Genomic DNA, 44,252 nt, shown 5'->3' with positions numbered 1-44,252 from the left:
GATTTAGATTTTTCTGCCTTCAACCTAAATATATATTAAAATAATATAAGCAAGATCTGTTCCGTTTTGGGGTGAAAAGAAAATATTTATCACGCCAAAGGTAAGGTAAAATAAAAATTCTTAGGATCGCTTTGAAAACTTAACTCTCCCTTATGAGCGTTTATGATTTCTTTAGAAAGAGACAAGCCAAGCCCATTGCCTTTAAGTTTTGTTGTTTTAAAAGCTTCAAAAACCAATTTCTCATCTTTTATTTCACAACCATTATCATACACTCTGATGCATATTTTTTCATTATCACAACTTGCTAAAATTTTAATCATAGGCTTTTCACATTCGCTTTCTTCTATTGCATCAATAGCATTATAAATCAAATTTTGCAAAACCAAACCAAGAAGAGCTTTATCAGCACAAATCTGCTTATTCAAAAAAGATATTTCAAAGTCTATTTGAGAAGTAAAATTATAAGAGTTAATGGCACTTTCACACTCTTCTTTTAACTCTAAAAGATTAAAATTTAAAGCATTGATGTGCACACCCTTAGTAAAAAGTAAAGTTGAATTTACGATACGCTCTACTCTGGCAATAGCCTTTTGGATTTCAAGAACTATATGCTTATTTTTAAGCTCACTACGAGCAAAAAGGGTTGAAGCAAGTAAAGATATAGATCCAATAGGATTTCTTATCTCATGTGCCAAATGAGCCGCTACACTACCCATGCTTGCAAGCCTTTCATTGCGTTTTTCATCGCTAATATCTGTAGCTGAAACTATAGTTTTTTCATTATGTGCTATGATTTTTACCGCATAAAACCTACCTTCAAATTCAAGCTCATCACGAATTTTATCAAGACTAATGATACTAAGTAATTTTGGATTTTTCAAGGCTTCTTGATTTTGTAAAATAATATTTTTTTCTTTATCTAAAATCCAAAGCGCACTAGGCAACACCTCTATAATCTCATCAACCATTGCGCGTAAGGAATTATAGTTTTCATTTAAAGTTTTGTATTCATTTTCTATTACATAAGTTTGTTCTATGAGACTTTCTAAGCCTTTTTGTAGAGTTTCTTTTTCATTTGAGTCTAAACTTTTTAAAATACTTTCATTCATTTATCATTCCTATAATAAAATCTTAAAATCATTCAAATCAAATAAAAGCAAATTCTGTTCGCATATTTTATCAAATTCCTTGCTAAAACCATTTTTTGAGATTATAATATAATAATTTGGAGTCAAATTTAAAGACTTTGCTTTTGATTTTAAAAGATTTAAAATATTTTTACAAATTTTTTTATTTTTAAATTTAACTTCTCCGACAAAACACAAATTTTCATCTTGATAATAAAGATCAAGTTCTAAATTCTTATCCCAGTAACTTTGCACTCCATTGATATTGAATTTTTTCTCAAGCAATTCTCTAGAAAGCTGTTCAAAACAAAAACTTTGATAAAGTTCAAATTTTTCTTTAATGCATTCTAAAACTTCTTTATAGCGATTTTGCAAAATAAGCTTTTCATTGGGCTTTAAAAAATAAAAAAAGAAACGAGTAAAATGATTGTTAAATATAATCTTATCTTGGACAACATAAGATCTTAGTTCTTTTTTGATTTTTTGTCTTTTATCTTTTATTTTTTTAGCTTCCTTGCTATACTCAAGTTTTATTATACCTGTTTCTAAAAGATATTTAAGTGTAGATAAAGCTTTAAAATGCTGAATTTTTCTATTGATAGAAAAACGCTTGCGATTGTTTTTAGCTAGTAAAGTAAGAGCGTAAGAACTTGTTTCATCCAAGGCGAAATAACTTTTGATTTTTAGATAATCATCAAGCAAAATTCGCTCTATATTTGTAAATACATCGTCTTCAAAATTTAAAATGTTTAATTTTTCAAAACCTTCAAACACACTATAAAAATCAAAAAGCTTACTTAAAGACAAATTCTTATGCAAATCTACAAAGTTCTTAAATTTTATATTTTTCCTTTTATAAAGCATTTTTATAGTATAATTTTAGCAAATTTTTATAAGGATTGTATTTGCAAATTTCAGATTTAAAAAAAGAATTGATCTTAAAAAAAGGTATTTTGCATTTTGACTTCACAGCAAGTGCCTTAGCTCTAAAATGTGTAGAAAAAGAAATTTCAAAAATTCTCCCAACCTATGCAAACACACATTCTGATAGCTCTTTGAATTCTTTTAAAACTCAACAAATTTACGAACAAGCAAGAAAAGATATAAAAAAAAGTTTATCATTAGATGAAAATTTTGCCCTTATAGCCTGCGGAACAGGATCAAGCAGTGCTATTAAAAAATTTCAAGAATTGATCGGCATTTACATTCCCCCTCTTGTAAAAGAAAGATATTTTACGCAAATTGATAAAAATACCTTACCTTTAGTTATCGTAGGGCCTTATGAGCATCATTCTAATGAACTTTCATTTCGAGAAGGCTTGTGCGAATGTATTAGAATTCCCTTGGATAAAAATGGGGAAATTGATTTTGATTTTCTAGAAAAAACTTTACAAAAAAACAAAAAAAGAAAAATAATCGCTAGCTTTTCTTTAGCTTCAAATGTTACTGGAATATTAAGTGATTACAAACGCATTTCTGAAATGGTTCGTAAATTTAAAGGGATAGTTGCTTTTGATGCATCTAGTTTCATTCCCTATAAAAACATATCTTGTCAATACTATGATGCGTTGTTTATAAGTTCTCATAAATTAATCGGTGGTATTGGCGGTTCTGGACTTTTAGCCATCAAAAAAGATCTTTGTGGAAACAAGCCTAGCTTTGCAGCAGGTGGAACTGTGGGCTATGTTTCTCGCACTTCACAATGCTACCTTTGCAATGAAGAAGCTTTAGAAGAAGGAGGAACACCTGGAATTTTACAACTCATTCGCGCTAGCTTAGCTTTTAAAATCAAAGATTCTATAGGGATTAAAAATATAGAAAAAAAAGAAGAAATTCTAAAAGATTATTTTTTTGAAAAACTAAAAACTATACCTAATTTAATTTTATATGCAAAGAATTTAAAAACCCGATTGCCTATTTTTGCTTTCAATATCAAAGGAATTTCTCCTTTTGATATCGCTTACGAACTTAGTAAAAAATACCACATAGAAACACGCGCTGGATGTGCTTGTGCTGGGCCTTATGGTCATGATTTGCTAGGCTTAAAAGATAATCAAAAACTTAAAACAAAACCAGGCTGGTTAAGAATAAGTTTGCATTATACGCATGAAAAAGAGGATATTGATTATTTTTTTAATGCTTTAAATAAAACTATAATAAAATTATCACATTAAAATATTATAGTTTTATTATTATATATAAAAATTCTATCTTCAAAAGCCAAATCAAGTGCTTTTGAAAGAACATCTTTTTCTATATTTCTACCTGTTTGCTGCATATCTTGCCAAGTAAATTCATGGTTTACAGGCGAAACAGCTTGAGTGATAATAGGACCTTCATCAAGATTATTATTTACAAAATGTGCCGTAGCTCCAATTATTTTAACCCCTCTTTCAAAGGCTTGTTTATAAGGATTTGCTCCTATAAATGCAGGCAAGAAAGAATGGTGAATATTTATAATCCTACCTTCAAAATGCTTAACAAAATCAGGAGATAAAATTCGCATATATTTTGCCAAAACCAAATAATCAAATTTATATTGTTCAAGACATTTTAAAATCTGATTTTCTTGCTCTTTACGATCTAAATTTTCAGCACTGATAAAATGATAAGGAATTTCAAATTTCTCAACTAAATCCTTTAAAGAGTTGTGATTTGAAATTACAGCTTTGATATTTGCCTCAAGTTCGTTACTATAATGCTTTATTAGCAAATCTCCCAAACAATGACTTTCTTTAGTAGCAAAAACAACAATATCTTTTTTTCTCTTCTCGCAAAGCTCTATCAAGGCTTCTTGTCCAAGCATAGCCTCAAGCGTTCCTATAAAAGCTTCTTTATCAAACTCACCTTCTAAAAGAGCACGAAAAAAAAACATTCCTTCGCCTACAAATTCATCGTTTTTTACTATATTGATATGATATTTAAAAATAACATCAGAAATTCTATAGATTAAACCTTTTTGATCTTTGGTGCAAATTTTTAATACAGAAATCATTTAGCTAAACCTTTTATATATTCTTTTAATTCATTCTCTCTTGCTTCTTGAATCTTTAAACCAAGAATTTTACCACAAAATCCAGCATTTATGAAATCTTTTGCTAAAATTTTACTTTCAAACTTATTCTCATAAAGTCTTAATCTTTTAGCTTGCTCAATACGCTTTTTACTCCAAAGTCCAAGCCATTCCTTCAAAGGCATTTCAAAAGCAATTTTTGCTAGTTCAAAATCACTTATATCATCAAGATAAAAAGCTTGATTTGCGTATTTTAGGTATTCTTTTTTAAGTTTGGTTCTTTTAAAAAATATATCTTTTTCTAAATTAAAAAAATTCAAATACAAATACAAGAATAAAGCATCGCTTTTTACAAATTCTCTACTTTGTCTGAGTAAATTTTGAAATTCCAAACTCTTAAAAACACTCTCAAAGCCAAAAATCTGTTTTTCTAAGTCAAGTTCTTGCAAATATCTATAGCCAACATCAAGCCTAGGGCTTTTAAAGAATTTATAAAGCTCCGCATTGATCCTATCTTTGCTAAGATCAGTTATATCCATACTTTGCATCAATTTCAAGCTTTCGCTAGTTATCTTAAAGTTAAACCTTGAAGCAAATACTACCGCTCTTAACACTCTTAAACTATCCTCTTGAAAGCTTTGTTTGTCAATATGCCTTAAAAAGCCTGTTCCTAGATCTTTTAATCCTCCATAAAAATCTAAAAACTCATCGTTAAAAAGATTAATCATCATAGAATTTATGGTAAAATCGCGTCTTTTGGCGCCAAGTTTTTCATCATTACAAATTTGAACTTCAAAACCTTTATGTCCATAGCTTATTTTATTTTCGGTTCTAGCAAGAGCTAAATCATAATTTTTAAACTTATGCACAAAAAAACTTTTTCCAAGGCCTTGTGCGCCCAATTTTTGCATAATCTTTTCAAAATCTTTAGGTTTTATATCATAAAGCTCTATATCATAGTCACAAATTTTTAAGCCTAAAAACAAATCCCTAACACTACCTCCAACCAAATACGCTCGTTTAGTATAAGGCTTTAAAAACTCAGCGATAAACTGCAAATCGGGATTATTTTTTAAGCTTATCTTCGATATTTGCAAGCAAAAACTCTAAAAAATTTATGGTCAAGTTTAACCTATTTTCAAGATTATCTTTTTTTATGCTATTTAAACCTTCAAAAAGAACTAAAATTCTCTCTCTAAGATGTTTTAAAAAAATATCCTCATTAAGCGTTTGAACCTCTGTCATAACACTGGGATTTAAAATTTCACTTTGTAAAAAAGGCTCTTCTTTTTTAAACTCTTTATTTTCCTGAGTAGAAATTTCAATATTATTTTGTATTTTTTGCTCTTCTTCAAATTTTGCCATAGAAATTTTATCTTCTAAGTCTTGCGGAGTATCAAATTCTTCGCATACAAACTCCATAGGTGGTAATTCATCTTTTATTTCAGTTTTTCTGCTTAATTCTTGTTCTTTTAAAATTTCATTTTGTCTTCTTTGCTCTTCCATGATAGAGCTAACTTCGCTAATGGTTTTTTTAGCCAAATCTTCCAAATTCATATTTTTATCAACCACCTTTTAAATTCATTAATTTCTTCATCGCTTTTCATATTAATAAAAAAATCCAACATTTGAGTGTTTAAGTCTTTATGCTTGGATCTAAAACCACTAAGACGACGAACCGCATCGATAGCGTTTTGATTATCCGGATCTTCTTTTAAGATATTTTTATAAATTTCTAAAGCTTCGTCTTTTAACCCTTGAGCCTCATAGATAGAAGCTTCAGTGACTGTATTTTTCATCACTGTTTCCTAAAATTTTTCTTTAATTCTAGCAAAAAGCTTTTTAATTTATCTTTAAGAAAATAAGATGTTTTTTAATGTCTATTTTGTTTTAAACAATTTTTCTATATATTCTTTTTTTTCTTTCTCTAAACTAGAATTTAATTCTTTTTGTTCTTTTTTAACTTGCGCTTTTAAATCTTGATTTTTAAAATACACATAATCAATTCCAAAAATAACACCAATTATAATAAGCAATGGGATTAAAAATACCATCTTTACACTTTAAGAAAATTGATTAAATACACTACCATAGTAGCGAACATTCTCAGCATTTTCATTTTTTTCTATCGTTTCTATTGCGCCGCTATTAATTGCTTTTTGGATATCATCATTTAAATCTTGATAAGAAAAAACCATATTAATACTGATAATATTTGGCAATTTCTCAAGCATTTTATAAGAGTTTAACTCATCTTCTAAATTTTCACTTTCAATCACAACTATAATCTTTTCATTTTCACAAAGTTCTACAGAACAAAAAGGAATTTCAGATATAGCCTTTTTTAAATCATTTATATATTCTTCTTTTGCTAAAATCAAAACACTAGAAAGATTATTCATCAATACTCCTAAACATTATACTATCACCAAAGCCTGAAACGATAAAATCTTTATTGTTTAAAAAAATAATAAACTCACTCATCAAATTTTCATTATTAAAAGTTTTAACAGGCTTAAAATCACTTGTGCTAAAAACTTCACTAACTCCAGCTTCGTTATCACTATAAACAGCCAATTCTCCATTAGGACTTAAAGCGCAAGTATATATCAAAAAATCTTTTTGTAAAAAATTTTGCTCTTCATTTTTTACAACTCCTATACGCCTATCCGTTCCACAACTTAAAATAACATTATTTTTAAAATCTACTTGATAGATATTATCTTTATGCATTTTATCATAGTTTTTTAACATCTTCCAATTTTTCAAATCAAAAAGCTCCACTTCACCACTCTCAAAACCTGCAACCAGCATACTTTTATCTTCATTTAAAACTGCATCATTAAGACTAGAATGAGAAAAATTAAATTTTTTTATATTTTTTAAACTTTTATCAATCAATTCTATTTCAGAACCAATAGAAATCAAAAGATAAGTGTTTTCATTGATAAAAAATGCTTTTATTATGCTATTTTCTTCGAGCTTTTTGATTTGTAAATTTTCCTTATAAAAACTTAAATTTTTAGCACCAAAATCACCCTCGCTAAGTATTAAAAGTGTATGTTTAAAAACATCAATGTTATAAATCTTAGCAAAATCATCACCATAATAATTTTTAATCTTTGGCAAAGATAAAAGTTCTTTTAAACTTTTATCTTTAATGTTATATTGTAAAATTTCACCTTTATCAGTGCCTATATATAAGTTTTGCTTATCTAGTTTTAAAGCTGTTATATTGGCATTTAATTTCAGCTCATAAGCATAAGATAAAACACAAAAAAGACTCAAAATAAAAAGAAATTTTTTCATTTATTTACTTTACACCCTCATTAATCACATCAATTAAATTTGAACGACTTTTTAATTGTTCATTTTTAAATTCAGGTTTAAAGCTATTTCCCACTAAAGGTTTTGCATCGCTTTGTGGAACATGACACTGAGTACAATTAAAACGACTATCGCTAATCATATCTCCTGTGGTTTTGTTGTGTCTAAAATCATAATAATGACTAGCAGGAAGTGGAGTTGCACCAGCATCTGCTGCTATAGCCTTATCATGGCAGCTTAAGCACATATTGTTATCTTTAGTTATAGGTAACAAATCTTCAATAGCATGCGGAATTAATGGTGGTGCATTTTCATAAGAACGCTCAAAACGAGTAGATTCCCCAGGCTGTAAAGTTGTGAAATTTGCCTCCACTAAATTTACTTTATTTTCATTTTCTAAACTTGCTTTTCTAAGTCCAATTTGTTCTGAACTTACCCCACTATTCATTGCGCAAGCGGCAAAAAATACCACTGCAGCACTTCCTAATAAAACCAATTTCTTCTTCATTATTTATTCCTTAAATCAAAAATATTAAAATTCAAAGCATCATCATTGCAAACTTCTATACATCTTGCACACCTTATACACTCTCCTGATTTCACGCTAGCACTTTCTTTTCCAACCATCCACAAAACCTGTTTTTCAGGACAAATACGGATACATTCATAACATTTAGTGCATTTATCACTATCATGCTTTATTTTAAGCAAAGCAAAACGAGAAATAAAAGCATAAAAAGCTCCTAGTGGACAAAAATGTGAACAAATTGCCCTAGGGCTTAAAAAAGTATCGATACAAAAAAGTATAAAGGCTACAAAAATCCAAGAACTTGTAGCAAAAATAATCCCTCTATGTATCATTCCTATATAAGAAAAACTTTCAAACACAGGCAATGAAAATACAAAAGAAAGGATTAAAATCAAGACTAATACAAAATAGCGTAAATTTTTAGGCAAAATTAAAAATTTATTATTAAGGGTTAATTTATTTCGCACAAAAGCAGCAAAATCTGTGATTAAATTAACAGGACAAACCCAAGAGCAAAAAACCCTTCCTAAAAGCAAACCATAGATAAAAAATATAATCAAAGCTCCTATTAAAGCCATTAAATCTATACTCCAGCTTGCTAAAATAATTTGCAAAACCGCAAAAGGATCGCTTAAAGGTATGGTATTAAAAAGTCTAGAAGAACTTAAATTTCCCTGTAAGATAAAATCTGTAGCTTTAAAACTAAAAAGTGCTAAAATTCCAAGCTGAACGATGCGTCTAGCAATTAAATACTTCATCACAGTTCTCCATCATTTAAATAATTGGTTGCTTTTTTAGCATTAAAATGTTTTGAAGTATCTGCATTTTTTATACGACCTTCATCTTTTTCATCCCAGCCTTTTACATAATGAGATCCTGCTTTTCCCAATACATACTCCCTTGGTAAAACACGAATGGCCGGTTTTTCAGTAATACAAGCAAGTTCACAAAGCCCACAACCTACACACACTTCATGATCCACACTAGGTAGTAAAAAAGCATGTTTGGCGGTGCGTTCATTGCGTTTAAGCTCAAGTTTTAAAGCCCTATCTATCAAAGGACAAGCTCTATAACAAGCATCGCATTGAATTCCCCAGTGTGCTACACAAGAAGCACTATCAACAATAGCAATACCCATTTTCAAGGATTCTATACCCTGCTCTAAATGCTTTTTATCTAAAGCATCAGTTGGACATTCTCTAATGCAAGGAATATCCTTGCAAAGATAACAAGGAATTTCTCTTGCTCTAAAAAAAGGCGTGCCATTTTTTGGACTATCTAACAAGCTAGCGAGCTTTAAAGTATCATAAGGACAGGCTTTTACACAAAGCCCACAACGAATACATTTGCTTAAAAATCTAGCTTCATCTTCAGCACCAGGAGGACGCAAGGCATAATTATCATCGGCTTTTAAAGCCAAATTAACCAAAAATCCACCCCCTGTACATAAACATGCAACCTTAAAGGCGCTAACGAAAAATTCTCTTCTACCTTTCATTTAATCAAAACCCTAAATTAAGCCTTATAAATTTTTACAGCACATTTTTTAAAGTCAGTTTGTTTTGAAAGCGGACAAGTCGCATCCAAAGTAACTTTATTGATATATACATTCTCATCAAACCATGGCACATACACAAGTCCTACAGGCGGTTTATTTCTTCCACGCATATCTACTCTTGCTTTTACTTTACCACGACGAGATTCCACCCAAACTAAATCACCTTGATTTAAGCCCAATTTCTCTCCATCTTTCTCACTCATATAGCAAAGCGCTTCAGGGACAGCACGGTAAAGCTCAGGCACACGCATAGTCATAGTTCCACTATGCCAATGCTCTAAAACCCTTCCTGTTGCAAGCCAGAATGGATACTCTTTACTTGGTCTTTCAGGTGCTTTCATAAATGGCCTAAAGAAAATTTTAGCCTTATTTTTAATACTGTGCTCTTTTTCATCTTTAGGAGCTATTAAATCCCCATTTGTAAGCATTTTGTTAAAATCACCATAAAAAGCAAAATCTGAATTTGGAGCCGCTTTTTTAGCATAATAATCAAATTTAGTATTAAATCTCCATTGTGTTTCCTTGCCATTAACCACAGGCCATCTTAAACCCCTTACTTTATGATAGGTATCAAAATCCGCTAAATCATGGCCGTGTCCTAAGCCAAATTTACGATATTCTTCCCAAAGGTATTTTTGAACGAAAAAGCCATAGCCTGTAAATTCTTTTCCATCACTGCCTTGAATTTTTCTCTCATCGCCTTTAACATCAGTATTATCAAAGCCTTTTGCGATAGCATCGTTTGGATTAAAGCTTTTTGCTTCTTTATTGGCAAATAGCACATCAAAAAGTGTATCATCTTCACTATAACCCATAGCTTTTGCCTCTTCTAAAACACTTGGTAAGGTAAGTTTATTATCCACTTTTTGCTCTTTCCAAACTTCTTTAAGCTTAAAGCGTTTTGCAAATTCTAAAATTTGCCAAGTATCACTCATGGCAGCACCTACAGGTAAGACTTGTTGTTTCCAATGTTGAGTTCTTCTTTCAGCATTACCATAAGCACCCCATTTTTCATAAATCATAGCACTTGGTAAAATAAGATCAGCTACTTTTGCTGAAATTCCAGGATAACAATCACTTACAACAATAAAATTATCCATTTCTCTTGCTGCTGCGATCCAGTGATTTGCATTTGCAGTATTTTGCCATGGATTATTCACTTGCACCCATGCAAATTTAATTTTTCCATCTTCTAAATCTCTCATGATGTTAAGATAAGGAGAGCCTGGTTTTGGGTTAATGGTCTTTGCAGGAACTTTCCAAATTTTTTCAGAAATTTCTCTGTGTTTTGGATTGGCTACAACCATATCTGCAGGCAAACGATGCGAGAAAGTTCCTACTTCCCTAGCTGTTCCACAGGCACTTGGCTGTCCTGTTAAAGAAAAGGCTCCACTACCTGGTTTAGCTTGCTTTCCTAGTAAAAAATGCACCATATAAGCTTGTTCATTTACCCAAGAACCTCTTGTATGTTGATTAAACCCCATAGTCCAAAAACTTACGACTTTACGATTTTTCTCTATGTAAAGATTAGCTAATTCTTGAAGTTTTTTCTTAAAATCTTCCAAAGACTCATTATCATCACCTTTGGCTACCTTTGCAGTGTATTCTAAAGTATAAGGGGCTAAACCTTTTTTAAATTCTTCAAAAGAAATTTCCCAGTTTTTATCAGCCACACCTTGATGTTTCATTTCAAATTTATCACCCGCTTTAACGCCAAGATAAGATAAAGAAGTAGCCTCTTCATCGTCTAAAGTGATTACATTTTCTTTTTCAACTGTATCTTTTTCACTTTCTTTAAATTTTGGATGATTTGGATTATTTCTCATACCATAACCAATATCAGCATAACCAGTTGCAAATACGCAGTGATCTTTGATAAATTTCATATCCATAGCCTCTGGATGATTATAAACAATCTCTCTTGCTATGTAGTTCCAAATAGCCAAATCTGTATTTGGTTTAAAAATAATTTCAATATCAGCAATATTTGAAGTACGGTTAGAAAAAGTGCTTAGATTAACAACTTTGACCTTATCAAGATTGCTTAGTTTTCTATCGCTTACTCTTGACCAAAGGATTGGGTGCATTTCAGCCATATTAGCCCCCCAAGTGATAATAGTATCTGTAAGTTCTATATCATCATAACAGCCTGATGGTTCATCTACACCAAAAGTTTGCATAAAACCAACCACTGCAGAGGCCATACAATGTCTTGCATTTGGATCAATATTATTTGTTCTAAAACCAGCTTTTGCAAGTTTTAAAGCAGCATAACCTTCTTGGATAGTGTATTGCCCACTACCAAAAATCCCTATACCTGTAACGCCGAGTTCATTGTAGGCTTTTTTAAATTGTTTTTCCATTTCATCAAAGGCTCTTTGCCAAGAAACTTGTTGAAATTTGCCTTTTTTATCAAATTCGCCTTTTTCATTCATGCGAAGTAAAGGCATAACAAGACGATCTTCACCATACATGATCTTAGCATTAAAATAACCTTTGATACAATTAAGTCCGCGATTTACAGGTGCTGCAGGATCACCTTTTGTTGCTACGATTTTGCCATCTTTTCTGGCTATCATAATTCCACAGCCAGTTCCACAAAATCTACAAACAGCCTTATCCCATTTCCAATCTTCTTCTTGCGCGCCAAGCATAGAGCTTGGAACACTAAGTCCTGCAACACTAGCAGCACTTGCAATAGCGGTATTTTTAATAAAATCCCTTCTATTCATCCTTATTCCTCCAAAATAAAAAAATCATCTTATTATAAAAAATGGAGTATAAAAATCTCTTGAAATTTTAATAAAAATAATAATTTTAAAGCTCTATTTTATAGGAGTTTTATTGTCCTTTTTATATTATTCTTACACAAAATAAATATTAAAAATAATCAACTTAAAATAATAAAAAAATGAAGATGTAAAAATTAAGCCCTAAGAATGGGCTTAATCAAAATTAATGGCAACCACAACCACCGCAGCAGCTAGAACCACCAAAAAATGCATCAAGTTTTGCAATATCTGGCATTTCTGTGATTTCATTTACAAGTTCCTTATATGCCACTTTACCCTCTTTAATCACAAATACGGCACGAGCTAAAAGCCCTTCTAAAGCACCTTCATTTATCAAAACACCATATTTTTCACCAAATTCTTTTGCCACAAAATCACTTGCAACACTTAAATTTTCAATACCTTCTGTACTGCAAAATCTTCCCATAGCAAAAGGTAAATCCATACTTACTACAATTACTTCAGCACCATTGTAGCTGGCTACTTTTTTATTAAATTCTCTAGCTTCTGTAGCACAAACTGGCGTATCTAAGCTTGGAACACTTAAAATGATTTGAGTTTTACCCGCTGCACCGATTTCAATCACGCTTAAATCTTTAGCTTTAAGATTTACCTTAGGAGCATCTGCTCCAACTTCTACTGAATTTCCTTTAAGTTTTACAGGATTTCCTTTAAAATTTACTGTACTCATTTAATTTCCTTTTTTGATATTTTAAACATTATTGCAATTAATGTTTTAGGAGTGATTATATCCTATAAACATTAATTATTTTTAATTTCACTGAAAATTATTTTACTTCTTTCCAAGTATATTTTTTCCACACTTTTTGAGCTTCCTTACTCTTAATAAAATCTACAAATTCTAAAGCTTTTTTATTTTCTAAACCTTTTTTTGTAGGAGCTATTTCAGCTGCACGATAAATCACTGCATTTTTATCTTTGATAAATAAAGCTTTATCATCGCCTAAAGCCTTTGCCCAATGAGACCAAATGATTAAAGCATCAATATTTGGATTGTTATTCCACTCATCTACAGCAGCTTTGGAATTTTTAGCATAAATTTTTATATTTTTACGTAATTTTACCAAATTTTCTCTTTTTACACTTTTTAAAGCCATATCTTCATAAAGTCCAACTTGTCCTGCACCATCAACCACCATAACATTTACGCCATCTTTTAAAATGTCTTCAAAATTTTTAATATTTTTTGGATTATTTGGACGCACGATAATACCTGATGGACGCATATTTAAAACGCTTAAATTTTCTAAACTTAAACTTGGAATTTTTTTAGCAAAATCATCCATCATTGAAGTATTGCCTGAAAAAATCAAATCTGCATTTTCTTTTGCTTTATCTATCCAAGCTGGAGTTGGACCTGCGGTTACAATCACCTTTTCTTTTGTTTTTTCTTCAAATTTTAAAGCAAGCTCTTTTAGTACAGGAGCAGGACCACCTGGACCATAAACTAAAATTTCAGCATTTAAAAAACTTGCTGCTACTAAACTTAAAATTAATATTTTTTTCATAAAATAAACCTTTCTTTATAATATAACTTACTTGAAAGGAAATTTTATCAATCTATAGTTAACTCTCCCTTGCAAAGCCCTGCTTCTATAAGAAAACGAGAAGGAGCGAAAGAAGTTTTTTTGTTTTTATCGTATTTAGCATAGCTTAAATAAAGTATATTTTTTGCCCTAGTTACTGCAACATAAAAAAGTCTTCTTTCTTCTTCTAAGCTTCCACCCATTCCCATAAGCTTTTGATTAGGAAAACGACCTTGTGCAAGATCGATCACAAAAACAAGATCAAATTCCAAACCCTTGCTTGCATGCACGCTAAGCAAATTAACTCCTTTGCCACTACTCATTTCGCTTGCACCTAAAGTTAGAAAATTATAATACTTGTAAATATCGCTATAATTTTTTGTAAGCTCTTTTAAGACATTGAATTTTGTTTCTATTTTTTCTAAATTTTCACTCTTTCTTAATAAATCTACCTGTCCTGCTTTATTTGTCGCTCTTTTGGTTGCAAGTTCTTCACAAATTTCTCTATAAAAAGAATTTTCGCAAATTAAATTTACCAAAGCCAAAGAGTGTTTTATTTCCATAGCTTTTTTTAAAAAAAGATAGATTTTTTCCAAATTTCTAGCACACAAATCATTGATTTTTGAAAGTCTTAAAATAGGATGTGCATCAAATTCACTCTCAAATTTAAAACGAGTTTCGCTGGCTAATTCTTCTAAATCCGCAAAAAGTCCAAGTTGATAATTTCTTTTTTGATGATTTTGCAAATTTACATTTTTATCAGGATCTAAAAAACCTTTTATTAAACTTCCATGCCCTAATTTTAAAAGTGCGTCAAAAATTTCTTTTGCTAAAACTCCACCCACACCTTTGGTATATTGAACCAAATGAATAAAAGCCATAATATCTTTAGGGTTTACCACAAGTGCAAGCATAGAGCTAAAAGCTTTAACTTCCAAACTTTCAAAAAAACTTCCACTTCCCTTTCTCACACTTGCAATACCCTGCTCCCTTAAAGCTACTTCAACCCCATCAGCACTTGAGTTGTTACGAAAAATCACGGCAATTTCTTCCAAACTTACTCCGCTTGTAAGTATCATTTTGGCTATATTTTGATACTGATCAAATAATTCTTCAAAAGTAAGCAAAGATGGGGCTTTAAACTCATCATTTCTTGTAACAATAAGTTCTTTTGGATATAATCTTTCGTTATTTAAAATCACTTTATTGGCCAAAGCTAAAATACTTCTTGATGAACGGTAGTTTTTATTTAAAGAAAAAATTTTTGCATCTTTAAAACGATCTTTAAACCCACCTATGATATTAATATCCGCTCCATTAAAAGCATAAATACTTTGATCATAATCCCCTACGCAAAACAAACTTTTACTATGAAAAGCCTCTATTAAGGAACTTTGCAAAGTGTTTGTGTCTTGATATTCATCTACTAAAATTTCATCAAATTCATATTTTTCTTCTTTTAAAAGCTCTTTTAGATTGATAAGTAAGTCATTAAAATCTACATAATTAAAACGCTTTTTTTCATTATCATATTCTTTTAAAATATCTTCATAAATTTCAGCATAAATACTTTGATCTTCGTAGTTTTGACAAAACCAAGTATAAAAATCTTGATTGTGTGCTTTGTTTTGAAACAAAGAATAAAGATCATATAAATAACTTGATTGATAAGGTTTTATATCACTTAAATGCCTAAAAGTTCTTTTTTCATAGACACTTTTAAGTAGAGTTTTTAACTCGCTTGCTTGCTTTAAAATTATATTTTTATCCGCATTTCTAAGTAAGGTATAAGCCGTACTATGAAAAGTTCCTGCAAGTATTTTACTGGTAATATTTTTATCAAAAAATTTCCCTAAACGCCCTATCATTTCTTTGCTGGCTTTGTTTGTGAAAGTTAAAAGCATGATTTTTTGCGGTGCCACTCCCTTGCTTAAAAGATAAGAAATTCTTGCAACAATAGTAGAAGTTTTTCCCGTCCCTGCACTTGCAATAACAAGATTGTGTCCAAAATCAGCAGTAGCAGCAAGATATTGTTCATTATTTAATTTTGAAAGTGGCATTATTTTCCTTATAAAAGTTAAAATTATAAAAAAAAATTACTTAAAAATATAAAAATTTAAAATTACTTTATATTAGATTATAGTACAATGCTAAAATTATTTAACTTTCTGTTTTTAAGGGATAGCAAATGAATTTGAAAATTTTTTCTATTATTGTTGGCATATTAATTGCTATTATTGTGATATTAGGTGGAACCTATTATTATCTTTTTGAATATTCAAAACCAAAGAATTACACCTTAAACACCAACACTTACACCGAGCAAAAATCGTATACTAATAACTACGATAATTCCTATTCGCCCTCGATCCAAACCAACAATAGTTCATCAGATATAAATATTAATAACAATACCATCCAAAAGCAAGAAACAAACCCATTAGATGAAAATCAAAGCTTAAATAACAATACATTTAATACGCCAATAAGCGAAAACAATCAAAGCTTAAATAATGACACCAATACAAGTAATAATATTAATACAAATGAAAATAAGCAAATTTTAGATACGGATAAAGAAAAATTAAAACAAGAAAATAAACAAGCCAAAATAGAAGCTCTTAAAAAAGAAATCAGCAAACAACAAAAGATCTTAGAAAGAGAGAGAGCCGTAAAAAAAGAACTTCAATCAAACAAGTCAAACAAAAATAAATATCTAAATACCGCTAGAGAGTATCTAAGCATAGGAAAAAACAGTCGTTTAGAACCTGAACTTAGTACAGAAAATATGAAAGTTTATATTTTAGATGGAAAATTTTTAAGCCAATATAGAATCAATCTGTTAAAAGATATGCTAAGCGTTATACAAGATAATGCAAAAGATTATTATCTAAGTATTTTTGTTAAAATGCTACCAAAAGGGGAAATGAAATTAACTATCTATAACAAAGAAATTATCTTTTCAGATATGAAAAAAGCTTATAAATATATTAGCTTAGATAGATTAAGCCCATATTTAAACAATCCAAAAGAATTAAATGAACATGTAGCACGTGAAGAAATTTTAGAAAGACTTAAACTTCAAATTAAAAAAGATGGCAAAGGAAGTGATTTTTCTAAACATATCAAAAGTTTGAAAACTGGACTTAATACAGCACAATATTTCTTCCCGTTTTGTGAAATTATAGAAATTAGCTCTATCAAATAAGCTAAAACAATAAAGGCAAATAATGTATGATAAAAATTTAGAAAAAGAGTATTATCAAATTTGCGAAGAACGCGGATATTTTGAGATCGATGGCAATAAAACCATACAAGAAAAAGATAAAAATTTCTGCATTATGATGCCTCCTCCTAATGTCACTGGAGTTTTACACATAGGACATGCTTTAACTTTTACTCTACAAGACATTATGACGCGTTACAAAAGAATGGATGGCTATAAGGTTCTTTATCAACCAGGGCTTGATCACGCAGGTATTGCTACTCAAAATGTTGTAGAAAAACAACTTCTTGCTCAAGGCATTAAAAAAGAAGAACTAGGTAGAGAAAAATTTATAGAAAAAGTCTGGGAGTGGAAAGAGCAAAGCGGTGGAAAAATTTTAGACCAAATGAGAACACTAGGTATCACTCCTGCATGGAGTCGCTTGCGTTTTACTATGGATGAAGGTTTGGTTAATGCCGTAAAAAAAGCCTTTGTAGAACTTTATGATAAAAGACTTATTGTACGTGGAAACTACATGATAAATTGGTGTACTCACGATGGCGCTTTAAGTGATATAGAAGTTGAATACAAAGAAAACAAAGGAAAACTTTATCATATTAAATACTTTTTAAAAGATAGCGATGAATTTTTAGTAGTAGCCACAACGCGTCCTGAAACTTTTTTTGGCGATACTGCAGTTATGGTACATCCTGACGATGAACGCTATACTAAATTTGTGGGCAAAGAAGTGATTTTGCCTATAAGTAAAAAAGCCATTAAAATTATAGCTGATGAGCATGTAGAAAAAGAATTTGGAACAGGAGTTGTAAAAGTTACTCCCGCTCATGACATGAACGATTATGAAGTAGGACTTAGACATAATTTAGAATTTATAAGCGTTTTTAATGAAAAAGGAATTTTAAACGAACATTGTTTAGAGTTTCAAGGTTTAGAACGCTTAGAAGCAAGAGAAAAAATCGTAGCCAAACTTGAAAGTCTTGGCTTTATAGAAAAAATAGAAGAACATAATAATCAGGTAGGATATTGTTATCGTTGCAACAATGTAGTTGAACCTTATATCTCCAAGCAATGGTTTGTAAAAAAAGAAATCGCCCAAGAAAGTATAGAAAAAGTTGCGCTTGGAGAAAGTAAATTTTATCCAAATCACTGGATAAATAGCTTTAATGCTTGGATGAAAGATTTAAGAGATTGGTGTATTTCAAGACAACTTTGGTGGGGGCATCAAATTCCTGTGTATTATTGCGAATGCTCTCATGAATGGGCAAGCCAACATACGCCTAAAACTTGTCCAAAATGTCAAAGTCAAAATTTCAAACAAGATGAAGATGTACTTGATACTTGGTTTTCTTCAGGACTTTGGGCTATGAGTACTCTAGGCTGGGGGAATGAAAATTGGGGTAAAGATAAAATTTGGTCTGAAAAGGATTTAAAAGATTTTTATCCCAATTCTTTACTCATTACAGGTTTTGATATTTTATTTTTCTGGGTGGCTAGAATGATGTTTCAAAGCACTAATGCCTTACATCAACTTCCTTTTAAAGATATTTATTTACACGCTCTTGTGAAAGACGAGCAAGGTAGAAAAATGAGTAAAAGTCTTGGAAATGTCATCGATCCAAATGAAAGTATTAAAGAATATAGTGCCGATATTTTACGCTTTACTTTAGCACTTCTTGCTATACAAGGACGCGATATTAAACTTAGCAATGATAAACTTTTACAAGTTAGAAATTTTACAAATAAAATTTATAATGCTACAAATTATCTGCTTTTAAATGAAAGTAAATTTGAAGATTTGGAAAATATCACACTTCATTCAGAATTAGCAAAATATATTTATGCCAAATTTCAAACTTGTGTTAAGGATGTAAGAGAAAATTTAGACAATTATCGCTTTAATGATGCAGCCAATACTCTATATAAATTCTTTTGGGATGATTTTTGCGATTGGGGTATAGAGCTTAGCAAAGCAGAAAAATCAAGCGTTAAAGAACTTGGTAGTATTTTCAAAGAAGCTTTAAAGCTCTTAAATCCTTTTATGCCTTTTATCAGTGAATATTTATATCATAAACTAAGCGATACAGAACTTAAAACAAGCCCTTCTATTATGATAAGCAAATATCCAAAATTTAAAGAACAAGATAAAAATATAGAAAAAATCTTTTCTTTACTTATAGAAAGCATAGTTGGTATCCGCCGTGCTAAAAGTTTAATCGATCTTGGAAATTCTAAAATAGAAAAAGCTTATATCAAATTTAACGATAAAAAAATCAAAAATGAAATCAAAGCTTATATGAATTTTATCATGATGCTCGCAAAGTGCGAGCAAATAGAATTTAGTGAAGAAAAATTACCAAAGGCAATATGTGATGTTAGCGAGAATTTAGAAATTTTCATTACGCTTGAAAATGTTGATTTAAGTGGTATTTTAACAAGACTTGAAAATCAAAAAAATAAGCTTGAAAAAGAAAGTTTCAAGCTTAACTCCATGCTTTCAAATGAAAAATTCATCGCTAACGCACCTAAAGAGGTGGTGGAGCAAAATAAAGAAGTTCTAGAAAATTTAAAAATTCAACTTGAAAAAATATCAGTTGAACTTCAAAATCTAAGAGGTTAAAAATTTGATAAAAATAAAAAATTTAAAAAAATATTATGGTAAGGAACTCGTGATAAACGATGTTTCTTTGGAGATTAAAAAGGGTGAAATTTACGCTATAGTTGGTCATAGTGGAGCTGGAAAATCCACTCTTTTAAGATGTATTAATGGACTTGAGAATTATCAAGAAGGAAGCTTAAAAGTCTTTGATCAAGAAATTAAAGATTTAAGTCAAAAAAAATCAAAAGAGCTAAGAGTGCTTAGAAAAGATATAGGGATGATTTTTCAAAATTTTGCCCTAATGGAGCGCAAAAATGTATTTGAAAATGTTGCTATGCCTTTAAGAACACACTATACTCAGTGTAAATTTCATGCCAAGCTTTTTAATAAAGAATACATGAGCGAAAAAGAAATTGCCCAAAAAGTCAATTCTTTGCTTGAAATCGTAGGACTTGATCATAAAAACAAATCCTACCCAAGAGAACTAAGCGGGGGGCAAAAACAACGCGTTGCTATTGCTAGAGCCTTAGCTTTAAACCCAAAAATTTTACTTAGCGATGAAGCTACTTCGGCTCTTGATCCAAACACTACAAAAAATATTTTAGAGCTTATATCTAAAATCAATACTGAATTTGGGATTACTGTTGTTTTAGTAACTCACGAAATGGATGTGGTAAAAGACATGGCTCAAAAAGCTTTATTGCTTGAACATGGACAAATCATAGGAAGCGGAGCAATTGATGAGCTTTTTTTAAGACCTAATGACAAAATGAAAGAATTTTTAGGAGAAAGTGATTTCTTACCTGAACACGGACTTAATATCAAACTTTACTTTCCAAAAGAAGTTGCCCAAAATAGCGTCATCACTCATATGGCAAGAACTCTAAATATAGACTTTAACATAGTTTGGGGCAAAATAGAAAAACTGAATGGAAAAGCCTTAGGAAATTTAGTTATAAATATAAATGAAAAGGATAAAGACAAGGTTCTTGATTACATAGAAAAAAGTGGAGTATTATGGGAGGTGGCATCATGAATGAAGAAAACATCTCTATCATCAGTGCTTTTTTTAGTAGAATTTCTCAATTTTTTAATGAATTTTCTTGGCAGGATATTAAAGAAGTGAGTTTAAGTTCTATTACAAGTTTCAGTGAAAATTATGAAAACATTTTAAAACCTGCGCTTAATGAAACAATTTATATGAGTTTAATGGCTGTACTATTCGGATTTTTACTGGCTATCATTCCTGGAATTTTACTTGCTATTTGGGATAAAAACGGAATTAAAGAAAATAAAATCGCTTATAGTATTTTAGATTTTATTACAAATATACTGCGTGCCTTTCCATTTTTAATTCTTATAGTTGTTCTTTTACCGCTTTCTAAAATCATAGTAGGCACAAGCATAGGCACAAATGCTGCCATAGTTCCTTTAGCTATCGGAATAGCTCCTTATTTGGCAAAGATGCTTGAAAGCGCTTTTAAAGAAATAGACAAAGGAATCATAGAAGCAGCAAAAAGTTATGGTGCTAGCAATATTCAAATTATATTCAAGGTTATCTTTAGTGAAGCTCTTCCTGCTATAATTAGTGGAATTACCCTAACTTTGATCTTTACCATTGGTTTTTCTGCTCTTGCTGGAACTGTCGGTGGTGGAGGTTTGGGAGATGTCGCTATTCGCTATGGTTATGAAAGATTTAACAAAGAAGTTATGATTCAAACTGTAGTTATTTTACTTATATTAGTTCAGTTAGTTCAAATTCTAGGTAATTTATTTTATACTTGGGCTAAAAATAGTAAAACTACATATATCATTGCCACTCTATTGATTTTACTTGGAGTTAGCATAGTTATCAATATAAACAATGATGAAAATTTCTTTTGGCAAGTAATTGTTTTTATCTTATTTTTAGGAAGTTTGCTTTATAAAGGTTTCAAAAAATAAGGAGATCATATCTCCTTTTAAGATAAATATAAGTTTTTTTAAGTAAAATTTAAACAAAAAATTAAAGGAATTAAAATGATGTATCAGATGCGTTAATCTGACTATCAACAAGTTTTTATATGCTTCTTCCTGATAGTCAGAGTGAATTTATTAAGATTAAAGCAAGCACAAAATGACTAAAAAGGAAAAAAATGAAAATCAAATCTTTATTTATAGCAAGTATTTTAACATTAAGTCTTAATGCAAATGCATTAGAAACCATCACAGTTGCAGCAACCCCTGTCCCTCATGCTGAAATCCTAGAACAAACAAAACCTGATCTAGAAAAACAAGGCTATAAACTTGAAATCAAAGAATTTACAGATTATGTTTTACCTAATCTAGCTGTTGATAATGGAGAAGCCGATGCAAATTTTTTCCAACATACTCCTTATTTGGAAGAATTTAATAAAAACAAAGGCACCAAACTTATCAAAGTAGCTGCCATACACATAGAACCTATGGCTGTTTACTCCAAGAAATATAAAAGTCTAGATGATATTAAAGAAGGGGTTAAAATCGCCATTCCAAATGATCCAACCAATGAAAGTAGAGCTTTAGATATTATTGCAAAAAAAGGTTTGGTAAAATTTAAAGATAAGGCTTTAAAAACACCTCTTGATATTATAGACAATCCTAAAAAAATTAAATTTGTAGAATTAAAGCCCGCACAACTTCCAAGAGCTTTGGATGATGTTGATTTTGCTGTAATTAATTCCAACTACGCTCTCTCTGCAAATCTAAATCCTGCAAAAGATAGCGTATTTATCGAAGATAAAGAAAGCCCGTATGCAAACATTCTTGTTGTAAGAGTGGGACATGAAAACGATCCAAAAATCAAAGCCTTAATCCAAGCTCTACAAAGTGATAAAATCAAACAATTTATCATAGAAAAATACAACGGATCTGTTTTACCTGCTTTTTAATTTTGTCCCTTACCTAGGGACTTTTTTTTAAATACAAAGGAGTTTTTATGAATTTATTTAAAATTATTATACTCGCTTGCATTCTAAATTTATCTAGCCTATTTGCACAAAACATTACTATAGGAGCCACTCCAAATCCTTTTGGTAGCTTACTAGAACTAATGAAAGATGATTTTAAAAACAAAGGGTATGAGCTTAAAATAGTAGAATTTTCAGATTATATTTTGCCCAATCGTGCATTAGAGGAAAAAGAACTTGATGCAAATTTATATCAACACAAACCTTTTTTAGAAGAATACAACCTAAAAAAAGGTTCAAATTTAATTGCAACAACGCCTGTACTTATAGCTCCAGTAGGAGTTTATAGTAAAAAAATCAAAAATTTAGAAAATCTTAAAGAAGGTGCTAGAGTTGCTATACCTAATGATGCGACCAATGAAAGCAGAGCTTTAGAGCTTTTAGAGAAAGCAAAATTAATAGAGCTTAACAAAAATACTCTAAAAACCCCATTGGACATAAACAAAAATCCAAAAAAACTTAAATTTATAGAACTTAAAGCCGCACAACTTCCAAGAGCTTTAGATGATGTTGATATTGCTATAATTAATTCTAATTTCGCACTTGGAGCCGACCTGAATCCAAGTAAAGATACTATTTTTAGGGAAGATAAAAATAGCCCTTATGTAAATTATGTTGTGGTACGCTCAGAAGATAAAAATAGCGAAAAAACCAAAGTAATTGATGAAATTTTAAGAAGCGATAAATTTAAAGCCATCATTAATGAACATTATAAAGATATATTAATCCCAGCTTTTTAGGAGTATAGCATGAATATTAAAAAAAATATTTTTAAGTGTTTTATTTACAATTAGCCTTAGTTTTGGGGCAGATAAAACCATAATCATAGGTGCAACACCAACGCCTTATGCTGAAATTTTAAATTTCTCTAAACCCTTATTTCAAGAAAAAGGTTGGAAGTTAATAGTTAAGGAATTTAATGACTATAATATACCTAATATCGCTTTAAATGAGAAAGATTTAGATGCAAATTTATATCAGCATAAACCTTTTTTAGATGATTTTAATACCCACAAAGGAACAAATTTAAGTTCTTTAGGTGCTATTGTTTTAGTTCCTATGGCTATATATTCTAACTCCATAAAAGATATAAAAGACATTCCTAATGGTGCTAAAATCGCTATACCTAATGATGCTACCAATGAAAGCAGAGCTCTTGATTTACTAGCTAAAGCAAATTTAATAGAATTTAAAAGTCAAAATACCCTTAAAACCCCTATTGACATAAGTAAAAATCCAAAAAATCTTAAATTTATAGAGCTTAAAGCCGCGCAACTTCCAAGAGCCCTAAATGATACTGATTTGGCTGTTATTACCACAAACTATGCTCTTGGAGCAGGTTTAAACCCTTTAAAAGATGGTATTTTTATAGAAGATAAAGATAGTTTATATGCTATTGTTTTAGCTACAAGAAAAGGTGAAGAAACAAGTCAAAAAAGTCTTGTTATTAAAGAAATTTTAACAAGCAATAAAATTAAAAATTTTATCATAGAAAAATACAAAGGCTCTGTTATCCCTACTTTTTAACTCTATACAAAGCCTTCTAAAGGCTTTGTTAAACTTATAAAAGCTAAAATACTATTTATTGCATTATAATTCTTAGGATAAAAATGAAAATTATTTTTTTAACTTTTTTTATTGTGATAAATTATATCCAAGCAGCTAGTTTAGAAGAAATCAAAACAGCACTAACTAAAGAATTTAGAAATAATTTTCCTAAAATTATAATTTCTCAAATTGATTTAAAAATAACATCACTGCCTAAAGATTTTGATCAATATGAATTTCTAAGAATCGCTAATGGACGTTTTAATCAAGCACAAGGCTTTTTAAGGGCTGAATTTAAAACTCCGCAAAATATACAAAAAAATGTATTTTTTAGATATTTCATTCAAGCAAATTTAGAAGTTTTGAAAAGCGAACGCGCTATAAAAAGAGGAGATAAACTTGGAGCTTTTGACTATAAAAGCGTATTGATTGATTTTGATAAAGTTCCTTTAAATGCCTTAACCTTAGATGATGTAGATAATCTTGTAGCTAAAAGCAATATTAACAAAAACGCTATTTTAAGAGCAAATATGTTTAAAACCACAGCTTTAATACGCCGAAATGATCCTATAATAGGGGTTTTAAGCGAAGCAAATGTTGATGTTTTAATCGAACTTGTGGCTTTGCAAAGTGCAAATATGGGCGAAAGGATTCGTGCAAAAAACAAAGAAGGTAAAGTTATGCAAGGCATCGTAGTGGGTAAAAATAGGATGATTATACAATGAAGGTTTTATTAGGAATTTCTGGTTCAAGCAGTGTCAATTTAGGCTTAAAATTATTAAAAAATTTAGAAAATCAATGCGAACTTTATTGTATTTTAACTCAAGGTGCAAAACTTAGTTTCAAAGCTGAAAATGAAGCAAATTTAGAAGAAATTTGTCAAGAAAATTTTAAATATACTCATTTTTTAGATGATAAAAATTTAAGTCTAAGTGTAGCAAGTGGATCTTTTGGAATAGAAAAAACTATCATTGCTCCTTGTTCGATTTCAAGTTTAGCAAAAATTCACGCTGGTTTTGCAGACACTCTTTTAATGCGTGCTGCAGCAGTAGCCCTAAAAGAAAGAAAAAAACTCATCTTAGGAGTACGTGAAATGCCTTTTTCTACTTTAAATTTAGAACATATGTTAAAACTTAGCCAAATAGGAGTTATCATCGCACCTCCTATTATCGCAAGCTATTCTAAAGCAAACAATCTAGAGCAAATGGAAAATTTTATCGTAGGCAAATGGTTAGATCTTTTAGAAATAAAACACAATTTATATGAAAAATGGCAAAATTTTTAGTTTAAATTTGTTATATTTTTAAAAAAAATTGGAGCAAAAATGACTTGTTTATATCCTGGGACTTTTGATCCTATTACCAACGGGCATTTAGATGTTATAAAACGGGCTTTAAAAATTTTTGATGAAGTCATCGTTGCCATAGCAAAAAGTGAACATAAAAAACCTTGCTATGATTTAGAAAAACGCAAAGAACTAGCCCTGCTTGCAACACAAAATTTAAAAAATGTTAAAATCATTGCTTTTGATAATTTGCTTGTAGATTTAGCCAAAGAATTAAAAGTTAATACTATAATCCGTGGACTTAGAGCAGTGAGTGATTTTGAATACGAATTGCAAATTGGCTATGCAAATCACGCACTTTGGGAAGATATGGAAACCATTTATCTTATGCCAAGTCTAAAACATGCTTTTATTTCAAGTTCTATTGTTCGCTCTATAGTAGCACATGGAGGCGATGTAAGTTCTCTTGTTCCAAAAGAAATTCTACCTTTTTTAAAGGATCAATCTTGTATGTAGTTTTTGAAGGTATTGACTGCGTAGGAAAAAGTACGCAAATTTCACTTTTAAAAGAAATTTACAAAGACGCCATTTTCACACTCGAACCTGGCGGAACAGAACTTGGAAAACATTTAAGAGAAATTTTACTTAATAAAACTCATCCTATTAACAAAAGAGCTGAACTCTTGCTTTTTTTAGCTGATCGTGCTCAACATTTTGAAGAAATCTTAAAAATCAATCAAAACAAACTCATTATTAGCGATAGAAGTTTTATTTCAGGCATGGCTTATGCCAAAGATTTTGAAAACGATTTGCTTTTTGCTTTAAATAGTTTTGCTTTAGAAAATTTTTTTCCACAAAAAATTATCTTTTTAAAAGGAGATGCAAACCTTATCCAAGAACGCCTCAGTCAAAAAGAACTAGATAGCATAGAAAAACGTGGCATTGAGTATTTTTTAAGTGTGCAAGATAAACTCGAAAAAGTGCTTCATTTTTTAAAAGAAAAAATTTCTATAGAAATTTTAACACTTGACGCAAAAGAAAGTAAAGAAAAATTACACCAACAAATAAAGGAATTTTTACAATGATTAACGCTTTAAAAGGAATGAAAGATTTATTAGATAAAGATGCATATTGTTATGAAAAAGTGATTAAAACCTGCGAAGAAGTAGCTAAAAACTATGGCTTTACTTTTATCAATACACCGCATTTAGAACTTTACACCCTTTTTAAAAGAAGCGTAGGAGAAAGTTCTGATATAGTAGGCAAAGAAATGTATGAATTTATCGATAAAGGCGAAAATCATGTTTGCATGCGTCCTGAAGGAACTGCTGGGGTGGTGCGTGCCTATATAGAAAAAAAACTCGATAAAAACACTAGTGTGAAAAGATGGTTTTATCATGGTTCTATGTTCCGCTATGAAAGACCCCAAAAGGGACGCTTAAGAGAATTTCATCAATTTGGCGTTGAAAGTTTTGGAAACGCAAGCGTTTATGAAGATGCAAGTATTATTTTAATGTTAGTAGAAATTTTTTCACGCTTGGATATTAAATTTAAATTACTGATTAACTCTTTAGGCTGTTTAAAATGTATGCCAAAATATCGTGAAAATTTAATACATTTTTTAGATAGCAAAGAAGGTTTTTGCGAGGATTGTTTGCGTAGAAAAAACTTAAATCCTATTCGTGTTTTAGACTGTAAAAATGAACATTGCCAAAGCTTACTTAACGATGCTCCGCTTTTAAATCAAAATTTATGCTCATCTTGTCAAAAAGACTTTGAAATTTTACAAAGCGTTTTAAAAGAAAATGGAGTGGATTTTGAAGTGGATTCTAAGCTTGTTAGAGGGCTTGATTACTACTCTAAAACGGCTTTTGAATTCATTAGCGATGAAATTGGTGCAAAAGCTGCTATTGCTGGGGGCGGAAGATATGATAGACTTATTGAATATCTTGATGGAAAAAGTGGTTTTGGTGTAGGTTTTGCCATGGGTATAGAAAGAATTATAGCCATTTTAGAACAAAAAGAAGAAAAAGTCCAAAGAGAAGGAATTTATCTTTGTGCTATGGATGAAATTTATATCCAAAAACTTTTGCATATCGCTACAAATTTAAGAAAAGAACATAAAGTGCTTTTAAGCTATGAAGCAAGAAAACTAGCTAAACATCTCGAAAACGCGGATAAAAATAATGCTGAAATTTTTCTTTGTATGGGAGAAAATGAAGCACAAAATGAAAGTTTGTTTTATAAAAATTTAGCAAAAAAAGAAGAAAAAATGATTAAAATTTCAGACTTAAAGAAGGTTTTATGATGGATTATGGTATTGATATTTGGGGAAATGAAAATTTTATTATCAAAAATGGTAAAGTTTGTATCAATCACGAAAAAAAGCCCGCTATTATTGATATAGTTAAAGAATTAAGAGATGATGGATACAAGGGGCCTTTACTTTTAAGATTTCCTCATCTTATCCAAAAACAAATTGAAAATATTTACGGAAATTTCAATAAAGCAAGAAAGGAATTTGGCTATAAAGGAGGATTTAACGCTGTTTATCCTTTAAAGGTAAATCAATACCCTGGTTTTGTAAAAAATCTTGTAAAGCTTGGAAAAGACTATAACTACGGACTTGAAGCAGGCTCTAAAGCAGAGCTTTTACTCGCTATGGCTTATAATAATGAAGGTGCACCTATTACAGTAAATGGCTTTAAAGATAGAGAACTTATCAATATAGGCTTTATCGCAGCTGAAATGGGACATAATATCACTTTAACCATAGAAGGACTTAATGAACTTGAAGCTATCATAGACATAGCCAAAGAACGCTTTAAACCTAAACCAAATATAGGCTTACGCGTGCGTTTGCATTCTGCTGGAGTTGGAATTTGGGCAAAAAGTGGTGGGATTAATTCTAAATTTGGACTTACATCCACTGAACTTATAGAAGCGGTAAATTTACTCAAAGAAAACAAACTTTTAGAACAATTTACCATGATTCACTTTCATCTAGGCTCACAAATTACCGAGATTCATCCCTTGAAAAAAGCCTTAAATGAAGCAGGAAATATTTACACAGAACTTAGAAAAATGGGAGCTAAAAATCTAAAAGCTATCAATCTTGGTGGCGGTTTAGCTGTGGAATACTCACAATTTAAAAATGAAAAAAGTAGAAATTACACCCTAAGAGAATACGCTAACGATGTAGTTTTTATCCTAAAAAACATAGCCGAACAAAAAAAAGATTTAGAGCCTGATATTTTCATAGAAAGTGGACGTTTTGTAGCAGCCAATCACGCTGTTTTAATCGCTCCTGTATTAGAACTTTTTTCTCAAGAATACGCAGAAAACAAACTCATACTTAAAAAACAAAATCCAAAACTTATCGATGAGCTTTACGATCTTTATAAAAGCATAAAACCTTCCAATGCTTTAGAATACTTGCACGATAGCATAGATCATTTAGAGAGTATTTTAACTCTTTTTGATTTGGGCTATGTGGATTTGCAAGATCGTTCCAATGCTGAAATTTTAACTCATTTGATTACAAAAAAAGCTATCTTGCTTTTAGGCGATAAGCAAAATCCTGCGGATTTACTTGCCATACAAGATGAAGTGCAAGAAAGGTATTTGGTAAATTTTTCGCTCTTTCAAAGCATACCTGATTTTTGGGGCTTAGAACAAAATTTCCCCATCATGCCACTTGATCGCTTAGATGAAGAACCGACTCGAAGTGCGAGCATTTGGGATATAACCTGCGATAGCGATGGAGAAATTTCATACTCTAAAGATCAACCTTTATTTTTACACGATGTAGATGTAGAAAAAGAAAATTATTTTCTAGGGTTTTTTCTTGTAGGTGCCTATCAAGAAGTACTTGGAATGAAACACAATCTTTTTACTCATCCCACTGAAGCTATTATAAGTATCAATGAAAAAGGCTATGAAGTTGAGGGGATTATAGAAGCACAATCCATACTTGATGCCTTAGAAGATTTAGACTATGATATACACGCTATCATGGATATACTTAATGAACGCATAAGTAATTCTAAGCTTGTAAATGACAAGCAAAAAAAGCATATTTTAGGGGAACTTTATCTTTTCTTAAATGATAATGGTTATTTAAAAAGCATAGGAGTTTAGATGAATTTTTGGGGTATTATAAAAGAAGATTTTTCTCAGCCAAAGGCACAAGATCCAGCTTTTAATTCTTGTATAGAACTTTTTTTTAATTACCCTGGAGTATGGGCTGTAGTAAATTACCGCTTTGCACATTTTTTTTACATAAGAAATTTTAAACGCATTGCTAGAATGATTAGCGGAATTTCACAATTCTTAACTGGGGTAGATTTGCACCCTGGAGCAGAACTTGGAAGGCGTATTTTTATAGATCATGCCAATGGAGTGGTTATAGGTCAAACAGCAATTATAGAAGATGATGTTTTAATTTATCAAGGCGTTACTTTAGGTGGAACAAGCCTTGAAAAAGGTACTAAACGCCATCCAACCATAAAAAAAGGAGTGATCATAGGCTCAGGCGCAAAAGTGCTTGGCAATATCACCATAGGAGAAAATGCCAAAATAGGCTCAAATGCTGTAGTGGTTAAAGATATAGGTGCAAATTTAACTGCCGTTGGAATTCCTGCTTATATTATCGAAGAGCGTAAAAATAAAAACATTAGAGCCATAGATGCAAATTGCGATGACAAACTAGAAAAGTTAGAAAAGAAAATTTTAGAACTTGAAAATCTTATATTAAAACAACCTAAATCACAAAAATAATAATTTTTATAATACATAAAATTATATGTATTATTATGCGTATTAATTTTTCCTAAAAATTAATACAAATTTTCACATTTATTGAAATTTACAACTCATTTTTAAATTAAATTTATTGTAAAAATGCAATTTTCTGCTAAAATTAAACAAAAATTATCAAGGATTGAAAAATGCTTACAAAAAGATCTCAAGTTTTAGAAGAATCTATCACTTTAGCTATCACTGCACTTGCCAATGAACTTAAAGCCAAAGGCGAGGATATCATTAGTTTTTCAGCGGGTGAACCTGATTTTGACACACCACAAACCATCAAAAATGCCGCTATAAGTGCTATTGAAAAAGGATGTGGAAAATACACTGCTGTTGCGGGAATTCCTGAAGTATTAAAAGCTATTCAAATCAAATTTAAAAAAGATAATAATCTTGATTACGAAACAAATGAAATCATCACCAATGTAGGTGCAAAACACTCTCTTTTTGAATGTATAGAATGTTTAGTAGAAAAAGATGATGAAGTCATTATCCCTAGTCCTTACTGGGTAAGCTATCCTGAAATGGTAAAATTTGCAGGTGGAAAACCTGTATTTATAGAAGGCTTAGAAGAAAATGGCTTTAAAATTACCGCTGAACAACTAAAAAAAGCTATCACAGCTAAAACCAAGGTTTTAATGTTAAATTCTCCTTCAAATCCTGTAGGATCGATTTATTCTAAAGAAGAATTAACTCAAATTACTAAAGTTTTAGAAGGAACTCAAATTACCGTTTTAAGTGATGAAATGTATGAAAAACTTCACTATGATGGTTTTGATTTTGTAGCTTTTGCAAGTGTAAGCGAAGACGCTTTAAAACGCACTGTGACTATTAACGGACTTAGCAAATGTGGAGCTATGCCAGGATGGCGTTTTGGCTATATGGCAAGCAAAAATAAAGCCCTAATTTCAGCCGTTAAAAGACTTCAAGGACAAAGCACTTCAAATATTTGCTCCATTACTCAACATGCAGCCATTCCTGCTTTAAATGGGAAATGTGATAAAGATATAGAAAAAATGCGTCAAGCTTTTGAAAAACGCCGTAACTTAGCTTTAGATATGCTTAAACAAATCCCAAATATCAGTGTTTATAAACCAGAAGGTGCTTTTTATCTTTTTGTAAATATACAAAAAATAGAAAAAGATTCTATGAAATTTTGCCAAAAATTACTTGAACAAGAAAAAGTTGCCGTTGTTCCAGGCATAGGTTTTGGAATGGATGGATATTTTAGGCTTTCTTATGCCACAAGCGATGAGCTTATCAAAAAAGGTTTAGAAAGAATAGCAAATTTCATTGCTTCTTATTAAGCCCTAAAGCCTTAAAATTACTTTAAGGCTTTTTAAGCACAGCATTTACTCTTTGAATACTATCTGATTTATTTAAACTCAATCTTATTATAGAATTTTCCAATCCACCTAAAGAATGCGCTACATTTGCTTCTAGGCTTATCATATCCAAAGCATTTAATTCAAATTTTTCCTTTTCCACTTCAAACCAAATTTTACCGCTTAAAACTTGAATATGTATAGCAAAAGGAGCTTTATGCTCTTTCATAACACTATCTTTAGCTAATAAAATTTGAATTTCTTTACCTTTTTCATTGTCAATTAAAACATTGATTTTTACTTCTTTTGGGCTAAATTCCGCCCTATTCCATTGAATGATTTTCACAAAATCTCCTTTTTTAGTTTTATAAAACTATAGCAAAAACCAAAATATAGATTATAAACTTGTGTTAATTTATCCTTCTTTCCACCAAAAATCCTATTTAAATTTAGCCCTTATTTCATAAGCCTCACCCATTTTTGGTGTGATAAGGGGTAAATCTAAATTTTCATAAAAAAATTTTACTACCTCATTCCATGCATGAGTTCCCGCTAAAAATCTCCCCCAATGTATAGGCATGACAGCCTTTGCATTAAGATCTTTCGCTTCTTTTAAAATTTGACCAGGAAAAGAGTGTGAATATGGCCAAGCGATATTAAACTGTCCGCTTTCAAGACAAGCTAGATCAAAACTTCCAAAATATTCACCTATTTTTTAAAATGTGTAAAATATCCTCCATCTGCACTAAAAAACACTCTCTTATCTACACTTAAAAATTCCATCACAAAAGAAGCCCAAAGGGTTTTGTTTTTACCATCTCCTCTACTTGAACTGTGCTGTGCAGGTATTGCAATGATTTTTAAATCATCAAATTCTATTCCACTCCACCAATCAAGCTCTATGATTTTTTTCTCACTCACCCCATAGCTTTTTAGATAATTTCCCACTTTTAAAGGTGTAATAAAAAATTTAGCCTTATCTTTTAAAGCTTTTACACTCTTAGCATCTAAATGATCAAAATGCGAATGCGTGATAATCACAGCAAAAATTTCATTAAAATCATTTACATTATAAACAGGAGCATTTTTAAAAGCCTTATTGATAAAAGAAATAGGCGAAGCATGAGTGTTAAAAACAGGATCAATCAAAATTTTATATTCTTTAAAACTTATAAAAAGCGAAGAATGTCCAAGCCAAGTAATATGCGGGGTGCTAAAACCACTCAAATCAGGCTTGAAAAAAGGTAATTTAAAAGAAGGAATGGCATTTTTTGGATAAAGATAATAATACCTCAAAATTTCTTTAAAAGACACTTTAGGAGTTATAAGACTTTGCTCATTTTCATTAAGAAAAATTTCATATTTTTTACCCTGTATTTTTTTAGCTTTTAATCTTTCATTATTTGAAATATCAAAGGTTTTAAATGATAAATTCAAATTTTTCCTTTTATGTTTATCAAGATTATATCTAAAAAGTTTTTAGACTAATTTTATTTTATTGCTAAGTTTTTAGTTTGCTTACACTAAAATGACTTGGATGAAATCAAATTTTCTTTAGAAGATTTTACAAAAATTTCACCTACATTATTCAAACCATTTTAGCAAAAGAAATACAAGAAAATGAATTGTCTGATTTTAAACTAAAACTTCAAAAAGAATTGGTTAAAAAATCAATAAAAAATTAGGTAGCAAGCTTATATTTTACAGATTTTGTCATTTCCTAAAAATTTTTAAAAAATTTTCAAGCCTTTTAAAAAGGCTTGAATGAAGATTTTGAAAGATTACTCAACTTCAGCGTCGATTACATCGTCATCTTTTTTCTTTTTATCGTTCGCTGCATTTGGCTCATCTTTTTTATACATATTTTCAGCTAACTTATGAGAAACTTCACTTAAAGCTTTCATTTTGCTTTCAATCTCTTCTTTGCTTGCATTTTGATTTTTCAAGGTCTCGCGCAAATCATCAAGAGCCTTTTGGATATTTTCTTTATCAGCAGTGGCAACTTTTTCACCCAACTCACTTAAAGATTTTTCTACTTGATGAGCCAAGCTATCAGCTGCATTTCTAGCATCTACAGCTTCTTTGCGTTTTTTATCTTCTTCTTTGTGAAGTTCAGCATCTTTTACCATGTTGTTAATTTCTTCTTCGCTAAGTCCGCTTGAACCTGTGATTTTGATCTCTTGAGCCTTACCTGTTGCTTTATCTTTTGCACTAACAGTTAAAATACCATTTGCATCGATATCAAAAGTAACTTCGATTTGTGGCATACCGCGTGGTGCTGGTGGAATTCCTTCAAGATTAAAATTTCCTAAAGATTTATTATCACGACTAAATTCTCTTTCCCCTTGTAAAACATTGATAGTTACAGCACTTTGATTATCTTCAGCGGTTGAGAAAACTTGCTCTTTTTTAGTTGGAATAGTTGTACCTTTTTCGATAATCTTAGTCATTACCCCGCCTAGAGTTTCTATACCCAAAGAGAGCGGAGTAACATCAAGTAAAAGCACATCTTTTACATCACCTTTTATAACCGCACCTTGAATCGCCGCACCAATAGCCACAACTTCATCAGGATTTACAGACTTGTTAAGATCTTTATTAAAAGCTTTTTTCACTTCTTCTTGCACTAAAGGAACACGAGTAGAGCCCCCTACCATAACAATTTCTTTAATCTCATCTTTTTTAAGACCTGCGTCGCTTACTACTTCATTGATTTTAGTGATGGTTTCAGCTACTAAAGAATCAATCATACCTTCAAATTTAGCTCTAGTAAGTTTTTTAACCAAATGTTTTGGTCCACTTGCATCTGCTGTGATAAATGGTAAATTAATTTCAGTTTCATTAGCTGAGCTTAATTCTTTTTTAGCATTTTCTGCTGCTTCTTTCAAGCGTTGTAGAGCCATAACATCATTTTTAAGATCTATGCCTGTTTCATCTTTAAATTCATTAGCTAGAAAATCAATAAGTTTATTATCAAAATCATCGCCCCCTAAGAAAGCATTACCACCTGTTGCTAAAACTTCTACTACATTATCGCCAGTTTCAAGCACAGTAACATCAAAAGTTCCCCCGCCTAGATCATAAACCACGATTTTTTCACTATCTTTTTTATCAAGTCCATAAGCTAGAGCTGCTGAAGTAGGCTCATTGATAATTCTTAATACATTAAGTCCTGCTATCGTTCCTGCTTCTTTTGTCGCTTTTCTTTGTGCATCGTTAAAATACGCAGGCACAGTAATAACTGCATCTACAACACTCTCACCCAAGAAAGCCTCAGCATCTTCTTTTAGTTTCATTAAAACTTTTGCTGAAATTTCTTGCGGAGTATAAATTTTCCCTGCAATCTCAATAGCACAAGCACCATTTCTTTCAGTAATATGATAAGGAAGTCTTGTTTTAGCTTCTTTAGCCGCGTCTTCATTGATCATCAAACCCATAATTCTTTTAATAGAATAAATAGTTTTTTCAGGGTTAGTTACCGCTTGGCGTTTTGCACTATCTCCTACTAAAACCTCGCCTTTATCTGTAAAAGCCACCACAGAAGGAGTTGTATTTTTACCTTCTTTATTTGGGATTACTTTACTCTCACCGCGTTCATACACAGCAACACAAGAATTGGTTGTTCCTAAATCTATACCTATAACTTTACTCATTTTTTATCCTTTTTATTAAAATTTATTTTGCTACACTAACTTTGGTTGGACGGATCACACGATCGGCTATTTTATAGCCTTTTTGAAGCACGGTAACCACTTCACCACTTTGATGATTTTCACTATCTACATGAAACATTGCCTCATGTAAATTTGGATCGAACTCTTTTTCTTCTTTGATAAGAGCCACTCCATGCTTTTCAAGTTTTTTAAGAAACAAATCTAAAGTGTTTTGCACTCCTTCTTTGATTTTTAAGCTAATTTCATCATGACATTCGACATTGATAGCTGCTTCTAAAGCATCCAAAACATCAAGCAAATCCTTTGCAAAGCTTTCATTTGCATAAGCCATAGCACTTAGCTTTTCTTTTTCCATTCTTTTTTTAATATTTTCAAATTCAGCGTTTGCACGCATATATTTGTCTTTTAATTCATCATAGTCTTTTTGCAATTTGTTTTGCTCAACATCTTCGATATTTTGCAAATTCTCATCTTGCAAATGTTCAGAATTTTCTGCGTTTTCGTTTTCAAATTCTTGCTTTTGCTCGCTCACGCCGCCTCCTTTATGTATTGTAATATTTTTTTATAATCCGTATAAACACTACCTGCTAAGATAATATTTACATCTTCGCCCAAAAACTGCGCATCCACCTTAAGCCCCATAAAACCTTCTTTAAATAAAGGTTCAAATTCAAGACTTTCTTTAAAATAACGATGAACTCCGCAATCTAAGAGCTTAACAAATTCATCATTTTGATAAATTTGATAAGCTCTTTCTTCATTACTTCTATAGCAAATCAAATTTTGTCTTAAGCTAGCTATTTTTTCTACAAGATCCATAAAATGAACTCTCAAAGCTATTTTTTCTATACTAAAAAGATCTAATCCTATAAGACTTTGTAAAAATTTCCATGCTTCTTTTTCATATTTTAAAACGAGCTCTTCTTCTTTAAAATCAAGCACTATAAATTTAGCATTTAGATCAAGCACTTCTTTAAGTACTAAGCTTCTACCACCATAAACAAGACAATAAATTTCAAATTCTTTGCTCAACTCTTTTAAAAAATTCTCACTTTTGATATTGATATCTTGATCTTGTTCTTTTTTCCAAAAACTTTGCCAGTAATTTTGCATTGTCAAAATAGTAGGAATTCTACCACTACTTATATGAAGCTGAGTGATCAAACCCTCGTCGCTAAGCCTTTTAAGATAAACGCGTATAGTTGAAGCAGGGATGCAAAGATTTAAATTCAATTCATTTGAACCAATAGGAACATTATCTAAAAGATAAGTTTGGATGATAGAATCTAAAATCAAATCCTTTTTATCTCGGCTTTTCATAGCTCTTTCCTTAAATTTTTAGCACTCTATTTTTTGATTGCTAGAAGTATTATACAACATTGAGTGTTATTTTGTCAAGTATAAATATAAAAAAATATACTTAATTTTATTTAGTCTATATGACTAAACTTTTATTAGTTGATTTTTTATAAGAATACAACATATCAAAATAAAAATAACAATACACTTTACAAGATAATTATAAAAACTAAGCCCAAATTTTAATTAAATCAGCTATTTTTCCATAACTTGTAGAATTTGTATCAAAATAAGTTTGCTTCATTTCGTTGACAATTTCACCAAGATTGTCATAATTAAGTTTAGTTGCATCTTCAGGTTTTAAACCTAGCATTCTTACACTTCTTTGTTTAAATAAATCCACAAAACCTTCATAGAAAATTTTAAATTTATCCAGATTAAGAACAAGTTTTTTATTACCAGTTTCTTTATCTTCAACTTCATCAAAAATTTTATCAGATAATTGCATTTTAAGTAGAGATTTTTCATCTTCACTTAAATCATCATATTTTACACCTTTACCTAATTTATCTAAGATATCTTTAATTTCTATTGTATTAGTTTGATTAAATTTAGTTAAAGTTAACATACCTACGCTTTCAGTCCATCCAGAATTTGGAGCTTTGGTTTTTACTGCTTGCATGCCAGTTTCGCTAAAACTAAGCTCTCCATTAAAATCTCCATCTTTTCTTATCATTTTATCAAGCTCTAAACCTATAGTTCTACCAGCATAATCTATATCTTTAGTATCATCTGGACGCATTTCTCTAAAATCTTTTTCAAAACCAAATAGAGTATCCACGCTACCATTTAATTGTGTATAAGATTGCACAAAAACTCCTAAATTTGTTTCCTGTGCTACAAAACCACTTTTCGTATCTTCAAGTTCATAATCTTCTAAATATCCATCATTATTTCTATCACTAGCCACATAAGCTCTAGTATATGCTATATCAGCATACCATCCAGCCACGAAATTTTCAGCTTTTCCACTTAATATATATGATCCATCAAGTCTTTTAGTCATATCTTCTTTGTCAAATTCAATCCCCATTTTATTGATGGCTGTTGAACTTAAAGCACTACGAACGAGTTTATTTGTAATAGGATCTCTAAAATATATAGTAGTCATACCTCTTTCAGCTTTTTTTACTTTATCACTTACCTTTTGATTGAAAACTTTTTCATCTTCTAATCTTTGAAGCATAGTTTGAGCTACATCTGTTTTTTGCTCTTGAAATGAAGAGGAATTTTCGTCTTTTTCATTAAGAATATTTGGTTTTAAATTCAACTTAAAAGATTTGTATACACTAGCTTGCTGAGAAGATTTAGATATGGGTTGAAAATGATTAAGAAATTTTATAAAATCCATTTTGATGCCTTCAAATTTTCGACATCTTTTCAAAAATATTGTTAATATATTTTACGTAATTTTAACTTAGAAAATTTTAAATTTTATCCTCTATTATTTTCCAAACCCCTAAAAACACCCTATTCTCTCTAAAAACCCTAACCAGTAACAAACTCTTTTTTTAAACACTATTTCAAACACCATCTAAAACAACAATAAAAATAAACATAGGATTTATATATAAAGTAAGCAATGAAGACATTTAACAAGTCCGCAATGAGCTACTTTCCCCCTGCCAGTAAGGCGTAGTATCATCACCCACGATGTGCTTAGCTTCTTGGTTCGGGATGGAGCAAGGCGTTTCCACATCTGTATAATCACGGACATTGTTATTTAAATATTCTTTGAAAGATTGAATTTAAAAAATAAAGCTTAATCTTTTTATTTCTTTACTTTTTTCTTTATTCTCTTTCTTCTTTTGTTTTTCTTTCTTCTTTACTTATCTTTTATCTTTGATAAGTTTTTATATAGAATACTTAAAAAACAATGTTAAGAGCAAGTTCTAATATAAACTTTACTTGAAAGATTTCTATTAAACTCTAAATATTATCTATATTCAAAGCTTTCTTAAAAACCTTAACAAGGAAGTGATGCTTTATTAAAGATAAGCCAAACGCTCTATTAGTACTGGTCAGCTAAAGGACTTTCATCCATTACACACCCAGCCTATCAAACTAGTAGTCTTCTAGAGAGCTTAGAGAAGATTCATCTTAGAGTTGGCTTCACGCTTAGATGCTTTCAGCGTTTATCCTTTCCAAACTTAGCTACGCTGCGATGCTCTTGGCAGAACAACAGCTACACCAGTGGTTTGTTCAACCCGGTCCTCTCGTACTAGGGTCAAATCTCTTCAATCTTCTTACGCCCACGGCAGATAGGGACCGAACTGTCTCACGACGTTCTGAACCCAGCTCGCGTACCGCTTTAAATGGCGAACAGCCATACCCTTGGGACCTGCTCCAGCCCCAGGATGCGATGAGCCGACATCGAGGTGCCAAACCTCCCCGTCGATGTGAGCTCTTGGGGGAGATCAGCCTGTTATCCCCGGGGTACCTTTTATCCTTTGAGCGATGGCCCTTCCACACAGAACCACCGGATCACTAAGACCGACTTTCGTCTCTGCTTGACTTGTATGTCTTGCAGTTAAGCTGGCTTATACCTTTATACTCTACGAACGATTTCCAACCGTTCTGAGCCAACCTTTGTAAGCCTCCGTTATTATTTGGGAGGCGACCGCCCCAGTCAAACTACCCACCAGACATTGTCCCACTTGAGGATAACTCAAGCTGGTTAGCTACCCAAATAAGAAAGAGTGGTATCTCAACAATGGCTCATATACAACTGGCGTCATATACTCAAAGCCTCCCACCTATCCTGCACATTCTTATCCAAGTAGCAGTGTCAAGCTGTAGTAAAGGTCCACGGGGTCTTTCCGTCTTGCCGCGGGTAGGAGGAATTTTCACCTCCACTACAATTTCACTGGATCCCTCTTTGAGACAGCTCCCATCTCGTTACGCCATTCATGCAGGTCGGTATTTAACCGACAAGGAATTTCGCTACCTTAGGACCGTTATAGTTACGGCCGCCGTTTACTCGGGCTTCGATCAAGAGCTTCGCTAATGCTAACCCCATCAATTAACCTTCGAGCACCGGGCAGGCGTCACACCCTATACATCCTCTTACGAGTTAGCAGAGTGCTGTGTTTTTGGTAAACAGTCGGGAGGGACTCTTTGTTGTAAGTTTCCTTGCTTTCGGAGTAAATCCTAATACAAAGCTAACCACACCTTATACCGAAGATACGGTGCTATTTTGCAGAGTTCCTTAAAGAGAGTTCTTCCACGCGCCTTAGAATACTCATCCCACCCACCTGTGTCGGTTTACGGTACGGGCAACATTAGCTAAACTTAGAAACTTTTCTTGGCTCGACGGCATCAGGGGTTCTTCTATCCATCCGAAGATTTCAAAAAGCCTTTCAGTTCTCGGAGTATTGTTATACGGATTTGCCTGTATAAGCTCCTACGACCTTAGACTAGCACTTCCATCCGCTAGCCCCCTTAGCCCTAAGCGTCCTTCCATCGCACACTAATGTTGGTATTGGAATATTAACCAATTTGCCATCGTCTACCCCTTTCGGACTCGACTTAGGACCCGACTAACCCTACGATGACGAGCATCGCGTAGGAAACCTTGGGTTTACGGCGTTAATGATTCTCACATTAATTATCGCTACTCATGCCTGCATGCTCACTTCTATTCGCTCCAGCACTCCTTACCGGTATACCTTCGACGCAAATAGAACGCTCTCCTACCACTTGCACACAACTTAAACTACTTAAACTTTAAACCAAGAATATTTTTACTGATTTTACTAAGTTTTGTTTCTATCTTTACTCTATAAAAATCAGTAAAAATATAACTTAAAACATATAACTTAGTTTTTTATATTCTAAACTTAAATAATCTAAGTTGTGTGCAAGTCTACAGCTTCGGTACTTACTTTAGCCCCGTTATATTTTCCGCGCAAAATCACTAGACCAGTGAGCTATTACGCTTTCTTTAAAGGATGGCTGCTTCTAAGCCAACCTCCTGGTTGTTTAAGTAACTTCACATCGTTTTCCACTTAAGTAAGATTTAGGGACCTTAGCTGGTAGTCTGGGTTGTTTCCCTCTTGACGACGGATTTTATCACTCGCCGCCTGACTGCTGTGATTACATATAAGGTATTCGGAGTTTGATAGGGTTTGGTACATTGGTGTATGCCCTAGCCCATTCAGTGCTCTACCCCCTTATATTACGACACAACGCTATACCTAAATATATTTCGGAGAGAACCAGCTATCACGAAGTTTGATTGGCCTTTCACCCCTATCCACAAGTCATCCCGGGGCTTTTCAACGCCTATGGGTTCAGTCCTCCACTAGTTCTTACACTAGCTTCAACTTGCTCATGGATAGATCACTTCGTTTCGGGTCTGCAGCATCTGACTAAGCGCCCTATTCAGACTCGCTTTCGCTACGGCTTCGCGTTTGCTTAACCTTGCCAGACACCACAACTCGCAGGCTCATTATGCAAAAGGCAGTCCATCACACTGTATTGCTACATAGTGCTCTGAATGATTGTAAGCAAATGGTTTCAGGTTCTATTTCACTCTGATCACCTCAGTTCTTTTCACCTTTCCCTCACGGTACTTGTGCACTATCGATCTGGTATTAGTATTTAGGGTTGGATCGTGGTCGACCCGGATTCAGACAGGATTCCTCGTGTCCCGCCCTACTCAGGATACTGCTAGCTAAGCTTTGTTTTTCGCATACGGGACTATCACCCTCTATGGCTATACTTTCCAGAATGTTCTGCTAAACTCAGCTCTTGCACATTGCAGTCCTACAACCCCCAGTGCAAGCACTGGGTTTGCCCTCTTGCGCTTTCGCTCGCCGCTACTGACGCAATCTCTATTGATTTCTTTTCCTGAGGGTACTAAGATGTTTCAATTCCCCTCGTTCGCTCCTATATAGGTAATGTATATCTCTATACATTGGGTTGCCCCATTCGGAAATCTACGGATCAAAGCTTCTTGACAGCTCCCCGTAGCTTATCGCAGTCTAGTACGTCCTTCATCGCCTTTACCAGTCAAGGCATCCACCATTCGCTCTTAGTAGCTTACCTTTTGATGTTCTTTTAGCAGATGAGCAAAGCTCATCCTAAAGAACCAAAGCTAAAGGCCTACCCCGCCAACCTAAAAGATATTAGGCTTAAAACGAAATAAACTAAACATTCATTAAAAAATTAATGTAGATAAAGCTTCAATTCTTAATCGCTAAAAAAACAATTTGCATAAAAGTTAGATATAACCTAACTTCTACCTTTTTTATTGATTCTAAAACGCATCACTTCCTTGTTAAAGTTTTTATGATAAGACTTCTTTATCTTAAGACGGAAAGCATTCAAACACTTAATATAAAACTAAATGATTTAGTCTTAACTAAGCTGTGAGTTTGAAACTTGTCTTTAATTTACAAATCTTAAATCTAATATTCTCTTTATTATAGAAATAAAGATAATTAAAAGATATAAGTTAAACCAAAGAAAAGATAAATAGGTTTTATCCTTTAACAAGTCCTGTAAAATTGTTTTTATTAAAACTTGCTTGTGACTCTTAACAATGATAATTAAAAAGAACATTTAGGTTTAAAACCTAAAGGAAGTATATATATTAACATAATCATTATAAATATAAATACATAATGTATATGCTATTTATATCTATTAAAAAGTATATTCTTTTATAGTTAAAGATAAAAATAAATCTAAGTATAGAGTTTATATTTTATATTTAATCTACTTTATATACTTGCTTTAGATTTTAAAGCTTTTTTATTCAAATCTTTTTTATGGTGGGCCTAACAAGACTTGAACTTGTGACCTCACCCTTATCAGGGGTGCACTCTAACCAGCTGAGCTATAGGCCCTTAATAAATGGTGGAGAATAGCGGGATCGAACCGCTGACCTCCTGCGTGCAAAGCAGGCGCTCTCCCAGCTGAGCTAATTCCCCATAAACAATTAGCTTTATCATCAATCTTTGAAATCTAAACAAGAATCAATTGAGTTTATATATTGAAGTAATAGTTGTGAGACTTATTACTTTGTACTCTAGAAAGGAGGTGATCCAACCGCAGGTTCTCCTACGGTTACCTTGTTACGACTTCACCCCAGTCGCTGATTCCACTGTGGACGGTAACTAGTTTAGTATTCCGGCTTCGAGTGAAATCAACTCCCATGGTGTGACGGGCGGTGAGTACAAGACCCGGGAACGTATTCACCGTAGCATGGCTGATCTACGATTACTAGCGATTCCGGCTTCATGCTCTCGAGTTGCAGAGAACAATCCGAACTGGGACATATTTTATAGATTTGCTCCACCTCGCGGTATTGCGTCTCATTGTATATGCCATTGTAGCACGTGTGTCGCCCTGGGCATAAGGGCCATGATGACTTGACGTCGTCCACACCTTCCTCCTCCTTACGAAGGCAGTCTATTTAGAGTGCTCGGCCGAACCGTTAGCAACTAAATACGTGGGTTGCGCTCGTTGCGGGACTTAACCCAACATCTCACGACACGAGCTGACGACAGCCGTGCAGCACCTGTCTCTAAGTTCTAGCAAGCTAGCACCCTCATATCTCTATAAGGTTCTTAGGATATCAAGCCCAGGTAAGGTTCTTCGCGTATCTTCGAATTAAACCACATGCTCCACCGCTTGTGCGGGTCCCCGTCTATTCCTTTGAGTTTTAATCTTGCGACCGTACTCCCCAGGCGGTACACTTAATGCGTTAGCTGCATTACTGAGATGACTAGCATCCCAACAACTAGTGTACATCGTTTAGGGCGTGGACTACCAGGGTATCTAATCCTGTTTGCTCCCCACGCTTTCGCGCCTTAGCGTCAGTTGAGTTCCAGCAGATCGCCTTCGCAATGGGTATTCTTGGTGATATCTACGGATTTTACCCCTACACCACCAATTCCATCTGCCTCTCCCTCACTCTAGACTATCAGTTTCCCAAGCAGTTTAATGGTTAAGCCATTAGATTTCACAAGAGACTTGATAATCCGCCTACGCGCCCTTTACGCCCAGTGATTCCGAGTAACGCTTGCACCCTCCGTATTACCGCGGCTGCTGGCACGGAGTTAGCCGGTGCTTATTCCTTAGGTACCGTCAGAATTCTTCCCTAAGAAAAGGAGTTTACGCTCCGAAAAGTGTCATCCTCCACGCGGCGTTGCTGCGTCAGGGTTTCCCCCATTGCGCAATATTCCCTACTGCTGCCTCCCGTAGGAGTCTGGACCGTGTCTCAGTTCCAGTGTGACTGATCATCCTCTCAGACCAGTTAAGCGTCATAGCCTTGGTAAGCCATTACCTTACCAACTAGCTGATACTATATAGTCTCATCCTACACCGAAAAACTTTCCCTACTCAACTTGTGTTAAGCAGGAGTATAGAGTATTAGCAGTCGTTTCCAACTGTTGTCCTCTTGTGTAGGGCAGATTAACTATACCTTACTCACCCGTGCGCCACTAATCCACTTCTAGCAAGCTAAAAGCTTCATCGTTCGACTTGCATGTATTAGGCACGCCGCCAGCGTTCACTCTGAGCCAGGATCAAACTCTCCATAA

Annotated in this window: 37 protein-coding genes, 2 tRNA genes, 3 rRNA genes and 1 pseudogene; 16 read left to right on the top strand and 27 right to left on the bottom strand. The window is 32.2% G+C overall.

The features are described 5' to 3' along the window. Positions 1-89: 89 nt before the first annotated feature. Together flgS and AJ888_RS01425 are read right to left on the bottom strand one after the other, a co-directional pair. Complete coding sequence (gene flgS / locus AJ888_RS01430) at positions 90-1,109, bottom strand: fla regulon two-component system sensor histidine kinase FlgS (RefSeq protein WP_002861434.1); 1,020 nt, start codon at positions 1,107-1,109, stop codon at positions 90-92. A gap of 9 nt (positions 1,110-1,118) precedes the next feature. Then, positions 1,119-1,991 carry a DUF234 domain-containing protein gene (locus tag AJ888_RS01425; RefSeq protein WP_079860746.1) on the bottom strand — a complete coding sequence of 291 codons (873 nt, stop codon included), beginning with the start codon at positions 1,989-1,991 and terminating at the stop codon, positions 1,119-1,121. Positions 1,992-2,026: 35 nt separating this feature from the next. Here AJ888_RS01425 and AJ888_RS01420 point away from each other — a divergent pair, with 35 nt between their 5' ends. Beyond that, a complete protein-coding gene (locus tag AJ888_RS01420) occupies positions 2,027-3,301 on the top strand; it encodes an aminotransferase class V-fold PLP-dependent enzyme (protein WP_002860760.1) in 1,275 nt (424 codons plus the stop codon). Here AJ888_RS01420 and purU read toward each other — a convergent pair. From purU to AJ888_RS01350, 14 genes are all read right to left on the bottom strand, one after another. Continuing rightward, positions 3,298-4,122, bottom strand: coding sequence for a formyltetrahydrofolate deformylase (gene purU, locus AJ888_RS01415; protein ID WP_002861431.1), 825 nt, complete (start codon positions 4,120-4,122; stop codon positions 3,298-3,300). The two genes, AJ888_RS01420 and purU, sit on opposite strands and share 4 nt — an antisense overlap. Beyond that, the gene (locus tag AJ888_RS01410) at positions 4,119-5,237 is read right to left on the bottom strand and encodes a CCA tRNA nucleotidyltransferase (RefSeq protein ID WP_032599965.1); all 1,119 of its coding nucleotides are present in this window, start codon (positions 5,235-5,237) and stop codon (positions 4,119-4,121) included. The genes purU and AJ888_RS01410 overlap by 4 nt, the downstream gene beginning before the upstream one ends. After that, entirely contained in the window at positions 5,206-5,697 is a 492-nt protein-coding gene (locus tag AJ888_RS01405) for a CiaD-like domain-containing protein (protein WP_002861429.1), read from the bottom strand. Before AJ888_RS01405 ends, AJ888_RS01410 begins: the two co-directional genes overlap by 32 nt. Beyond that, positions 5,694-5,942 carry a tetratricopeptide repeat protein gene (locus tag AJ888_RS01400; protein ID WP_002859818.1) on the bottom strand — a complete coding sequence of 83 codons (249 nt, stop codon included), beginning with the start codon at positions 5,940-5,942 and terminating at the stop codon, positions 5,694-5,696. The genes AJ888_RS01405 and AJ888_RS01400 overlap by 4 nt, the downstream gene beginning before the upstream one ends. Positions 5,943-6,020: 78 nt before the next feature. Continuing rightward, a complete protein-coding gene (gene tatA2 / locus AJ888_RS01395) occupies positions 6,021-6,194 on the bottom strand; it encodes a Sec-independent protein translocase subunit TatA2 (protein ID WP_002859817.1) in 174 nt (57 codons plus the stop codon). Positions 6,195-6,203: 9 nt separating this feature from the next. Further along, positions 6,204-6,542: a chaperone NapD gene (locus tag AJ888_RS01390; RefSeq protein WP_002852435.1), complete on the bottom strand. Its 339-nt coding sequence runs from the start codon at positions 6,540-6,542 to the stop codon at positions 6,204-6,206. After that, positions 6,535-7,449: a WD40 repeat domain-containing protein gene (locus AJ888_RS01385; protein ID WP_002861428.1), complete on the bottom strand. Its 915-nt coding sequence runs from the start codon at positions 7,447-7,449 to the stop codon at positions 6,535-6,537. The genes AJ888_RS01390 and AJ888_RS01385 overlap by 8 nt, the downstream gene beginning before the upstream one ends. A gap of 4 nt (positions 7,450-7,453) precedes the next feature. Beyond that, on the bottom strand, positions 7,454-7,978 hold the full coding sequence (locus AJ888_RS01380) for a nitrate reductase cytochrome c-type subunit (RefSeq protein WP_010891887.1): 525 nt from the start codon (positions 7,976-7,978) through the stop codon (positions 7,454-7,456). Continuing rightward, entirely contained in the window at positions 7,975-8,757 is a 783-nt protein-coding gene (napH, locus tag AJ888_RS01375) for a quinol dehydrogenase ferredoxin subunit NapH (RefSeq protein WP_072223483.1), read from the bottom strand. Before napH ends, AJ888_RS01380 begins: the two co-directional genes overlap by 4 nt. Further along, positions 8,754-9,494, bottom strand: a complete 741-nt coding sequence (gene napG, locus AJ888_RS01370; protein ID WP_002881718.1) for a ferredoxin-type protein NapG — start codon at positions 9,492-9,494, stop codon at positions 8,754-8,756. The genes napH and napG overlap by 4 nt, the downstream gene beginning before the upstream one ends. 17 nt (positions 9,495-9,511) lie before the next feature. Continuing rightward, entirely contained in the window at positions 9,512-12,286 is a 2,775-nt protein-coding gene (gene napA, locus AJ888_RS01365) for a periplasmic nitrate reductase subunit alpha (protein WP_002861425.1), read from the bottom strand. A gap of 223 nt (positions 12,287-12,509) precedes the next feature. Further along, positions 12,510-13,037 (bottom strand): thiol peroxidase, encoded by a 528-nt coding sequence (gene tpx, locus AJ888_RS01360; RefSeq protein WP_002856712.1) that lies wholly within the window; start codon positions 13,035-13,037, stop codon positions 12,510-12,512. A gap of 97 nt (positions 13,038-13,134) precedes the next feature. Continuing rightward, a complete protein-coding gene (gene peb2, locus AJ888_RS01355) occupies positions 13,135-13,875 on the bottom strand; it encodes an AcfC family adhesin PEB2 (RefSeq protein WP_002861424.1) in 741 nt (246 codons plus the stop codon). A gap of 47 nt (positions 13,876-13,922) precedes the next feature. Continuing rightward, on the bottom strand, positions 13,923-15,953 hold the full coding sequence (locus AJ888_RS01350; RefSeq protein WP_002861423.1) for an ATP-dependent helicase: 2,031 nt from the start codon (positions 15,951-15,953) through the stop codon (positions 13,923-13,925). Between the two features lie 128 nt (positions 15,954-16,081). Here AJ888_RS01350 and AJ888_RS01345 point away from each other — a divergent pair, with 128 nt between their 5' ends. The 15 genes from AJ888_RS01345 to AJ888_RS01275 all read left to right on the top strand — a co-directional run bounded on the left by AJ888_RS01345 (position 16,082) and on the right by AJ888_RS01275 (position 31,651). Further along, positions 16,082-17,101 carry a hypothetical protein gene (locus AJ888_RS01345; RefSeq protein WP_002861422.1) on the top strand — a complete coding sequence of 340 codons (1,020 nt, stop codon included), beginning with the start codon at positions 16,082-16,084 and terminating at the stop codon, positions 17,099-17,101. 22 nt (positions 17,102-17,123) lie between these two features. Then, entirely contained in the window at positions 17,124-19,736 is a 2,613-nt protein-coding gene (locus AJ888_RS01340; RefSeq protein WP_002861421.1) for a valine--tRNA ligase, read from the top strand. Positions 19,737-19,740: 4 nt separating this feature from the next. Further along, entirely contained in the window at positions 19,741-20,751 is a 1,011-nt protein-coding gene (locus AJ888_RS01335) for a methionine ABC transporter ATP-binding protein (protein ID WP_002861420.1), read from the top strand. After that, the gene (locus AJ888_RS01330; RefSeq protein ID WP_002861419.1) at positions 20,748-21,659 is read left to right on the top strand and encodes a methionine ABC transporter permease; all 912 of its coding nucleotides are present in this window, start codon (positions 20,748-20,750) and stop codon (positions 21,657-21,659) included. The genes AJ888_RS01335 and AJ888_RS01330 overlap by 4 nt, the downstream gene beginning before the upstream one ends. Before the next feature lie 191 nt (positions 21,660-21,850). Further along, positions 21,851-22,624, top strand: a complete 774-nt coding sequence (locus tag AJ888_RS01325; protein ID WP_002861418.1) for a MetQ/NlpA family ABC transporter substrate-binding protein — start codon at positions 21,851-21,853, stop codon at positions 22,622-22,624. Between the two features lie 47 nt (positions 22,625-22,671). After that, positions 22,672-23,442: a MetQ/NlpA family ABC transporter substrate-binding protein gene (locus tag AJ888_RS01320; protein WP_002861417.1), complete on the top strand. Its 771-nt coding sequence runs from the start codon at positions 22,672-22,674 to the stop codon at positions 23,440-23,442. A gap of 13 nt (positions 23,443-23,455) precedes the next feature. Further along, positions 23,456-24,229, top strand: coding sequence for a MetQ/NlpA family ABC transporter substrate-binding protein (locus tag AJ888_RS01315; RefSeq protein WP_032603312.1), 774 nt, complete (start codon positions 23,456-23,458; stop codon positions 24,227-24,229). An 83-nt stretch (positions 24,230-24,312) separates the two neighbouring features. Continuing rightward, a complete protein-coding gene (gene flgA, locus AJ888_RS01310; RefSeq protein WP_002861415.1) occupies positions 24,313-24,975 on the top strand; it encodes a flagellar basal body P-ring formation chaperone FlgA in 663 nt (220 codons plus the stop codon). Beyond that, a complete protein-coding gene (locus AJ888_RS01305; protein ID WP_002861414.1) occupies positions 24,972-25,535 on the top strand; it encodes a UbiX family flavin prenyltransferase in 564 nt (187 codons plus the stop codon). Before flgA ends, AJ888_RS01305 begins: the two co-directional genes overlap by 4 nt. Positions 25,536-25,574: 39 nt before the next feature. Next, positions 25,575-26,051 carry a pantetheine-phosphate adenylyltransferase gene (gene coaD, locus AJ888_RS01300; protein WP_002852633.1) on the top strand — a complete coding sequence of 159 codons (477 nt, stop codon included), beginning with the start codon at positions 25,575-25,577 and terminating at the stop codon, positions 26,049-26,051. Then, positions 26,042-26,620, top strand: a complete 579-nt coding sequence (gene tmk, locus AJ888_RS01295; protein WP_002856897.1) for a dTMP kinase — start codon at positions 26,042-26,044, stop codon at positions 26,618-26,620. The genes coaD and tmk overlap by 10 nt, the downstream gene beginning before the upstream one ends. Continuing rightward, positions 26,617-27,843, top strand: a complete 1,227-nt coding sequence (hisS, locus tag AJ888_RS01290) for a histidine--tRNA ligase (RefSeq protein WP_002861413.1) — start codon at positions 26,617-26,619, stop codon at positions 27,841-27,843. Before tmk ends, hisS begins: the two co-directional genes overlap by 4 nt. Further along, entirely contained in the window at positions 27,840-29,675 is a 1,836-nt protein-coding gene (gene speA / locus AJ888_RS01285; RefSeq protein WP_032581867.1) for a biosynthetic arginine decarboxylase, read from the top strand. Before hisS ends, speA begins: the two co-directional genes overlap by 4 nt. Then, positions 29,676-30,314 carry a serine O-acetyltransferase gene (gene cysE / locus AJ888_RS01280; RefSeq protein WP_002861412.1) on the top strand — a complete coding sequence of 213 codons (639 nt, stop codon included), beginning with the start codon at positions 29,676-29,678 and terminating at the stop codon, positions 30,312-30,314. Positions 30,315-30,484: 170 nt separating this feature from the next. Beyond that, on the top strand, positions 30,485-31,651 hold the full coding sequence (locus AJ888_RS01275) for a pyridoxal phosphate-dependent aminotransferase (protein WP_002861411.1): 1,167 nt from the start codon (positions 30,485-30,487) through the stop codon (positions 31,649-31,651). Between the two features lie 22 nt (positions 31,652-31,673). Here AJ888_RS01275 and AJ888_RS01270 read toward each other — a convergent pair whose 3' ends face one another. The 11 genes and pseudogenes from AJ888_RS01270 to AJ888_RS01220 form a co-directional block, all read right to left on the bottom strand. Beyond that, a complete protein-coding gene (locus AJ888_RS01270) occupies positions 31,674-32,015 on the bottom strand; it encodes a cupin domain-containing protein (RefSeq protein WP_044794551.1) in 342 nt (113 codons plus the stop codon). 93 nt (positions 32,016-32,108) lie between these two features. Next, positions 32,109-33,106 (bottom strand): annotated as a pseudogene (locus AJ888_RS01265) (MBL fold metallo-hydrolase). A gap of 344 nt (positions 33,107-33,450) precedes the next feature. Then, positions 33,451-35,322 (bottom strand): molecular chaperone DnaK, encoded by a 1,872-nt coding sequence (gene dnaK / locus AJ888_RS01260; RefSeq protein ID WP_002861408.1) that lies wholly within the window; start codon positions 35,320-35,322, stop codon positions 33,451-33,453. Positions 35,323-35,344: 22 nt separating this feature from the next. Next, entirely contained in the window at positions 35,345-35,875 is a 531-nt protein-coding gene (gene grpE / locus AJ888_RS01255) for a nucleotide exchange factor GrpE (RefSeq protein ID WP_002790452.1), read from the bottom strand. Beyond that, the gene (locus AJ888_RS01250) at positions 35,872-36,663 is read right to left on the bottom strand and encodes an HrcA family transcriptional regulator (RefSeq protein ID WP_002861407.1); all 792 of its coding nucleotides are present in this window, start codon (positions 36,661-36,663) and stop codon (positions 35,872-35,874) included. Before AJ888_RS01250 ends, grpE begins: the two co-directional genes overlap by 4 nt. Before the next feature lie 208 nt (positions 36,664-36,871). After that, entirely contained in the window at positions 36,872-38,053 is a 1,182-nt protein-coding gene (locus AJ888_RS01245) for a hypothetical protein (protein ID WP_002861406.1), read from the bottom strand. Positions 38,054-38,300: 247 nt separating this feature from the next. Then, positions 38,301-38,417, bottom strand: a 5S ribosomal RNA gene (gene rrf / locus AJ888_RS01240). A gap of 275 nt (positions 38,418-38,692) precedes the next feature. Next, positions 38,693-41,751: ribosomal RNA gene (locus AJ888_RS01235) — 23S ribosomal RNA — on the bottom strand. 726 nt (positions 41,752-42,477) lie between these two features. Then, positions 42,478-42,554: transfer RNA gene (locus AJ888_RS01230), tRNA-Ile, on the bottom strand. An 8-nt stretch (positions 42,555-42,562) separates the two neighbouring features. Next, a tRNA-Ala gene (locus tag AJ888_RS01225) sits at positions 42,563-42,638 on the bottom strand. Between the two features lie 102 nt (positions 42,639-42,740). Beyond that, positions 42,741-44,252, bottom strand: a 16S ribosomal RNA gene (locus AJ888_RS01220). Together the 16S, 23S and 5S rRNA genes with 2 tRNA genes alongside form the textbook arrangement of a ribosomal RNA operon.

Source organism: Campylobacter sp. BCW_6467 (assembly GCF_001762855.1).
In the GTDB taxonomy this organism is placed as follows: Bacteria; Campylobacterota; Campylobacteria; order Campylobacterales; family Campylobacteraceae; genus Campylobacter_D; species Campylobacter_D jejuni.
Note: the sequence above shows the minus strand (reverse complement) of the source record. Positions and strands in the feature narration are given on the sequence as shown.

What these genes read in the sequence shown, in the direction of transcription:
- flgS (WP_002861434.1), bottom strand. Translation starts at nt 1,109, where the DNA reads ATGAATGAAAGTATTTTAAAAAGTTTAGACTCAAATGAAAAAGAAACT.
- AJ888_RS01425 (WP_079860746.1), bottom strand. Translation starts at nt 1,991, where the DNA reads ATGCTTTATAAAAGGAAAAATATAAAATTTAAGAACTTTGTAGATTTG.
- purU (WP_002861431.1), bottom strand. Translation starts at nt 4,122, where the DNA reads ATGATTTCTGTATTAAAAATTTGCACCAAAGATCAAAAAGGTTTAATC.
- AJ888_RS01405 (WP_002861429.1), bottom strand. Translation starts at nt 5,697, where the DNA reads ATGAATTTGGAAGATTTGGCTAAAAAAACCATTAGCGAAGTTAGCTCT.
- tatA2 (WP_002859817.1), bottom strand. Translation starts at nt 6,194, where the DNA reads ATGGTATTTTTAATCCCATTGCTTATTATAATTGGTGTTATTTTTGGA.
- AJ888_RS01390 (WP_002852435.1), bottom strand. Translation starts at nt 6,542, where the DNA reads ATGAATAATCTTTCTAGTGTTTTGATTTTAGCAAAAGAAGAATATATA.
- AJ888_RS01385 (WP_002861428.1), bottom strand. Translation starts at nt 7,449, where the DNA reads ATGAAAAAATTTCTTTTTATTTTGAGTCTTTTTTGTGTTTTATCTTAT.
- napG (WP_002881718.1), bottom strand. Translation starts at nt 9,494, where the DNA reads ATGAAAGGTAGAAGAGAATTTTTCGTTAGCGCCTTTAAGGTTGCATGT.
- napA (WP_002861425.1), bottom strand. Translation starts at nt 12,286, where the DNA reads ATGAATAGAAGGGATTTTATTAAAAATACCGCTATTGCAAGTGCTGCT.
- tpx (WP_002856712.1), bottom strand. Translation starts at nt 13,037, where the DNA reads ATGAGTACAGTAAATTTTAAAGGAAATCCTGTAAAACTTAAAGGAAAT.
- peb2 (WP_002861424.1), bottom strand. Translation starts at nt 13,875, where the DNA reads ATGAAAAAAATATTAATTTTAAGTTTAGTAGCAGCAAGTTTTTTAAAT.
- AJ888_RS01350 (WP_002861423.1), bottom strand. Translation starts at nt 15,953, where the DNA reads ATGCCACTTTCAAAATTAAATAATGAACAATATCTTGCTGCTACTGCT.
- AJ888_RS01345 (WP_002861422.1), top strand. Translation starts at nt 16,082, where the DNA reads ATGAATTTGAAAATTTTTTCTATTATTGTTGGCATATTAATTGCTATT.
- AJ888_RS01340 (WP_002861421.1), top strand. Translation starts at nt 17,124, where the DNA reads ATGTATGATAAAAATTTAGAAAAAGAGTATTATCAAATTTGCGAAGAA.
- AJ888_RS01330 (WP_002861419.1), top strand. Translation starts at nt 20,748, where the DNA reads ATGAATGAAGAAAACATCTCTATCATCAGTGCTTTTTTTAGTAGAATT.
- AJ888_RS01325 (WP_002861418.1), top strand. Translation starts at nt 21,851, where the DNA reads ATGAAAATCAAATCTTTATTTATAGCAAGTATTTTAACATTAAGTCTT.
- AJ888_RS01320 (WP_002861417.1), top strand. Translation starts at nt 22,672, where the DNA reads ATGAATTTATTTAAAATTATTATACTCGCTTGCATTCTAAATTTATCT.
- flgA (WP_002861415.1), top strand. Translation starts at nt 24,313, where the DNA reads ATGAAAATTATTTTTTTAACTTTTTTTATTGTGATAAATTATATCCAA.
- AJ888_RS01305 (WP_002861414.1), top strand. Translation starts at nt 24,972, where the DNA reads ATGAAGGTTTTATTAGGAATTTCTGGTTCAAGCAGTGTCAATTTAGGC.
- coaD (WP_002852633.1), top strand. Translation starts at nt 25,575, where the DNA reads ATGACTTGTTTATATCCTGGGACTTTTGATCCTATTACCAACGGGCAT.
- hisS (WP_002861413.1), top strand. Translation starts at nt 26,617, where the DNA reads ATGATTAACGCTTTAAAAGGAATGAAAGATTTATTAGATAAAGATGCA.
- speA (WP_032581867.1), top strand. Translation starts at nt 27,840, where the DNA reads ATGATGGATTATGGTATTGATATTTGGGGAAATGAAAATTTTATTATC.
- cysE (WP_002861412.1), top strand. Translation starts at nt 29,676, where the DNA reads ATGAATTTTTGGGGTATTATAAAAGAAGATTTTTCTCAGCCAAAGGCA.
- AJ888_RS01275 (WP_002861411.1), top strand. Translation starts at nt 30,485, where the DNA reads ATGCTTACAAAAAGATCTCAAGTTTTAGAAGAATCTATCACTTTAGCT.
- dnaK (WP_002861408.1), bottom strand. Translation starts at nt 35,322, where the DNA reads ATGAGTAAAGTTATAGGTATAGATTTAGGAACAACCAATTCTTGTGTT.
- AJ888_RS01250 (WP_002861407.1), bottom strand. Translation starts at nt 36,663, where the DNA reads ATGAAAAGCCGAGATAAAAAGGATTTGATTTTAGATTCTATCATCCAA.
- AJ888_RS01245 (WP_002861406.1), bottom strand. Translation starts at nt 38,053, where the DNA reads ATGGATTTTATAAAATTTCTTAATCATTTTCAACCCATATCTAAATCT.